Below are 57,115 nucleotides of genomic sequence, written 5' to 3'. Positions count from 1 at the left end.
GACGGGACCCCTCGGAGAGTCCCTGGACACCGGGTCCCTGGGCGCGAAAGCCCCCGCTCCGGTGCCGTGCGGCGCCGGGCCGGCGTCCTCGAAGAGGTCGATGTCCGCCTCCAGGAAGTCCAGCCACTGCCCCATGAGGGGGAACCACGCCTTGTAGACCGACTCCTTGGCACTGAAGAGCAGCCGGTCCCAGTGCACGGACGGGTCCCGCTCCGCCAGCCGGCGCAGGCGGTCGTTCTCGGTGGGCAGCGCCACCGAGACGATGACGTCCTCGGGGAGTTCCTGGTGCGGTTCGGCGTCGATACCGAGGGAGGCCAGGTCACCGGCGTGGGCGAGGGACGCGGCGCAGTAGCCCTCGCAGTGCGTCATGCTGCCGATCAGCCCCGCGGGCCAGATCGGCGCTCCGCTGTCCCCGCGCGGAATGGCGCGCGGGGCCACCCCGAGCTTCTCCATGGCCTGCCGGGCACAGCCGCGTACGGCGGCGAACTCACTACGCCGTTTGTGTACGAACGTGACCGCGAGCGCCTCTTCCTCGGGATACAGCCGCGTGCCCCCGGCCGCGTCGTCACCGAGCGCCTCCACGCTCACGACCGAGTCCGGGAGCAGCTCCTCGATCACCGGTTCCGACCTCCATCGGCAGTATGCGGCGCAGTGTTCCCGGCGGCCCCGGGCGGGGGCGCCACTCACGGGGGTAGCCCACCGAGACCTCTTCGAAGCGGACGCCCTCGTGGTGGGTGGTCCGCGGGATGTGAAGATGACCGTAGACCATGACCTCGACGCGGAACCGGCGGTGCCAGTCGGCGGTCAGCCCGGTGCCGCACCACATCGCGAACTCGGGATAGCGCAGGACGTCGGTCGGGTGGCGGTCCAGCGGATAGTGGTTGACCAGCACCGTGGGCAGGTCGTCGGGCAGCTCGGTGAGCCTGCGCTCCGTCTCGGCGACCCGGGCCCGGCACCAGGCCTCGCGGCTCTGATAGGGGTCGGGGTGCAGGGTGTACTCGTCGGTGCAGATCACCCCGGTCTTCTCCGCGTACGCCATGCCCTCGTCCTTGGTCGCGCAGCCCGGCGGCAGGAACGAGTAGTCGTAGAGCAGGAAGAGCGGTGCGACGACGACCGGGCCGCCCGCCCCGTCCCAGACCGGGTAGGGGTCCTCGGGGGTCGTGACGCCCAGCTCCCGGCAGAGGGCCACGAGGTGCTCGTAGCGCTCCACACCGCGCAGCGTCACGGTGTCCTTCGGATGGGTCCACAGCTCGTGGTTGCCCGGCACCCAGACGACCTTGCGGAAGCGTCCGGCGAGTGTTTCGAGGGCCCAGCGGATGTCGGCCACGGTTTCCGAGACGTCACCGGCCACCAGGAGCCAGTCGTCGTCCGTCGAGGGGCGCATCTCCTCGACCAGGGCGCGGTTCTCCGGATACCCGATGTGCAGGTCGCTGATGGCCAGCAGGTTTCCGTGTCCGCCGGCCGTCGACCGCACCCTCGCCACCTCCGAGAAAAGGACTGGAAACACAAGAGCACATTCACCCTCGCGGGACAAGAACGGACCGCGCGCGGCGGGGTCCCGTCGCGGCCCGGGGAGCTCGGTGCCGCGTCCCGGGAATTCCGTAACAGGCCCGTAGCACCACTGCGGTCCCGCTCCCCTTATGATCGCCCCAACACGGCCGCCATGAACCTACCTTGGCGTACGGCGGCTCGGTGTTCCTCCCTCCCCCCTGGCCGGGCACGGCCCGCTCCGCCGTGCCCGGGAACCGTGAAAGGCGGCCTGCATGGTCTCTCGCGTACGCGTCTGGCTCAACCGCACGTACGCGGAGAACGTGTTCTTCATGGACCAGCTGCGAAGTAATCCGCAGCGCCGCGCGGTCGAGATCCATGCCACGCACGGTGATCCCGACTCCCCCGTGCTGGCGGCCGCCGACACCGCCGCCATGGAGCCGGAGGGTCTCTCCCCCGCCGCCTATGTCGAGTACGCGCTCGACCAGTGCGCGCGGCACTCCATCGACGTGTTCGTGCCGGTCCTGCACCAGCCGGCGATCGTGGCGCACCGCGCGGAGTTCGCCGCGCTCGGTACGGCTCTGCTGGCGCCGACCGTCGAGGCCGTGGCCGTCTTCCAGGACAAGGCCACGGCGTACCGGGCGGTGGAGGCCGTGGGCGTGCCGGTGCCTCCGTGGTGGCGGGTGCGTACCCCGGAGGAGCTGGTCGCGGCGGTCGAGGCGCTGGAGGCCGACGGCCACCGTGCCTGCTTCAAGCCCGCGGCGGGCGCCGGCGGGGTGGGCTTCCGCGTCCTGACACGGACCCCCTTCACGATGATGCATCTCAACGGGTTCCCGAGCCCGTACGTACCGCTCGACCTGGTGGTGGAGGCGATGCGGCAGGCCGAGGAGCCCGTCGACTGGCTGGTCATGCCGCGCCTGGCGGAGCCGGAGGTGTCCGTGGACTGCCTGACCGGTCCGGACGGCCGGGTCCGCATGGCGGTGGGGCGCACCAAGAACGGGCGACGCCGGGGTTTCACGCTCCACCCTTCGTGGATCGAGCCCGCGCGGCTGCTCGCGGAGGCGTTCGGGCTGCACTATCTGACGAACATCCAGTTCCGTATGTTCGGCGACGAGCCGGTTCTGATGGACGTCAACACGCGTCCGGCGGGCGGTCTGCACCAGCTCGCCCAGTGCGGTGTCAACGCCCCTTGGGCAGCTGTGCAGTTGGCACTCGGTGAGGAGACGGGCGAACTGATGCCGTCGGCGCTCGCACCGGACTACACCGTGGTGGCGGGGCCGCGTCCGGTGCGCCCGGTGTCGGTGCCGCAGCAGCGCACCGACTCCCACACTGCCGCCCCTGCCCCCGCCCCCACGCTGCCGGCCGTCCCGGCGCTTAAGCGGCGGAGGTCGCCACGGCACCGGTCACGGCGTCCGCCGCCGCGTCCACGTCCGCGGGTGCGAGCAGCGCCGCCGTCGCTCCCGCCTGACCGACGCCGCGCCCGTCGTCCCGGGCCGCCCCACCGACTTCACCCTCTCCTCCACCGTCTCCCCCTCCTCTGCCTTCTCCGCCTTCTCCGCTCCCCCTCGCTCCCCTTGTCCCGCTTCTCCACTCCCCTTGTGTCCCCTGTCGGCCCACCGGTCCGGACCAGTTCTCGCACAGCGTCTTGACAGCGTGATTGGTCCATACCAACTTGGTTGCGCACCTCTCAGCACTCCCGAACACCCCCATTTCTTCAGGGAGATCGCGTGCGCATCACCGACCTCGGACGTTCCAGACGTCGCTTCTTCGCTCTGCTCGGCACCGCCGCCCTGGCCCTGGCCGGGGCGGTCGCCCTCCCCACCACGGCCCAGGCGGCCAACATCCTCTCCAATCCCGGCCTCGAGTCGGGCAGTCTCTCCCCCTGGTCCTGTACGGGGAACCTCGGCTCGGTCGTCTCCAGCCCCGTGCACGGGGGCTCCAAGGCCCTCGCGGGCGCGGTGAGTTCGAGTGACAACGCTCAGTGCAGCCAGACCGTCTCGGTGCAGCCGAACACCACGTACAGCCTCTCGGGCTGGGTGCGCGGCAACTATGTGTACCTCGGCGTGGACGGCAGTGCCTCGACCTGGACCACCTCCCCGTCGGCGTACAGCCAGCTCTCCGTGTCCTTCACCACCGGCGCCTCGCAGACCAGCGCCAAGATCTATGTCCACGGCTGGTACGCGCAGGGCACCTACTACGCCGACGACATCAGCCTCGACGGTCCGGGCGGCGGAGGCGGCTCCGACACCCAGGCGCCGACCACGCCGACGAACCTGACCTCCACCGGCAAGACCTCATCGAGCGTGTCGCTGTCGTGGGGCGCCTCGAGCGACAACGTCGGCGTCAGCGCGTACGACGTCTACAGCGGCTCGAACCAGGTGCTCACCGTCTCCGGCACCAGCGCCACGGTCAGCGGGCTGTCGCCGAGCACGGCGTACACCTTCACGGTCAAGGCCCGGGACGCGGCCGGGAACACCTCCGCGGCCTCGAACTCCGTGAGCGTGACGACGAGCGCGGGCGGTGGCGGCCCCACCGGCTTCAAGCAGGCGGCGCCCTACCTCTACCTCGGCTGGGGCGACCCGCCGAGCGCGACCTCGGTGATGAGCTCGACCGGGGTCAAGTGGTTCACGATGGCGTTCATGCTCGACTCGGGCGGCTGCAACCCCGCCTGGGACAGCAGCCGGCCGCTGACCGGCGGCACCGACCAGAGCGTCATCAACCAGATCCGCTCCGCGGGCGGTGACGTCGTCCCGTCGTTCGGCGGCTGGCAGGGCAGCAAACTCGGCGCCAACTGCTCCTCCGCCGGTGCGCTGGCGGGCGCGCTGCAGAAGGTGATCGACGCCTACGGCCTCAAGGCGATCGACATGGACATCGAGAACACCGACGAGTTCGAGAACGAGGCCGTCCAGGCGAAGATCCTGACCGCGCTGAAGACCGTGAAGGCCAACAACCCCGGCCTGCGCACGATCGTCACCTTCGGCACCTCGACGACCGGTCCGACGTACTACGGCAACCGGCTCATCGAGCAGGCGCAGTCGCTCAACGCGGGCATCGACGTCTTCACCATCATGCCGTTCGACTTCGGCGGCGGCTCCGACATGTACAACAACACCGTCAACGCCACCGAGGGGCTGAAGGCCAAGCTGAAGTCGACCTTCGGCTGGGACGACGCCACCGCCTACTCCCACATCGGCATCTCCGGCATGAACGGCCTGTCCGACCAGCAGGAGAACACGACGCCGGCCATCTGGACCTCGATCCGTGACTGGGCCAACACCCACCACATCGCCCGGCTCGCCTACTGGGCGGTCAACCGTGACCGGCCCTGCCCGGGGGGCGGCGTGGTGAGCAACTGCTCGGGCATCAGCCAGAACACCTGGCAGTTCACCTCCATCACCGCCGGGTTCACCGGCTGACACCTCCTCCGTGGGGGTACCCGGCCGTCACCCGGCCGGGTACCCCCACCCACGCGCTTACGTGAGGTACGCCAGACCGGGGTGGACCGAGGTGTATCCGTCGACCAGTCGCCGGGCCACGTTCACCGAGTCCACCAGCGGGTGGAGGGCGAAGGCCTTGACGGCGGTCGCGCGCGAGCCGGACTCGGCCGCGGACAGCACCTCGCGCTCCACCGCCTTGACCGAGCACACCAGTCCGGTGGCGTGGTCCGGCAGGGGGGCGACGGAGACGGGGTGCGCGCCGTTGGCGTCGACGAGGCAGGGCACCTCGACGACCGCGTCCGCGTCCAGCGCCGCGAGGGTGCCGCCGTTGCGGACATTGAGGATCAGGGTGGTGCGCTCGTCGCGGGCGATGGCCCGCATCAGCGCGAGCGCCACCTTCTCGTAGCCGCCGGAGAGATCGTCGGCGGCGCGCTCGCCCGCGCCGGCCGCGTCCCGGTTCTCGGCCATGTAGGTGGCCTCACGCTCGGCCCGGGTGCGGTCCCAGGCGGTGAGCGCGGCGGTGTCCGGGCGCTTCATCTCGTCGTAGAACCGCCCCTGCTGGTCGCGCAGGAACGCGCCGCGCGTCTTCTCCGCGCGCTGGTAGGCGCTGACGGCTTCCCGGTTGAAGTAGTAGTAGTGCAGGTACTCGTTCGGGACGGCGCCCAGGGAGCGCAGCCAGTCGGCACCGAAGAGTTTGCCCTCCTCGAAGGAGCCGAGCAGTTCTGGGTCGGCGAGCAGCCGCGGCAGTTCGTCCCGGCCCTCGACGCGCAGCCCCCGTACCCAGCCGAGGTGGTTGAGCCCCACGTAGTCGATGAAGGCCTCGCGGGGGTTCGCGCCCAGGACGGTGGCGATCCGGCGGCCGAGGCCGACGGGCGAGTCGCAGATGCCGATCACGCGGTCGCCGAGGTGGCGGGACATGGCCTCGGTGACCAGACCGGCCGGGTTGGTGAAGTTGATGACCCAGGCGTCGGGGGCGAGCCGGGCCACCCGCCGGGCGATGTCGACGGCTACCGGCACCGTGCGCAGGCCGTACGCGATGCCGCCGGCGCCGACCGTCTCCTGGCCGAGGACCCCCTCGTCGAGGGCGATCCGCTCGTCCGCCGCCCGGCCCTCCAGGCCGCCGACCCGGATCGCCGAGAAGACGAAGTCGGCGCCGCGCAGGGCGTCGTCGAGGTCGGTGGTGAAGGACACCTCGGGGGCGTCGGCGTCCCCCGCGGCCTGCTCGTTCAGCACCCGGGCGACGGCCGTCAGCCGTTCCGCGTCCACGTCGTGCAGTACGACGCGGGTGACGCGGCCCTCGGCGCGGTCCCCGAGGAGTGCCCCGTACACGAGCGGCACCCGGAATCCGCCGCCACCCAGAATCGTCAGCCTCACGCCGTCTCCGCCTTTCCTGTCACGACCACGTGCACGCCCGCTTCTTCCGGCGAGGACCGTGTCCCCGGGTCCGGCGGACCGTTCGTCACCACCATGTCCGGCTCCCCGGGCCCGCGGACCCGCGCCATGCCCGTACCCGGGAACTTCGCGCGGTCGGCGGCAGGACGACCCTGGCACCGGTCCGGATCATGGCGCGCTCGACCGGTACCTCGAACACGGTGGTGTCCATGGCCTGTCCGCCCGCGCGTATCCCGCCGGTGCCGAGGAAGAGCCGGTCGACGTGCGAACGATACTCGTCGTGTTCACGCACTTCGACGTTCAACCATGCCCGACTCCTGCCGAATTGTCGCGATCCGCGCATGATCCTGACCGCCGCATGCGGCACACCCCGGTCGTCACGAGCACGCGCACGTCATGGACGACAGCGACGGCAGGCTCGGCGACCACGGGGCGGCCATCGACTCCACCCCGGGGCTTCAGGGCGGTTTCATCCGGGGGTCCCGGGACCACGGCAGTCTTCGACGCGTGAACGACGGAGGACCTGCCGGCACGGCCCCGCGCCGGCGGGCCGGGGGCTCGACACCGCACACCCCGGCCTCGGCGCGGCCGCCCGCGGGCCCGACGCCTCGCCCCGCCGGCTCGTCCGAGCCCGCACCCGGCGCCGGCCGTGGACGCCACGCCCGCTCCGGCCTCACTCCCAGCCCACCTTCTTCCCGATGGAGCAGACGTGTGCACTTCGCCTGACGCGACACCGCCCGAGCAGGCAGAAGCCGGCAGACGAGGCTTCCTGCGGGCCACGGCTCTGCTCGGCGCCGCGACCGCGGTGGCCACCCTGCCGGCGGCCGCCGCCCGCGCCACGACCGCCTCGGCGGGGGCGGGCCGTCGGCCCGACCCGGACAGCCGGCGCTTCACCCTCGCCGTCATGCCCGACACCCAGTACCTGTTCGACGGGCCGAGCATCAACCCCGCGCCGATCGAGGCCTCGTTGCGGTACCTGCTGGAGCACGGGAAGGACGAGAACATCGTCTTCCTCACGCACCTGGGCGACCTCACCGAGCACGGCGCGCAGGCCGAGTTCGACGCGGCGGGCAAGGCGTTCGAGCTGCTCGACCGGCACGGTGTGGGCTACAGCGTGCTCGCGGGCAACCACGACGTCGGGTCCTCCACCGACGACCAGCGCGGCTCCACCCCGTACCTCACGGCCTTCGGACCACGGCGTTTTCGCGGGAGCCGGACGTTCGGCGGCTCGTCCCCGGACGGCTACAACACCTTCCACGTCTTCGAGGCGGGGGGCCGCGAGTGGCTCGTCCTCGCCCTGGACTGGCGGTTGTCGGCGCGGGGGTACGCGTGGGCGAAGGACGTCATCGCCCGGCACCCGAGAACCCCCGTCATCCTCACCACCCACGAACTCGTCGTCGAGGACGACACCCTCTCGTCCTACGGCCAACAGCTCTGGGACGAACTGGTCCACGACCAGGACCAGATCTTCCTGACCCTCAACGGGCACTACTGGCCCGCCGCCCGCGCCACCCGCACGAACGCGGCCGGCCACGAGGTGCACCTGCATCTGACCAACTATCAGAACCGTTACTACGGCGGGGCGGCGATGATCCGCCTCTACCGCTTCGACCTCGACCGGAACACCATCGACGTCGAGACGATCTCGCCGTGGATCCTGGGCCGGGCCGCCGAGGGGCTCAACGAGCTGGAGCGGCAGGAGATCGAACTCAGCGGCGACGCCGACCGGTTCTCGGTCGCCGTCGACTTCGAACAGCGTTTCGCGGGCTTCGCACCGGTGCCGGCGCGCCCGTCCCGGCCCGCCGCGCGGATGCTCGTCCGGGGCACTGTCGCGTACTGGCGCTTCGACGGACGCACGGACGGCGCGGCGGTCGAGGGCACCGTCCGTGACCTCTCCGGGCACGGCAACGACCTGTCCGTGGTCCCGGTCGGCGGCGGCGCGCTCACCTGGTCGTCGGCGCACCACCCCGACCAGCCGGGACACGGCAGCCTCGCCTTCCAGGGCGGCAAGCCACCGCTGGCCGGCGCCTATCTGCGTACGGTCGACGGAGCTCCCCTCAACTCCGCCGCCCTCGATCGCGGTTACACCATCGAGGCCTTCTACCGGCTCCCCGCCGACTGGGACGCCTCCCACCACGCGTGGGCCGCGCTGGTCAGCCGCACCGGAACGGGCGGCGACGCGGGCAGGACCGCCGACGACCCCGACGAGCCGCTCGCCACGCTCTCCCTGTCCGACGGGCCGGGTCCGCAGTGGGCGGCGCGGCCGCTCGACCAGCAGGGCATCGTCACCAACTGGGGCGACGAGACGGCACGCGAGCGGTGGTGGCACGTCGCCGTCGTCAACGACGGCCGGCACACCACGATGTACGTCCAGGGCTGCCCGGTGGCGCGCAACCCGCACACCTCCGCCGTCGGACTCACCTCGCTCGGGCTGCCCTGGCTGCTCGGGGGCTACGAGTACGCCGGGAAGATCGACCAGATCCTGCACGGCCTGCTCGGCGACGTACGCATCGTCGAACGCGCCCTTCCTGTCACGTCGTTCATGAACCACTGACCGAAGGAGCCACCCGACCATGACCGAACAGCGCCTGCCCGCCTGGGCCGACCCGTCCGTCTCCCCCGCCCGCCTCGACCCGCAGGGTGTCTCCAGACGCCAACTCCTGAGACGGGCAGGCCTGTTCGGGGCCGCCTTGGCGGCGGGACCGCTGGCCGCCCCGGCCGTCGCCCGGGGCCGTGGGCTCGGCGGCGACGACCCGCGCCTCGCCTACCTCGTCGGCGACCACCACGTCCACTCCGTGTACAGCCACGACGCGAAGTACACGTTCTCCCAGCTCGCCCGGGCGGGCGCCCGGTACGGCCTGGACTGGATGGTCTTCAACGAGCACTCCAACTTCGGCCACGCCGCCTTCGGCGCGCAGTCGCAGCACCAGGAGATCCTCCGGGCGCGCGCCGACAACCCGCGCCAGCTGATCTTCCAGGGCCTGGAGTGGTACATCCCGGCCGCCGAGCACGCCACCGTCTTCGCGGCGCCGGGGCCGCACGAGACGGACCTGCTCACCCGCTTCGAACTCGCCTACGACGGCAAGCTGCTGGGCTACACCGAAGGCGCCGCCTCCCATCCGGACACGGCGCGCAACGAGGCACACGCGGTCGAGGCCATCCGGTGGCTCGCCGAGCAGCGCCGCACCGGATACGTCGACGACGTACTCGTCCTGGCCAACCACCCGCTGCGCCTGGGCATCGACTCCCCGCACGAGATGCGCGGCTGGCGGGACGCGGCACCCGAGGTCATGATCGGCATGGAGGGCGCGCCGGGCGCCCAGGGCGGCGGCATCCCGGGCTGGGTCGGCTCGGGGCAGCAGCGCGGCGAGTACACCAACAAGCCGTCCGGGAGCTCCTGGCCGGGCTACGCCGAGGACGCCTACGTCCTGTACGGCGGTTTCGACTGGATGACCGCGACCGTGGGCGGCATGTGGGACGCGATGCTCGCCGAGGGCAGGCTCTTCACGATCACCACCAACTCCGACGTGCACCGCGTCGTCTTCGACACCTGGAAGAACGGCGACTGGGCACCCGGACGGAACTTCGACAACACCGGACGCCTCCCGGACCCCGTCGACACCGATACCCCGCAGCCGGGCGGCGACTTCTGGCCCGGCCAGTTCAGCCGCACCCACGTGGGCGTGACCCGCTACGACCACCGCGCCGTGATGGCCGGACTGCGCGCGGGCCGGGTCTGGCTCGACCACGGCCATCTGCTGGACGGCCTCGACGTCCGGCTGAAGCGGGACCGCGATCACGGACACGGCGTGACGACGGGCGGCCGGCTGCGCGCCCACGCGGGCGAGAAGCTCACCCTGACGGTCACCGTGACCACCGCCTCGCGCCCCAACCCTCACGACATCCTGCCGAAGTTGGCCCACGTCGACGTCATCCGCGGCGCGGTGCGCGGCCCGGCGGCCGACCGCGACGACTGGCGGGCGCCGGACACCAGAGTGGTACGGACGCTGGACGTGGACGGCCGTAAGGGGACCTACACCCTGCGGGTTCCGCTGGTCGCCGGTGACGAGTCCTGCTACGTCCGGCTGCGCGGCAGCGACGGCAACCGCCACGGCGCGGGCTACCTCGGCGCCTCGGTCGACCCGCACGGCCCGGTACCGCACGTGCCCGGCGACGGTGACCCCTGGGTCGACACCTGGTTCTACACGAACCCCGTCTTCGTCGATGTGGTGGGCGGCCGCTGAGGCCCCGCGTCCGCCACGTGATCCGGACGACAGGCCCCAGGAGTTCCGTGGCCACGCTCATGGTGGGCGACGACCAGTGGGGGCGGCGGGGGTGAGCCGCCGGGGGTGGGCAGGCGCGGACGGGGGCAACCAATACGTGCGCCCGTCATTGTTGCCGACCCGCCCGCGCGGCATGCTGTGCGGAGTACGGACGATCCGCCCCCGCCCGGGGCCCGGCCCAGGGAGCCCGCCATCACAGGCCGCAGCGTGCCATCGAGGATGCGGGTCCCCGTGTGACCGGCGATCCGCTCCCGCCCGCCGGTCCAGGCCGAGCGGACCACCCCGCTCGCTCCCCGGCGACGGTTCGCGGAACCCGGACCGGGCGCACGAGCCCGCTCTCGGCGCCCGAACGGCTGCTCGCCGTGCTCGCCGCCTTCGACCACGAGCACCCGGCGCTGTGCCTCACGGACATCAGCCGGCGGGCCGGGCTCACCCTCACCACCGCGCACCGGCTGGTGGGCGCGCTCAGTGCGTGGGGCGCGCTGGAACGGGACGAGGACGGCGCCTACCACGTGGGGCTGCGCCTGTGGGAGACCGCGGCGCTGGCTCCCCGCGGCCTCGCGCTGCGGCAGGCCGCGCTGCCGTACCTGGAGGACCTGTACGAGGCCACGCACGAGAACGTGCAGATGGCGGTCCGCGACGGCCCTGAGGTCGTGTACATCGAGTGGCTCTCCGGACGCTCCGCGGTGGGCGTCCGCATCCAGGTCGGCGCCCGCTGGCCGCTGCACGCGACGGGCGTCGGCCTCGCGCTGCTCGCCCACGGCGATCCGGGGTTCCAGGAGGCCTACTGCCGCGGGCCGTTGACCGCGTTCACCTCGCACACGATCACCGACGGGGCACGGTTGCGCCGTGAGCTCGCCGAGGTGCGCCGTACCGGCGTGGCGGTGAGCAGCCGTCAGGTCACCGACGACGCCGTGTCCGTCGCCGCTCCGGTGCGCCGGACGGGCGGGGCGGTGGTCGCGGCGGTGTCGGTCGTGGTGCCCTGGCACGACCGACAGGTACCGGCACTGGTCCCGGCGGTCCGGCTGGCGGCGCGCGGGATCTCGCGGGCACTGGGATGGCAGCCCCGGCCGGAGCCGCCGGCCCGCACGGGGACGAGGGCGGCCGTGCCGACGCGGGCCGAGCCGGGCTCGTAGGACGGCCGTACGGGCCTGCCCCGAGCCCGGACTCGAGGGGGGCGGGCGCCGGATCCCCCCGCACCCGTGAGGACTCCGCCGTACGCGGCCGCGACGCGGGGGCGCTCGCCGGAGGGACCAGGATGGATGGAGTCCTCGGCCGTCGGGCTCGGCGACGTGGTGGCCGTGACCAACCCGGGCGAACGGACCGTCGATCCGTCCAACGGCCTCGACGACCTCGACGGCCGGAAACCGTCCCGGTCGGACCCGAAGGCGGGGAGCTCCCTTTGAATGATGTCCCGTAATCCCCCCTTCATGGCGTGAACTCCCTTGTGGCACAAGGAGTTTCTCGGTTTTACCTCTTGACGGTGCGAGTGGCGGGGAGCACATTGGCCGACGCACTCTGAGAGCGCTCTCAGAGTGCGTCGGCAGCACCCGCGCACCCCCACCCCGTACCTGAGAGGCACCCATGCGTGAACCCTCCGGCACCCTCGTAAGACGCGGCCCCCTGCGGCGCAGCCTGGTGGCCGTCCTCGGCACCCTGAGCCTGGTGGCGGCCGCCGCCGCGGCCGCCACCCTCCCCGCGAACGCGTCCGCGCCCACTCCCCCCTCCGGCTGGTCCCAGGTCTTCGTCGACGACTTCAACGGAGCGGCCGGAACCGGCGTCAACACCTCCAACTGGCAGTACGACACCGGGACCAGCTATCCCGGCGGCGCCGCCAACTGGGGCACCGGCGAGGTCGAGACGATGACCTCCAGCACCAACAACGTCGCCCTGGACGGCAACGGCAACCTGCTGATCACCCCGCGCCGCGACGCCGCGGGCAACTGGACCTCGGGCCGCATCGAGACCACCCGCACCGACTTCCAGCCGCCGGCCGGCGGCAAACTGCGCGTCGAGTCGCGGCTCCAGATGCCGAACGTGACCGGCGCCGCCGCCAAGGGTTACTGGCCCGCCTTCTGGGCGCTGGGCGCGCCCTATCGCGGCAACTACCAGAACTGGCCGAGCGTCGGCGAGCTGGACATCATGGAGAACGTCCAGGGCCTCAACACCGAGTGGGCCACGATGCACTGCGGCACCAATCCGGGCGGCCCGTGCAACGAGACGAGCGGCATCGGCGGCAACACCCCCTGCGCGGGCACCACCTGCCAGGCCGGCTTCCACACGTACGCGATGGAGTGGGACAGGTCGACGAGCCCCGAGGAGATCCGCTTCTACCTCGACGGTGTCAACTTCCACACCGTGAAGGCGAACCAGGTGGACGCGGCGACCTGGGCGAACGCCACCAACCACGGCTACTTCGTCATCCTGAACGTGGCGATGGGCGGCGGCTTCCCGGGCGCGTTCGGCGGCGGTCCCGACGGCGGCACGGTGCCGGGTCACCCGCTGGTGGTGGACTACGTCCAGGTGCTGCAGGCCGGTGGGAGCGGTACCACGCCGCCCCCGACCGGCAACCGCGACGCCTACAGCGCCATCCAGGCCGAGTCGTACGACAGCCAGTCCGGCACCATCGCCGAGGCCACCACGGACACCGGCGGCGGCCAGGACATCGGCTCGGTGGCGAACGGTGACTGGGCGCTCTACAAGGGTGTCAACTTCGGCTCCTCGGCGGCCAGGCAGTTCTACGCCCGGGTCGCGAGCGGTGCGGCGGGCGGCGTCAGCGGCCTGGTCGAGGTGCGCCTCGACAGCCGTACGAGCACGCCCGTCGGAAGCTTCGCGGTGGGCGGCACCGGTGGCTGGCAGAGCTGGCGGACGGTCCCGGCCAACATCACCGGCGTCACCGGCACCCACGACGTCTACCTGACCTTCACCAGCGGCCAGCCCGCCGACTTCGTGAACGTCAACTGGTTCGACTTCGGCCACTGACGGCGCGGGCCAGCCGCGTACGGTGAACTGACGCCGAGGAGGCGGGCCGCACGGCCCGCCCCCTCGGTCGGCTCAGCTCAGCTCCGCCCGGAACACCACCGGGGTCGTCCCCGTGTGCTGGTGGAAGAACTTCGAGAAGTTCGCGGAGTCCGGGAAGCCCACGGCGACGCCGATGCGGCCGATGGGCATCCCGGTGTGCGCCAGCAGACGCTTGGCCTCCAGGATCACCCGCTTGTCGATGAAGCCCTTCGGGGTCTGCCCGGTGGCGGCGCGCACCGCGCGCACCAGGGTGCGGCGGGAGTAGCCGAGGGCGTCGGCGTACGCGCTGACGCTGTGGTTGGTGGCGAAGCCCTTCTCGACCGCGTCCCGGAAGCGGGTGAAGGTGGTGTCGGTGCGTTCGCGGTCGGCCTCTGCGGAGCTGGCCGCGAGGTGGGAGAGGCGGAGCAGGAACGCGGTGAGGGAGTGCCGCAGCACCGCGGTGTGCAGGCTGAGCGGCAGCGTGGTCGTGTCGACGTACTCGCGCTCCAGCTGGGCCAGCGCGTGTTCCAGGGCGGCGAGCCGCTCGGGGTCGGGACGCAGCATGGGGGGCAGGTCGTAGCGGTAGAGGCCGGTCGCCTCGACGGTCGCCCTCGGCAGGAAGCCGGGCTGCATGGTCAGGACGGTGCCGCGGTAGCGGTCGGTGCGGGAGAAGCGGTGCACCTGGCCGGGGCGGATCCACAGGATGTCGCCCGCGGCGACCTCGTACTCGGCGAAGTCGATCATGTGCCGGACCGGGCCCTCGTGGAACAGCATCACGACGTGGAAGTCGATGCGGTGCACGCGCTCCAGGGGCGCGTCCACGTGCCAGGTGTGGCCCGTCCCCATCGCGCCGATCTGCATGCCGACGCCGGAGAGGCTCAGGTCGGTGGGGAAGGGGAAGGTCCTGATCCCGTCCTGGGCCTCCTCGCCCCCGGCACCGCCTTGGGTGGTTCTGTCTGCCATGTCCTTCTCGCGTCGTCTCGGTGCGGCACTGCGTGTCCCACTTTCACCGAAGGCTGACACAGGGGCACCTTTCCCGGCAAAAGTCAGACTTTTAAGTTTGAACGCGTCCGAGCAGTTAAGACGCTTCCCACGAGGACTTCTTGAAGATGAGCGCGCAGCAGAGCACCCAGACACCGGACCGTTCCCCCGGCGGTCTCGAGTGGAACGAACTCGACCGGCGTGCCGTCGACACCGCTCGTCTCCTGGCGGCGGACGCCGTGCAGCAGGTCGGCAACGGCCACCCCGGCACCGCGATGAGCCTGGCCCCGGCCGCGTACACGATCTTTCAGAAGGTGATGAGGCACGACCCCGCCGACCCTGAGTGGACCGGCCGCGACCGCTTCGTCCTCTCCCCGGGCCACACCTCGCTGACCCTTTACACCCAGCTCTTCCTCTCCGGTTACGAACTGGAACTGGACGACCTCAAGGCGTTCAGGACCCACGGCTCGAAGACGCCGGGCCACCCGGAGTACGGGCACACCGCGGGCGTCGAGACGACAACCGGTCCGCTCGGCCAGGGTGTCGCCAACGCCGTGGGCATGGCGATGGCCGCCCGCTACGAGCGCGGTCTGTTCGACCCCGAGACCCCTCAGGGCGAGTCCCCCTTCGACCACACCATCTGGGCGATCGTCTCGGACGGCGACCTGGAGGAGGGCATCTCCGCCGAGGCCTCCTCGCTCGCGGGCCACCAGAAGCTCGGCAACCTCGTCTTCCTCTACGACGACAACCACATCTCCATCGAGGGCGACACCGCGACGGCCTTCTCCGAGGACGTCCTGGGCCGCTACGAGGCGTACGGCTGGCACGTGCAGCGGATCGAGCCCACCGCGGACGGCGACATCGACGTCCACGCGCTCCACACGGCGCTGCGGACGGCACGGGCCGAGACCGGGCGTCCCTCGATCATCGCGATGCGCACGATCATCGCGTGGCCGGCCCCGAACGCGCGGAACACCGAGGCCTCCCACGGCTCCGCGCTCGGCGCCGACGAGATCGCCGCCACCAAGCGGATGCTGGGCTTCGACCCCGAGCGGTCCTTCCAGGTCGACGCCGACGTACTGGCGCACGCGCGGGCCGCCCTCGACCGGGGTGCCGAGGCGCACGCCGTCTGGGACAAGCGGATCGCGGAGTGGCGCACCGCGCAGCCCGAGCGCGCGAAGCTCTTCGACCGCGTGGTCGCCGGCCAGCTGCCCGAGGGCTGGGAGGCCGCGCTGCCGGTGTTCGAGCCCGGTACCTCCGTCGCGACCCGTGCCGCGTCCGGCAAGGTCCTGCAGGCGCTCGGTGGTGTGCTCCCCGAGCTGTGGGGCGGCTCGGCCGACCTGGCGGGCTCGAACAACACCACCATCGACAAGACCTCCTCCTTCCTGCCGGTGGGCAATCCGCTGCCGGAGGCCGACCCGTACGGCCGTACCGTCCACTTCGGTATCCGTGAGCACTCGATGGCCGCGGAGATGAACGGCATCGCGCTGCACGGCAACACCCGCATCTACGGCGGCACCTTCCTGGTCTTCTCCGACTACATGCGCAACGCCGTCCGGCTGTCCGCGCTGATGCAGCTGCCCGTCACCTACGTATGGACCCATGACTCGATCGGGCTCGGCGAGGACGGCCCCACCCACCAGCCGGTCGAGCACCTCGCCTCGCTGCGCGCGATCCCGGGTCTGAACATCGTGCGCCCGGCCGACGCCAACGAGACGACGGTCGCCTGGGCCGAGATCCTCCGCCGGCACGCCACGAACCCGGCCCCGCACGGTCTGGCGCTCACCCGTCAGGGCGTGCCCACCTACGAGGTCAACGCCGAGGCCGCGAAGGGCGGTTACGTGCTGCGTGAGGCGTCCGCCGGCACGCCGGACGTGGTTCTCGTCGCCACCGGTTCCGAGGTGCACCTCGCGGTGGAGGCGCGCGAGCTGCTGGAGGCCGAGGGGGTCGGCACCCGGGTCGTGTCGATGCCGTCCGTCGAGTGGTTCGAGGAGCAGTCGGCCGAGTACCGGCAGAGCGTGCTTCCGCCGTCCGTGAAGGCCCGCGTGGCGGTCGAGGCGGGCATCGGCCTGACCTGGTACCGCTACGTCGGTGACCACGGACGCATTGTCTCGCTGGAGCACTTCGGTGCCTCCGCCGACGCCAAGACCCTGTTCGCCGAGTTCGGCTTCACCGCCGAGAACATCGCCGCCGCCGCGCGGGAATCCCTCGCCGCCGCCCGCGGTTGATCCGATCGCACCAAGGAAGATGATCACTGTGACCGAAGCAGCCGCGACCGCGGTAAACCTGAAGCGCCTCTCCGACGAAGGCGTCTCCATCTGGCTGGACGACCTCTCCCGCAAGCGCATCGCGTCCGGCAATCTCGCCGAACTCGTCGCGACCAAGCACGTGGTGGGCGTCACCACCAACCCCTCCATCTTCCAGGCCGCCATCGGCTCGGGCGAGGGCTACGAGGAGCAGCTGGCCGAGCTCGCCGTGCGCGGTGTGACGGTCGACGAGGCCGTCCGGATGATGACCACGGCGGACGTCCGCGCCGCCGCCGACATCCTGCGCCCGGTCTACGACGCGACCGGCGGCCGGGACGGCCGGGTCTCGATCGAGGTCGACCCGCGCCTGGCCCACCACACCGCCGCGACCGTCGCCGAGGCCAAGCAGCTGGCCTGGCTGGTGGACCGCCCGAACGTGATGATCAAGATCCCGGCGACCGAGGCGGGTCTCCCGGCGATCACCGAGGTCGTCGGCCTCGGTATCAGCGTCAACGTCACGCTGATCTTCTCGCTGGAGCGCTACCGCCAGGTCATGGACGCCTACCTGGCCGGGCTGGAGAAGGCCCAGGCCTCCGGCGTCGACCTCGCCACCGTCCACTCCGTCGCCTCCTTCTTCGTCTCCCGTGTCGACAGCGAGATCGACAAGCGGCTGGCGAAGGTCGGCACGGACGAGGCGCTGGCCCTCAAGGGCAGGGCGGCGCTGGCCAACGCGCGTCTCGCGTACGAGGCCTACGAGGACGTCTTCGGCGCGTCCCGCTGGACCGCCCTGGCCACGGCGGGCGCCAACAAGCAGCGCCCCCTGTGGGCCTCGACCGGCGTCAAGGACCCGGCGTACAAGGACACGCTGTACGTCGACGAGCTGGTCGCGCCGGGCACGGTCAACACCATGCCGGAGGCGACGCTCGACGCCACCGCCGACCACGGTGACATCCACGGCGACGCGGTGAGCGGTGGCTACGCCCAGGCGCGCGCCGACCTCGCGGCCGTCGAGCGGCTCGGGATCTCCTACGACGAGGTCGTCAAGCAGCTGGAGGACGAGGGCGTCGCCAAGTTCGAGGCCGCGTGGGGCGATCTGCTCGACGCGGTGAAGGTCTCGCTGAGCGGCAAGGGAGTCGAGGGGGAATGACCAACAGTGAAGCGCTTCCCGACGGTGACCCGCAGGATGCGGCCGCCACGCCGGAGGGATCCGGTGACCAGGCCGTGGAACCGCGCGCTGTGAAGCCCGCGTCCGCCGCGCCGAGTGCCTCCTCGGAGGCCGACCCGGACTGGGACAACCCGCTGCGCGACCCGCGCGACCGCCGTCTGCCGCGTATCGCGGGCCCCTCCGGTCTCGTCATCTTCGGTGTCACCGGTGACCTCTCCCGCAAGAAGCTGATGCCGGCCGTGTACGACCTCGCCAACCGGGGTCTGCTGCCGCCGGGTTTCTCGCTCCTCGGGTTCGCCCGGCGCGAGTGGGAGGACCAGGACTTCGCCCAGGTGGTGCACGACTCGGTGCGTGAGCACGCGCGGACGGAGTTCCGTGAGGAGGTCTGGCAGCAGCTCGCCGAGGGCATGCGGTTCATCCCGGGCGACTTCGACGACGACAGCGCGTTCAAGCAGCTGCGCGAGGCCGTGCAGGAGCTGGACGCCTCCCGGGGCACGAGCGGCAACTACGCCTTCTATCTCTCGGTCCCGCCGAAGTTCTTCCCCAAGGTCGTCCAGCAGCTGAAGAAGCACGGGCTGGCGGACGCGCCGGAGGGTTCCTGGCGACGCGCGATCATCGAAAAGCCGTTCGGGCACGACCTGGCCAGCGCGCGGGAGCTGAACGCGATCGTGCACGAGGTGTTCGACCCGGAGCAGGTGTTCCGCATCGACCACTACCTCGGTAAGGAGACCGTCCAGAACATTCTGGCGCTCCGCTTCGCCAATCAGATGTACGAGCCGATCTGGAACCGGTCGTACGTCGACCACGTACAGATCACCATGGCCGAGGACATCGGTATCGGCGGCCGGGCGGGCTACTACGACGGCATCGGCTCGGCCCGTGACGTCATCCAGAACCATCTGCTCCAGCTGATGGCGCTGACCGCGATGGAGGAGCCCCTCGCCTTCGACGTCGAGTCGCTGCTGACGGAGAAGCTGAAGGTCCTCAAGTCGGTCAGGCTCCCGGAGAACCTGGGCGAGCACACCGTGCGCGGGCAGTACGCGGCGGCCTGGCAGGGCGGCGAGCGGGTACGCGGCTATCTGCAGGAGGACGGCATCGACCCGGGGTCGACGACCGACACCTACGCGGCCGTCAAGGTGGAGATCGACAACCGCCGTTGGGCGGGTGTCCCGTTCTACCTGAGGACCGGTAAGCGTCTGGGCCGGCGGGTGACCGAGATCGCGGTGGTCTTCCAGCGCGCGCCCCACTCCCCCTTCGACTCGACGGCCACCGAGGAGCTGGGCCAGAACGCGATCGTCATCCGCGTCCAGCCCGACGAGGGCATGACGGTCCGCTTCGGTTCGAAGGTGCCGGGTACCTCCATGGAGATCCGGGACGTCTCGATGGACTTCGCCTACGGCGAGTCGTTCACCGAGTCCAGCCCGGAGGCGTACGAACGGCTGATCCTGGATGTCCTGCTCGGCGACGCCAATCTCTTCCCCCGTCACCAGGAGGTGGAAGAGTCCTGGAAGATCCTCGACCCCATCGAGGAGCACTGGGAGACGCACGGCAAGCCCGCGCAGTACCCCTCGGGCAGCTGGGGTCCGAAGGAAGCCGACGAGATGCTCGCACGAGACGGACGGAGCTGGCGCAGGCCATGAAGATCGACCTGACCGACACCACGGCAAGCAAGATCAACAAGGCGCTCGTGCGGGGGCGCCGGGCCATCGGCACCCCCGCCGTGGGCATGGTCCTGACGATGGTCATCGTCACGGACGAGGAGAACGCCTACGACTCGATCAAGGCCGCCGAGGAGGCCTCGCGCGAACACCCCTCGCGCACCCTGGTCGTCATCAAGCGGCACGCCCGCACCCCGCGCGACCGCACCAACTCGCACCTCGACGCCGAGATCCGGGTGGGCGCCGACGCCGGCACGGGTGAGACGGTCGTACTGCGGACCTACGGCGAGGTGTCCGACCACGCCGACTCCGTGGTGCTGCCGCTGCTGCTGCCCGACGCGCCCGTCGTCGTCTGGTGGCCGGTGAACGCGCCCAGCGTGCCCGCCAAGGACCCGCTGGGCGCCCTCGCCCAGCGCCGCATCACCGACATGTACGCCGTCGAGGCCCCGCTCGCGGCCCTGGACGCCCGGGTCTCCTCCTACGCGCCGGGCGACACCGACCTGGCCTGGACGCGGCTGACCCCGTGGCGTTCGATGCTGGCCGCCGCCCTCGACCAGGCCCGGACGAAGGTGACCTCGGCCGCCGTCGAGAGCGAGGCCGACAACCCGAGCGCCGAGCTGCTCGCCCGCTGGCTGGGCGCCCGGCTCGACGTCCCGGTCGAGCGGGTCGTCACCGGCGGTCCGGTGGTCACCGCCGTACGGCTCGGCACGGCGGCCGGCGAGATCGTCATCGACCGCCCCGAGGGCCCGCTGGCCACGCTGACCCTGCCCGGACAGCCCCCGCGCACCCTCGCCCTGAAGGTGCGCAGCACTTCCGAACTCATCGCCGAGGAACTGCGCCGCCTCGACGCGGACGAGATGTACGCCATCGCCCTGCGGGGCGAGGGCACCAAGGAGACCTCCCGTCATGCCTGACACCCCCAAGCTCACGCGGCGTCCTGAGTGGGTGGCCCTGGAGGACCACCGCGCGGACGGCATGCTCCACACGCGACTGCGTGACCTGTTCGCCACCGACCCCGCGCGCGCCGAGCGCTACGTCGTCCAGGTCGGCGATCTTCGGATCGACTACTCCAAGCACCTGATCACCGACGAGACCCTCGCCCTGCTCCAGGAACTCGCCGTGGCGACGGATGTGTTCGGGCTGCGGGACGCGATGTTCCGTGGTGAGAAGATCAATGTGACCGAGGGGCGTGCGGTTCTGCACACGGCGTTGCGTGCGCCGCGGGACGCGGTGGTCGAGGTGGACGGGGAGAACGTCGTGCCGGCGGTGCACGCGGTCCTCGACCGGATGGCGGGTTTCGCCGAGCGGGTGCGTTCGGGTGAGTGGACCGGTCATACCGGCAGGCGGATCAAGAACGTCGTGAACATCGGGATCGGTGGCTCCGACCTCGGCCCCGCGATGGCCCATGACGCGCTGCGTTCCTTCACCGACCGCGGTCTGACGGTGCGGTTCGTGTCGAACGTGGACGGCGCCGACCTCCACGAGGCCGTCCGTGACCTCGACCCGGCCGAGACACTGTTCATCATCGCGTCGAAGACGTTCACCACGATCGAGACGATCACCAACGCGACCTCGGCGCGGTCCTGGCTGCTGTCCGGGCTGAAAGCCGGTCCGGAGGCGGTGGCCCGGCATTTCGTGGCACTGTCGACCAACGCCGGGAAGGTCGCCGACTTCGGTATCGACACGGACAACATGTTCGAGTTCTGGGACTGGGTCGGCGGACGCTACTCCTACGACTCGGCGATCGGCCTGTCGCTGATGATCGCGATCGGCCCGGACCGGTTCCGGGAGATGCTGGCGGGTTTCCACCTCGTCGACGAGCACTTCCGCACCGCGCCCCCCGAGTCCAACGCACCGTTGCTGCTGGGCCTGCTGGGCATCTGGTACGGCAACTTCCACGACGCGCAGTCCCACGCCGTGCTGCCCTACTCGCACTACCTCAGCCGCTTCACCGCCTACCTCCAGCAGCTCGACATGGAGTCCAACGGCAAGTCCGTCGACCGGCAGGGCGAGCCGGTGGACTGGCAGACCGGACCGGTGGTGTGGGGCACCCCCGGCACCAACGGACAGCACGCCTACTACCAGCTCATCCACCAGGGCACCAAGCTGATCCCGGCCGACTTCATCGGCTTCGCCAACCCCGTCGCTGAACTGGAGACGGGCCTGGCCGCCCAGCACGACCTGCTGATGGCGAACTTCTTCGCCCAGACCCAGGCGCTGGCGTTCGGCAAGACACCCGACGAGGTCCGCGCCGAGGGCGTGCCCGAGGACCTGGTCGCCCACAAGACGTTCCAGGGCAACCACCCCACCACCACCATCCTCGCCCGCGAACTGACCCCCTCCGTCCTGGGCCAGCTCATCGCCCTCTACGAACACAAGGTCTTCGTCCAGGGCGCCGTCTGGAACATCGACTCCTTCGACCAATGGGGCGTCGAACTCGGCAAGGTCCTCGCCAAACGCATCGAACCCGCCCTCACCGACGCCACCGACGTACCCGGCCTCGACCCCTCCACCGCCGCCCTCGTGGCCGCGTACCGCTCTCTCCGGAAGAAGTGAACGACATGACCGCGATGCAACTGGGGCTCATCGGCCTCGGCAAGATGGGCGGGAACATGCGCGAGCGGATCCGCCGCGCAGGACACACCGTCATCGGCTACGACCGCAACCCGGAACTCGCCGACGTCCACAGCCTCGAAGAACTCGTGGGCGCGCTCGAAGCCCCGCGCGTGGTGTGGGTGATGGTGCCGGCCGGCGCCGCGACCCAGTCCACCGTCGACCAGCTCGGCGACCTGCTGGAGCCCGGCGACACCGTCGTCGACGGCGGCAACTCCCGCTGGACGGACGACGAGAAGCACGCCGAGGAACTGGCCGCCAAGGGCATCGGCTTCGTCGACGCCGGCGTCTCCGGCGGCGTCTGGGGCCTGCAGAACGGCTACGCGCTGATGGTCGGCGGCGACGCCGAGAACGTCGCCAAGGTCCAGCCCGTCTTCGACGCGCTCAAGCCCGAGGGCGACTCCGGCTTCGTCCACGCCGGCAAGGTCGGCGCCGGCCACTTCTCCAAGATGGTCCACAACGGCATCGAGTACGCCATGATGCAGGCCTACGCCGAGGGCTGGGAACTCCTGGAGAAGGTCCACTCCGTCACCGACGTACGCGAGGTCTTCCGCTCCTGGCAGGAAGGCACGGTCATCCGTTCCTGGCTGCTCGACCTCGCCGTCAACGCCCTGGACGACGACGAACACCTCGACAAGCTGCGCGGCTACGCCGACGACTCCGGCGAGGGCCGCTGGACCGTCGAGGCGGCCATCGACAACGCGGTACCGCTGCCCGCGATCACCGCGTCACTGTTCGCCCGCTTCGCCTCACGCCAGGACGACTCACCGCAGATGAAGATGATCGCGGCACTGCGCAACCAGTTCGGCGGCCACGCCGTCGAGTCCGCGGAATAGGCCGGGCCATGGGCGACCTCATACTGGTCCGCCACGGCGAGACCGAGTGGACCCTGACGGGCCGGCACACCAGCTGGACCGATCTGCCGCTCACCCAGCACGGCGAGGAACAGGCCAAGTCCCTCGCGCCGTTCTTCGCCGGGCAGTCCTTCGCGCAGGTGCTCACCAGCCCCCTCGACCGGGCGGTACGGACCGCGGAACTCGCGGGCCTGACCGGACCGGTGACCGACCCCGATCTGCACGAGTGGGACTACGGGAGCTACGAGGGGATCACCACGCGTGCGATCCACCGCACCCGGCCCGACTGGGTCCTGTGGGAGGACGGGGTGCCGCCCGGCCCCGACGGCCACCCCGGCGAGTCGCCGCAGGAGGTGGGGGAACGCGCGGACCGGGTCCTGTCCCGCGTGGACGCGGCCCTGCGCGACCACCCCGGCGACGTGGTCCTGGTGGCCCACGCGCACTTCCTGCGGGTGCTGACGGCCCGTCGGCTGGGGCTCCCGGCGGACGCCGGACGGCTGTTCCAGCTCTCGACGGGAACCGTCAGCCGGCTGTCCACCGAACACGGGCATCCGGTGATCGCCGAGTGGAACGCCACCGGAACTTCCACGCCGGTCCGCTAGTTTCTACGATGCTGTAGAAACCGAGGAGGTTTCCGGTCCGCCCGCGGGCGGACCGGACCTCTCCCAACGTATGGAGTTCTCATGGCCCTGTGGGACCGCATCAAGGAGTCCGCGTCGACGATGCAGACCCAGCTCGTGGCGAAGAAGAACGATCTCAAGAGCGGTGCCTTCCGCGACGCGAGCATGGCGATGTGCGCGCTCGTCGCCGCGGCGGACGGGTCGGTCGATCCGTCCGAGCGGCAGCGCGTCGCCCAGCTCATCGCCACGAACGAGGTGTTGCAGAACTTCGACGCCGACGACCTGCGCCGTCGCTTCGACGACAACCTGAACAAGCTGACCGCCGACTTCGCCTTCGGCAAGGTCAGCGTCCTCCAGGAGATCGCCAAGGCCAAGAAGAAGCCCGCCGAGGCACGGGCCGTCATCCAGATCGGCATCGTGATCGGCGGCGCCGACGGCGACTTCGACAAGACCGAGCAGGCCGTGGTGCGGGAGGCGTGCTTCGCGCTCGACCTGCCGCCGCACGAGTTCGACCTGTAGTTCCGCGCCGGCCCCCGGCCGCGTCGCCCGCTGTGGGCCGGGGCCGGTCGTTCGGGTCAGGTGGCGCCGGCGCGCTCCGCGTCCCGCCGCACGATCCGGACGACACGCCTCAGGGGCGCGTGAAGTGGCTCAGGCGCCGCGTGACGACCGCTTGCGCCACTTCACGAACTCCTTCTCCGGATCGCCGGTGCAGGACCACGGAGAGCGGCTGGCGCGCGGCCCGACCATCCGGAAGATCGGACCGGCCAGGTCCGTGAGTCCGGCGTAACAGGCGGCGTGCGCGAGGTAGTTGAAGTGCCGCACCTCCTCGGGTGCGGGCGGCCCCTCGGAGCGGGCGGTGAGCCAGCGCTGCCAGCTGCGCCGTACGTCGCTGACGGCTTCGTCGTGGTTCCAGTGCCGGTCGAACCCGGCGGGCGTGTCCCGCCGGCCGTTCGCCTCCTCCAGGACGGCGCGGTACTCCTCCACCCGCGCGACCTGCAGCAGGACCGGCAGCGCGGAGCCCGGCGGGGCGACGGCCGCCGCGTCCCGCGCGAAGTCGTACATGAGGTCGTGCGACCCGTGCCAGCGCGCCGAGTAGTAGTGCAGCACCTGGAGGTGCCCCTCCACGCTGTACGGATCGCGGGCGTGCAACTCGTCCCACCAGCGCCCGAGTTCCTGACGGCGCACCCCGGCGGGATAGAGCCGGGCCACGGAGATGAGACAGATCCAGGGTGTGGGGTCGTCCGGGTAGGCCTCGGCGCCCTGGAGGCAGGCCATCACGGCCTGGTCGACGCGACGCCGTTCGACCGGGGCACCCCCGCCCGCCGCGCCGGCCAGGTGGAAGGCCCTGGCGACCTCGGTCGCGGCCCGCAGCACCAGGGCGTCGCCGCCGCGGGGTTCGGCGGCCAGCCAGGACTCGACCGAGGAGTTGTCCACGCAGGCGGTCGCCAGCAGCCGCATCCGGTGGCCGCGCACGGGCCACGCGGGGCCGGTGACCCTCAGCAGGTCGCGCAGGCTCTGCCAGCGGCCGACGGCGATGTCCTGGCGTGCGGTGCTGAGGAGTGCGTCCCCGCCGTCGGGGTCGAAATCGGGGGTGAAGCGGTCTCTCGCCATGCGGACTCTCTCAGAAGTCGGTGGGGAGACCTTCGTGGAGAAAGGACCGCTCGACCGCCGTCACCACCGTGTCGGACGAACCGAGGACTCCGGATGGGAGAGTCCTCTGCCCCTGTCGTCGTTCATGGATGCGCTGCTTCGGTTGCACGACGGCCACTGTTGTCGGCCGACGGTAGCTCCGCAGGAGGTGTTCCGCAGGTGGTGTGATGATAGCGGTGGTCTTTGGTGTTTCAATGTCAACTCGTCGGTAATATCCGCCGGGTAAGGCGTGGAGGGGCGGTGACCTGCCGCGTAGGCCACGACAGCACCCCCGGGCCACGCGCCGTGTGCCTCCCGGAGAGGCCCACCCGGAGCGTTCCGCGCACTGTAGCCGCGGTGGACGACGACGCGGCGGCAGGCCGTGACGCGGCATGATCCTCCGCTTGCCGTCCAGGACCCCGACAGCCCCTCGACACCGGGGACTTGGGCGTTCCCCGGTGAACGTCACGCCGGGATACGGTTGACAGCCGACGTCGGACGGCAAGAACATCGGGCCGGGGCCGAGCGCACGACACGGCGGAACACCGGCCGGAACAACGCGCGACGCGACGGCGCGGGCCGCACGCAGCCGCTCCGCGCACCCCGGCCGGATTCAGGGGCGGCCGGGATGCGCGGAGCTCCCGCCGGCCCTCTTCACACGAACGGCCCGGGGAGGCCTGCCTGCGCGGGTCCCGGACGGCGGCCGGCGTCAGCGTGCGCGCGGGGCGCCGTACGCGCGCTCCACGTGCAGCCGCAGCACGAGCCGCCGGTCGCGGACCATGGCGGCCCGGTAGTCGTCCCAGTCGGGGTGCTCGCCCATCAGATCCCGGTAGAGCCGGACGAGCTCCTCGACGGTCTCGTCGTGCGGGTCCGCGGCCACGGGCGTCAGCTCGGCGGTGCCCTCGGCGACCGTGTACGCCCAGCGGTCGTCGCTGGTCACGTGGTACGAGGCCCGCGGATCCCGGCGCAGGTTCCGCGTCTTGGCCCGGTCGTCCGTGAGGGACACCCGGATGACGTCCTCATCGGGACTGTAGGCATGGACCACGTTCGACAGCTGGGGGCGGCCGTCCCTCTTGAGGGTGGCGAGCACCCCGCCCTTGTACTCGGAGAGCAGCTTGAGCAGTGCGTCCTGCGTCGCGTCCTGGGTCATACAGGGATCAACCCTCCGGGTCGGATCGTCATTCCCGGACCGGCACGCACCCGCGCGGTAGACACTGTCTACGTCCAGCTGGTAGACCGTGTCCATGGATGAACGGGAGACAGGCCTGAAGGCCCGGCTGGTCGATGTCGGCGTCGAGCTGGTGGCCGAGGAGGGGGCACAGGCGTTGACCCTGCGGGAGATCGCCCGCCGGGCGGGGGTCTCGCACGGGGCGCCGCGCCGCTACTTCCCGACCCATCTGGACCTGCTGTCGGCCATCGCACGGCGGGGCTTCGCCGACCTCGGAGCCCGGGTGACCGAGGCGGTCGGCGACGGCGCGGCGAGCCCCCGCGCACAGCTCACGGCCCTCGGGCGGGTCTACCTGGACTTCGCGCTGTCCCGACGCGGCATGTACGAGCTGATGTTCCGTCACGACCTGCTGGCGAGCGACCGGCTGGGGCTCCGGGAGACGAGCCTGCCGCTGTTCGGGGTGCTGGTCGACCTTGTGGGCCGGGTGAGACCCGCGACCGAGGCACGGGTCACCGCGGGGGCCCTGTGGGCGAACCTGCACGGCATCGCCCAGCTGTGGAGCTGGGGCAGTCTCCAACTCGGCACTGGAGCGACCGACTTCACACCCCTGCTGCGGGCCGCGCTGGACGCGCATCTCGGACCGGAGGAGGCATGAAGCGGCCAGGCGCGACGGCCCGCCACCGCCTCACGCTCACGAGCAGCGTCGTCGGAGCCGTGATCGTCGCCCTGGACGGCACCGTGCTGACGGTGGCTCAGCCCACCCTGCGACGGGATCTCGGCGCCTCTCTTGTGCAGGTCCAGTGGACTAGTACCGGCTATCTCATCGCGGTGGCCTGCCTGTTGGTGTTCGCGGGGCGGCTCGGGGACCGCTTCGGTCACCGGCGGGTCTTCGCCGTGGGCTCCTTGGGCTTCGGCGTGACGTCGGCGGGGATCGGCCTCGCGCCCGGCATCGGATGGGTGATCGGGCTGCGGGTCGCCCAGGGGGTCTTCGGCGCGCTGCTGCAGCCCGCCACGCTCGGAATGCTGCGTGCCGTCTACCCGCCCGACCGGATCGGCCGGCCCATCGCACTGCGGACCAGTGCCATCGGTCTCGCGGCCGCCGCCGGTCCGGTCCTCGGCGGGGCGCTGGTCGGCCAGTTCGGCTGGCGGGCCGTCTTCTTCCTCAACGTCGTGCCCGCGCTGGCCCTGGGCGGGTCGGCGCTCGCCGTCCGGGAACCGGCACGCTCCCCCGGGCCGACGGTCCGGCTCGACCTGCCCGGGGCCTGCCTGCTCGCGGTGGCCCTGGCCTGTCTGGTCCGCACACTGGTCGGGGTCCCGGGGACCGGCTGGACCGCCGAGAGCACAGCGGGGCTGGTGGTGGCCGTGGTCGTGGCGGCCGTGTTCGTCCGCCACGAACGCCGTACCGCGAACCCGCTGCTGCCGCCCGCGGTACTGGGTTCCACGACCGTCGGCGCGGCGCTGGGCATCCTGGTGGTGGCCTCCGCGGCGATGTTCGGCACGCTGTTCGCGGGCAGTTGCTTCCTCCAGGAGGTACTGGGTCTCGACCCGTTGCAGACCGGCCTGCGGGCCCTGCCCGCGGCCGTCATGATGGTGCTGGGCGCGCCCGCGTCGGCCGTCCTCATGCGCCGGTTCGGGGCACGCCGGACGGCTCTGGCCGCGCTGTGCGTCCTCGCGGCGGGGGTCCTGCTGCTGTCGCGGCTCGACCGGGAGTCCACGGCGGTGCCCATCAGCGCCGGATTCCTCCTGCTGGGAGCCGGCTTCGCGGGGGTGATGGTCACCGCGACGACGGTCGTCGTGCGGCACGTCCGCGCGGAGTCGGCGGGGGTGGCGGGCGCTCTCCAACAGACGGCCATGAACGTCGGGCCCACGCTGGGAGTTGCCGCCGCGACCGTGCTGATGCCCCTCGCGGGTGGTGTCCGGACGGGTCCCGCTCTGACGGTTCTCGCGGCCGTGGCCGTGGCCGGGCTGCCGCTCGGGCTGCGGCTGCCGGGACGCGACGGGGCGCCGACCCCCCGGCCGGACTGCCCCGAGGCGAACGCGGGAACTCCGTACGGGACGATGAACACGAGGCAGTCCACGAGCCGCAGTGCGGAGGAGAACGATGGGACACCTGCGACAAGAGGTCGAGCCGCATGAGGTCGGTCTCGATCCCAAGGCGCTGGCCCGGCTGGACCAGTACTTCGCCCACCTGGTCGACGACCACAGGCTGCCCGGTTGTCTGGTGGCCGTGTCCCGGCACGGCACGGTCGCGCACCTCGCGGCACACGGATGGCGCGACCGCGCGGCCGGGCTTCCGGTCGAGACCGACACGCTGTGGCGGATCTACTCGATGACGAAGCCGGTCACCTCGGTGGCCGCGCTGATGCTCCTGGAAGAGGGACGCTTCCACCTGGACGATCCCGTCGCCCGTTTCCTGCCGGCCTTCGCCGAACCCCGGGTGTACGTCGACGGGTCGGGGGCCGGCACGCGGACCCGTCCGGCCGATCAACCCCTCACGATCCGGCACCTGTTGACCCACACCTCCGGCCTGACGTTCGGTTTCTATCACTCCCACCCGGTCGACGCGCTCTACCGCGACGCCGGTCTGGAGTCCTCGGTGGCGCCGGGCGCGGATCTGGCCGGAACCTGCGAGGTGTACGCCGGTCTGCCGCTCCAGTTCGAGCCGGGCACCGAGTGGAACTACTCGGTCTCCACCAACGTCCTGGGCCGCCTTGTCGAGGTGGTGTCCGGCCAGGACCTCGACGTCTTCCTCGCCGAGCGGATCTTCCGCCCGCTCGGGATGACGGACGCCGGATTCTGTGTCACCGACGAGCAGTCCGAGCGGCTCGCCGAGCTCTACGGGGAGGACTCCGAGGGGCGGGTCACCCCGATCGCCGGGCTGCCGCTGCACGGCCGTCCGCGCTTCCTGTCCGGGAGCGGCGGCATGGTGGCCACCGCCCACGACTACCACCGCTTCATGGAGATGCTCCGCCGCCGCGGCGAACTCGACGGCGTCCGGCTGCTGAAGCCGGAGACGGTGGACACGATGGCGTCCAACCACCTTCCGGGAGGCGTCGACCGCCGCACCTTCGGCAGCCCGCTGCACCGCGAGCCCGGCAACGCGGGCCTCGGCTTCGGCCTCGGCGTCTCCGTCGTGGTGGACCCGGAGATCACCCGCTCCCCCTCCAGCGAGGGCGCGTTCGGCTGGAGCGGGGTGGCCGGTACGACCTTCTGGGTCGACCCGCACCGGGACATGACCGTGCAGTTCTTCACCCAGGTACGCCCGGCGGGGTCCCACGCGCACTTCCCCGAGCTGAAGCGGCTCGTGCACGAGGCCGTGCAGGACTGACCCGGCTCACCCGGTCCGCGGACGCGACGCTCAGGGGCTGATGAGCGGGGACAGCCGGCGTGCCGCGGACGGGCCGATCGGGCGGCCGGGCACTCCGAGCGCGGTCCGCGGCCGTACCCCGACCTCGACGGCCGCGACTTCCTCGGGGGTGGAGAGCAGGAACAGGTGGCCGACCCGGTGCGGGCCGATGTCCTGGCCGGGTTCCTCCCCGGAACGGGCGAGCGCCTCCGGACTGCGGGCGCCCACCCGGATGTCGAGCTCGTCGGAGAACTGCGCCCGGACGCGGCCCGCGCGCTGGAGCCGGAGGCCGGTTCGTCACGCTCGGCCAGGACGATCCCGTACGCCCGCGCGGGCCAGGTGGCAGGCGATGCTCGTGCCGGTCACGCCACCGCCGATGACCACGACCTGAGCGGTACCCTTCACCGCCGTGCCCGCCGGGCACGGGCCGCGTCGATCACGGCCCAGGCTGCCGCGGCGTCCTGGATGCCGAGCCCGACACTGTTGTAGAGGACGATGTCGTCCGGGCCGGTGCGGGCGCTACGGACGCCGGTCAGGACGCCGCCGAGCGGGATCAGGTCGTCCGGCGCGAGGATTCCCCTGGCCAGCGCCTCGACCACCGGTCCGGCGTGCTCCGCCGCCGTCACCGGATCATCGACGACCACCGCCGCGGCCCGCCGGACCACCTCGGCGTCGACCTCGCTGCGGGTGGGCTCGAAGGACCCCACGCTGACGACCGTGCACCCCGGCTCCAGCCACTCGCCCCGTACGACGGGCGTGCTGCTGAGCGTGCAGGCCGCGACCATCGACGCCCCGGCGACCGCCTCCTGCGCGGTGCCGGCCGCCTCGACGGCGACGCCGAGTTCGGCGGCGAGCCGCTGGGCCGCGTCCGCCCGTCGGCCGGGATGCCGGCTCCACACCCGTACGGACCGCAGTTCCCGTACCCGGGCGACGGCCCGCGCGTGGGCGAGCGCCTGGGTGCCGGAGCCCAGCAGGCCGAGCTCCGCGCTGTCCGCGGTGGCGAGCGCGTCGAGGGCGACGGCGCTGGCGGCGGCGGTGCGCAGGGTGGTGACCGCCGTGCCGTCCATGACCGCCGCGAGCCGGCCGGTCACCGGATCGAGCGCGTTGATCACGGCGTGGACGGTGGGCAGCCCGGCCGCCGCGTTGCCCGGGTTGACGCTGCCGAACTTGGCGACGGCCCCGGTGTCCGCGGACAGCCGCGCCAGGTAGGCGAAGACGACGCTGTCGTCGAAGCGGCTGGGGTGCATGATCTTGCCGGGGAGCTCGGCGGTGCCGTCACCGAGCGCGGTGAACGCCGCGCGCTGCGAGGCGATCGCCGTGTCGGTGTCCAGCAGCTCCACGACCTGCTCACGGGACAGATACAGCGGTCCGGCGTCGTCTTCTGTCATTCCTCAGTGATAGCCGCCTTCGCCGTTCCGCAAAAGATCGTCTTCGCCCAGTCGCCGCCGTCCAGGTGAGGCAGGAAGTGATCGAGGCGCTCCCGCTTGGTGAGCAGGTAGCCGAGGTTCTCCTCGCACGGCGGTATCAGCAGCGGAACCTGCTCGGCCACCTTGATGCCGTTGCGCTGCAGCGACTCACGCTTGCGCGGGTTGTTCGAGAGCAGACGCACCGACCGTACGCCGAGGTCGTGCAGGATGTCCGCGGCCACCCGGTAGTCGCGGGCGTCGACCGGCAGGCCGAGGGCGACGTTCGCCTCCACGGTGTCGAGGCCCTCCGACTGGAGCTTCATCGCCTGCAGCTTGGCGAGCAGGCCGATGCCGCGGCCCTCGTGGCCGCGGAGGTAGACGAGGATGCCGCGTCCCTCCGCGACGATGGCGCGCAGCGCCGCGGCGAGCTGGTCGCCGCACTCGCAGTGCGTGGAGCCGAAGGCGTCCCCGGTGAGGCACTCCGAATGGAGCCGGGTGAGGACGCCCTCCTTCGTCGCGTCCACTCCACCGCCGGCGAGATCACCGACTTCCCCGTGGACCAGGGCCACTTGCTCCTCTCCACGGTCGTGGTCCAGGTAGCCGACCGCCTGGAAAAAGCCGTACACCGTGGGCAGAGGGGCAATCACGACTCGTTCGACACCAGAGCGGCGCGCGGTCCCGGCAAGTACTGCGAAGTTATCTGTCATGATCTGGTTCCTAAGCAGAGTCGAAAGAAGAGTCGAAAGGCCGTGAAACATGAGTGGTTCGGGAACGCGCTCGACGGTATCCGGCCTGTTGCCGGCGGACACCACGGAGGATGTGCGCGAGCGGGGGGCCGGTGTCGCCCGTGAGGTCGCGGTACTTCCCGTGGGGAGCTTCGAACAGCACGGGGCGTTCCTTCCGTTGGCGACGGACACGCTGGTCGCCTGTGCCATCGCCCATGAGATCGCCGCCGCCCATCCGGTCCATCTCCTTCCTCCGTTGACGATCTCCTGCTCGCACGAGCACGCCGCGTGGCCCGGGACCGTCAGTATTTCCGCCGTCACGCTCTACGCGGTGGTGCGGGACATAGCCGAATCGCTCCGCCGCTCGGGTGTGGACACCCTGGTACTCGTCAACGGACACGGCGGGAATTACGTGCTGGGCAATGCCGTCCAGGAATCCGCGGGCAGCGGTACGCGTATGGCGCTTTTCCCGGCCGCCGAGGACTGGGAGGCCGCGCTCGAACGGGCCGGTGTGGAGACCTCGTTGCTCACCGATATGCACGCGGGAGAAATCGAGACCTCCATTCTTCTGCACACGCACCCGGAATTGATCCGGCCCGGTTACGAGACCTCCGACTTCGTCGCGGACGACCGGCGTCATCTGCTCACCCTCGGTATGTCCGGCTATACCGAGTCCGGCGTCATCGGCCGCCCTTCGAGGGCCTCCGCCGAGAAGGGCGAGGAGCTCCTGGCGGGGCTGACCGAGGCCTTCGGGGCGTACTTCTCGCTGCTGACGGAGAAGACACCGCCCTCGGCGGGGACGGGTCCCTCGGCGGTCGCTGAATCCCGGCATTGATCCTGCCCTCCTGTGTTCTCCTCCCGCGGGCGTCGCAGCGCCGCGGACCAGCGGACGAACAGGACCACGACACCGGGCAGGGCGGCGGCGAAGCTGAGCACCCCGTAGATCACGGCGACGCTCAGGCCCATGCCGGCGCCCAGTCCGGCGGCGCCGAATGCCCACGCCATGACGCCTTCCCTGGGACCCCAGCCGCCGACGTTGAGCGGCAGGCCCATGGCGAGCAGGGCGAGCAGGGCCAGCGGCAGCAACTCGGCCACGGACGCGGTGGATCCGGCGACCCGGGCGGCGATCAGGAACATGGCCAAGTGTCCGGCCAGCACCACGACCGACGAGATGAGCACACCCGGCCAGTTGCCGCGGGCCAGCAGCGCGCCGCGCGCCTCGGTGAGCGCGGCGCGGACGGCGCCGTACCGGCGGGAAGGGGCGGTCGGCCTGGCCCTGCGGACCACGACCACCGCCACCACCGAGCACACCGAGACGATCGCCAGGACGAGAGCCAGTCGACGGGCGTCCGTGAGGACCGGTGACGGCTGGGTGAGCAGGACCGCGGCCCCTACGGCGACCAGCACCGCCTGTCCGGCGGTCCGTTCGAGGACCACCGCGCGCACACCGCGCCCGATGTCCCCCGTGCTCTGACCGTGCCGTACGGCGCGGTGCACGTCGCCGAGGACACCACCGGGCAGCGCCGCGTTCAGGAACAGCGCGCGGTAGTAGTCGGCGACGGCGCCGGCCAGCGGCAGCCGGATCCGCAGCTCCCGGGCCACCAGGCACCAGCGCCAGGCACTGAACACCGTGGTGAGCAGGCCCAGGCCGACCCCGGCCAGCAGGGTCGTGGCGTCGATCCGCCGCAGCCCGTCCAGGAAGACGCCGGTGCCGAGCCGCCAGAGCAGTACGCCGAGGATGGCGGTGCCGGCGACGGTGCCGAAGTGGGTGCGCAGGCGGCGGGAGTCGAGCAGCGCGCGCAGGGCGCCCGCCGGGCGCCGGCCGTCGGTCGCCGGAGCCGGGTCGCCCTGCTCGGGCGCGCGGTCGGCACCGAGGCCGGCCGCTGCCTGGTCGCCTGCCGCGCCCGCCGGGGACGGCAGCGCGGTGGCGTGGTCGGCGGGCGGACGCGGGGTGGCGTCGGCGGTTCGCGGGCGCGCGATCGTTTCGGCGGCGAGCGGGTGCGCCGGGGCGTCGACGGCGCGTAGCGGCGCGGTGTCCGCCGTGGGGGTCGGGACGGCGACGGCGGTGGAGACCGCCCCGCCCGCCTCGGCCTCGGTGCGTATCGTGTCCGTCGTCCCCTGGGCCCCGGGCGTATCCGTGCCGGGGCGCCGCTGGGCCGGGGCGGCTTCGCCCCGGATGCGCAGGGCGATGCGCCTGCCGAGGGCGGGCACCGGGCCGGCGTCCACGCCGACCGCTTCCACGCCCGCGCTCACTTCGCACCGCCCGTCGACCGCGGCAGCGCCAGGACGTCGCTGTGGTGCACGACCACACTCAACTCGCCCGCCGCGCAGGCCTCCAGACGGGACCGCAGGTACGATTCCGCACGCTCCGCCAGGTCGGGCCGCTGCTCGACGGCCGCACCGACCCAGCCGCGCAGCCATTCCTCGGTGAGCGCGGCCTCGTCGGGCCCGAGCCGCCAGGGACTCGGGTGCACCCGGACGGTCGCGCCGTGCCGGTCGAAGGCCTCGCAGGCCGCCGTGATCGCGTCCGGGCCGAGCAGGTCCCCGCGCCGCTGGTGGGCGTTGAACGCCTCGGCGAACTCCGCGTCCAGCGGGTCGCCGGGCACGAACTCGACGCGTCCCGCGACGGAGAGTGTCAGCAGGGCCGGGACCCCGGCGTCCGCGCAGGCCCCCGCGAGGCGGTCGATCTCCTCGCGGGTGAGCACGTCCAGCAGGGCGGACGCCGTCACCAGCGAGGCTCCGGTCAGGGCGTCGGCGGTCAGCCGGCTGATGTCGCCGCGCTGGGTGGTGACCGTGACCCGGCTGCCGTCGGCGGCCGCGCTGGGCGAGCCCACCGTCGCGAAGTGCAGCAGATACGGGTCCCGGTCGTGCAGGACCCAGTGCTGGGCGCCGTCGAGACGCGGGGCGAGCCAGCGGCCCATGGAGCCGGTGCCGCAGCCGAGGTCGTGAATCACCAGGTCGCCGCCGCGCCGGGGCAGGTTGGCCAGCCGGATGCGCAGCGGGTCGAGCAGGTCGGCCGCCCGTGCGGCGGCGTCGGCGCCCTCCCGCAACTGGAGCCACTGAGGGGCGTAACGGGGCATGTCGTCGTCGGGCGTGTCCGCGCGCCGCCCCGGAGCGTCCGAACCGCTCGTGGTGGGGCCGGCCCCGGGAACGACCCGCTTTTCGTCCTGGCCCGCCACGCCGGTCCCGGCCCGCTGCACACCGTCCCCCGCCGCGCCGGTGCCGGACGGTGTCACATCCTGGCCCGCCGTGCCGGTCCCGGCCGCACGCGGCGCCCCCTGCCCGGGAGCGTCCGACCCGGTCGCCGTCATACTCATGCCGCCCTCCGGGGTTCCTGCGGAAGCCGTGCCAGTACGCCCGCCAGGCTGCGGGCCGTGGCGGCCCAGCCGTCCAGCGCGGCGCGCCGGCCGCGGGCGGCCGCCTTCAGCCGGCGGCGCACATCGGCCTCGCCGAACCAGCCGCGCAGTTCCACGGCCAGGGCGGCCGGGTTCTCCGGGGGGACGAGGATGCCGGGCACCCCGCCGTCGGGCGCGCGCCCGACCGCTTCGGGCAGGCCGCCGACATCCGTCGCCAGCACGGGAATGCCCCGGGCGAGCGCCTCGGTGACGGCCATGCCGTACGTCTCGGCGTACGAGGTGAGGACCATGAGGTCGGCCGCGGCGTAGCTGGCGTCGAGTTCCGCTCCCGCCTGCGGTCCGGCGAGGTGCAGCCGGTCGCCGAGGCCGTACTTCTCGATCAGGCCGCGCAGTTGGGCGACGTACGCCGGGTCCTGGGTGAGTCCGCCGACGCAGACGCAGCTCCAGGGCAGGTCGGTGACGGTGGCGAGGGCCTCGATCAGCCGGTGCTGGCCCTTGCGCGGGGTGACCGCCGCGACGCACAGCAGCCGCGAGACGCCGTCGGTGCCGGAGGCGAGCGGCGCGATGTCGGCGCCGGGGGCGGCGACATGCACGCGGTCGGGGGCGAGTCCGTGGTGGGCGACGAGCCGGCGGACCGCCCAGTCGCTGGTGGCGACGACGGCGGACACGGCCCGCAGGGTCGTGCGTTCCCGCGCGTCCAGGTCCGCGGCCACGGCCGGTGCGAGGCCGGTCTCGTCGCCGAGCGGCAGGTGCACCAGGACGACGAGGCGCAGCCGTTCGGCCTCGGGGACGATGATCTCGGGGACGCCGCACGCGACGATGCCGTCGAGGAGGACGATCGTGTCGTCCGCCAGTTCGGCCAGGGTGCGGGCGAGTTCCGTACGGGCCGCGGTCGCGGGCCGCGGCCAGTCTCCCGGGACGGCGTGCCGGTGGACCTGCCAGCCGAAGCCGGGAAGGTCCAGGCACAGCCGCCGGTCGTAGGCGTTGCCGCCGCTGGGCGCGGACGCGTCGTCGACGCCGCCCGGCATCACGAAGTGCACAGAGCGCAGGGACATGGGGATGATCGCCGCATTCTTGAGAGCGGTGTGCTGGACGGGCACGTAGTTCAGGGCCGACTGGTCGCTGTCCGCGGCCGGCCGGCCGATGGTCGTGTCGGTCACAGGACACGCTCGTAACTCGCCCACGCGATGTGTGATTCGTGCAGGGTGACCGTGATGCCGGAGAGGCCGTGGGCGCCTTCGCCCAGCGCCCCGGCGTGCACACGCTCGGCGAGGCGGTCGGCGACGACCTTGGCCAGGAACTCCGTCGAGGTGTTCGTGTTCTTGAAGTCCGGCTCGTTGTCGAGGTTGCGGTAGTTCAACGCGCTGACGACGGCGCCGAGTTCCTGGGTGGCCAGACCGATGTCGACGACGATGTTGTCCTCGTCGAGTTCGGCGCGGCGAAACGTGGCGTCCACCAGGAACGTCGCTCCGTGCAGGCGCTGCGCGGGGCCGAAGACCTCGCCACGGAAGCTGTGGGCGATCATCAGGTGATCGCGGACGGTGATGCTGAACAACGGACGACCCTCCAGGTGCGGCACGTCTGATCCCCTGCCGGGACCATGCCGTGTAGTACGGCTGCCCCGTTCTCCTTGTTCAGTCGCCTGTTCCCCTTTCTTCGCAGTCTTCGGAGGTCAGACCGGTCGCCCGATGCTCAAACTCCGTCGTAGACGACGCGATGACACAACCCGGGTATCGATCCGGAGGCGAGTTTCGCCATCACACCGGGCAGTTCCGCGAAGTCGCACTCCCCGGTGACGAGAGCGTCGAAGGCGGGCTCGGCGAGCAGTTCGAGGGCGAGCGCGAGGCGGTCGGCGTACGTCCGGCCGGGCCGGGCCGCCGGTGAAACGGAACCCACCTGGCTGCTGCGTACGACCAGGCGCCGCGAGTGGAAGGCCTCCCCCAGCGGCAAGCTGACCCGCCGGTCGCCGTACCAGCTCATCTCGAGGACGGTCCCCTCGCGGGCGAGGAGTTCCAGCGCCCGGCCGAGTCCGGCCTCGGTGGCGCTGGCGTGCACGACGAGGTCGCACTCACCGGCGGCTTCCGCGGGCAGTGCGAAGTCGACGCCCAGGGACCGGGCGATGCCGGCGCGCGCGGGATCGGCGTCGACGAGCTGCACCCGTACGCCCGGGAAGCGGGCCAGGAGGGCGGCGACGGAGCAGCCGACCATGCCGCCGCCGACCACCGCGATCCGGTCGCCGACCAGCGGAGCGGCGTCCCACAGGGCGTTCACCGCGGTCTCCACCGTCCCGGCGAGGACGGCACGGGCCGCGGGCACTGCGTCCGGTACGACCGTCACGGCGCTTGCCGGGACGACGTAGCGGGTCTGGTGCGGATACAGGCAGAACACGGTCCTGCCCAGCAGGCCCGCCGGGCCTTCCTCCACTTGGCCGACACTCAGATAGCCGTATTTCACCGGTGCGGGGAAATCCCCGTCCTGGAACGGTGCACGCATCGAAGCATGCTGACTTTTCGGCACACCGCCACGGAACACGAGGGACTCGGTGCCCCGGCTGACTCCGGAGTAGAGCGTGCGCACCAGCACCTCACCCTCCGCGGGGGCCGACAGGGCCACCTCGCGTATCTCGCCGTGGCCGGGAGAGTCCAGCCAGAAGGCGCGAGCTGTGAGTTCCATGAGCGTCCCCCTGAACGATTGAGCAGATCTTCACGTACGGAGCGGTGACAAGCCGCGCACAGTACGCGGCGTTGATCGACTCTGTCATATGGCCGGAGGATGTGCGGTGGCCCTGAACAACACGTACGACGCTAGGCTCCTGGCCCAGGAGACCACGGTGGGAGCGGGTGTGCAGCTCCTGGTGCTGGCTCTGCTGGGGACGGCGATCGGGATGGGGCCCGCGGGCTGGCTGACCGGCCTGGCCTTCGCGATCGCCACCTGGGCGGTGCTGACCCGAGCCCTGCGCCGCGCACGGCCCCGCTCCTTCGGACCGGCCAATCGAGTGACTCTCGGCCGCGCGATCCTGGTCGGCGGCGTCACCGCGCTGGTCGCGGACTCCTTCCAGAGCTCGCCGCCGGTCTCCCTGCTCGTCGGCCTCACGGCGGTCGCCCTGATCCTCGACGGGGTCGACGGCAAGGTCGCCCGTCGCACCGGCACCTCGACCGCCCTCGGCGCCCGTTTCGACATGGAGGTCGACGCCTTCCTGATCCTCGTGCTCAGCGTGTACGTCTCGATGTCGCTCGGACCCTGGGTGCTGCTGATCGGCACCATGAGGTACGTGTTCGTGGCGGCTGCCCGGGTCCTTCCCTGGCTGAACGCGGCGCTGCCGCACAGCATGGCCCGCAAGACCGTGGCGGCCCTTCAGGGGATCGTGCTGCTCGTCGCCGGCGCCGGGATCCTGCCCCGGGAGGCGGACACGGGCGCCGTACTGCTGGCGCTCGTGCTGCTGGTCTGGTCGTTCGGCCGCGACATCGTGTGGCTGTGCCGCCACCGCCACCACCACGGGCAGGAGCAGCCGCGGAGTGTCCGCGAGCTCGCCGAGGTGGGCTGACGCGGAAGGACCGGGACGGCCGAGGGGCCGTCCCCGCGCAACCGGTACGGCGGTGAGCCGTCGTACCTGACCCGGCGCGAGGCGGACGATCAGGCCCGCGCGGGCGAACGCACCGGAGGCCGGCCCCCACTTGTGGGCCCGTGGCCGCGAACCGGCCGCATCCGGACCCGCCCTCTCCCCGTACGGACGCGCGCTCACCGTGCGGGACACCGCCGGACGCGATCCGCCCGGCGCCTCGCACCGTGCCGGGTCTGTCACGGAGCGCAGTACAACCGCGAGGCCCTGGACGTACACTTCAAGGGCAAGTCCCTCGCCGACGTCCTGTCCACGACCTTCGGGGTATGCCCGGACTCTTCGCACGGACTCTTCACGGAGCGCGCGATCGTCCTCCGACACCTCAGGACGCCCCATCACGTCGGACCGGGGTACGGGAAAACCGGTCGGCCCGCCACGACGCTCCCTGTCCTCGACGAGCCGGCCATGGTCTGCACCACGACGACGTACGCCACCCAGCCGCAGTCCCGCGCCGGGCAGTTCCTCCGACCGCTTCCGGACAGGAGTTGAGGGCCATGGAGACGGACTCCCAGGCGTGGGACCAGGAGCCGCCCCGGCCCGTCGCGCACACGGAGGAGGACGACGACGCCCCCGGGCCCCGGCTCTCCTCCACCGGTGCCTCGGTCGATCAGGTACGTGACTACCTCAAGCAGATCGCCCGGGTCCCCCTGCTCGGCGCCGCGCAGGAAGTGGATCTGGCGAAGCGGATCGAGGCGGGCCTGTTCGCCGAACGCAGGCTCCTGGAGGAGCCTGGTATCGACCCGGAGTTCCGGTGGGAGCTGGAGATCCTGGCCGCGGACGGACACCGGGCGAAGTCCCATCTCGTCGAGGCGAACCTGCGCCTCGTCGTCTCCATCGCCAAGCGTTACAGCAGGCGCGGGATGCTGTTCCTCGACCTGGTGCAGGAGGGCAACACAGGTCTCATCCGCGCGGTGGAGAAGTTCGACTACGCCAGAGGGTTCAAGTTCTCGACCTATGCGACCTGGTGGATCCGGCAGGCGATCTCACGGGCTCTGGCGGACCAGAGCCGGACCATCCGCATTCCCGTCCACATGGTGGAGGTCATCAACAGAATGGCCAAGGTCCGCCGGGAGATCATCCAGGACACGGGAGCCGATCCGACCCAGGAGGAACTGGCGAGGAGGCTGGACGTACCGGTGGAGAAGATCACCGAGATCGAGAACTACACCAAGGAGCCGGTCTCCCTCCACACCCCCCTCGGTGAGGAGGGCGGCACCGAACTGGGTGACGTGCTGGAGGACAGCGAGACCATCTCCCCGGCGGACATGGTCACCTTCCTCCTCCTCAAGGACGCCATCCAGGCCGTCCTCGCGAACATGACCGCGCGCGAGGCCGGGATCATCACGCTGCGTTACGGCCTCATGGACGGGCAGGCCCGGACGCTGGAGGAGATAGGGCAGGTGTACGGGGTGACACGCGAGCGCATCCGCCAGATCGAGTCCAAGACGATGTCCAAACTGCGCCACCCCTCACGCTCCGAGGCTCTCCGGGACTACCTCGACGTCAGCTGACCCCCGCACAGACCTCTTGGCCGACCCGGTCGTTCGCCGGCTTCCGCACCCCGGCCACGGGGTGCGGGGTGCGGGTGCGGGGTGTGCACGATCCGCGCGATGGCCGGGAACTTCACGACGCCACCCGGTCGGCCACCTCCTCGGCGTCCGGGTGGGCGAGGCCCAGGTGGTCGCGAAGGGTGGCGCCCTCGTACTCCGTACGGAAGACGCCGCGCTCCTGGAGCAGCGGGACCACGCTGTCGGCGAAGGTGTCGAGGCCGCCGGGGGTGATGTGCGGGACGAGGATGAAGCCGTCGGAGGCGTCGGCCTGGACGAAGTCGTTGATCGTCTCGGCGACGGTGGCCGGGGAGCCCACGAACGCCTGCCGGTTGCCGGTCTCGATGACCAGGTCCCGGATCGACCACTTGTTGGCGGCGGCCCGCTCCCTCCACTCCCGGGCGGTGGCCAGCGGGTCCCGGTACATCCGGACCTGGGCGCGGCCACGGGCGACGGTGTGCTCGCCGAGGTCGGGGTCGATGTCGGGGAGCGGTCCGTCCGGGTCGTACGCGGACAGGTCACGGTTCCAGACGAACTCCAGGTGTTTGATCGCCGTCGCGCCGCTGACCTGCCGGCGGCGCACCTCGCGGGAGAGTTCCTCCGCCTCGGCGTCCGTGTCCCCGAGAACGAAGGTCGCGGCGGGCAGGATCAGCAACTGGTCGCGCGTACGGCCGTAGCGGGCCAGCCGGCGCTTGACGTCCGTGTAGAAGGCCTGGCCCTCCTTGAGGGTGGCGTACCGGCTGAAGATCGCGTCGGCGTCCGCGGCGGCGAACTCGCGGCCCTCCTCGGAGTCCCCGGCCTGGAAGACGACAGGGCGGCCCTGTGGGCTGCGCGGGACGTTGAACTGCCCCTGGATGTCGAAGTGCCGGCCCTGGTGCACGAAGGCTCCGGCCCTGGCGTCGCGCAGGAAGGTTCCGGTCTCCTGGTCGGCGACGATCTCGTCTCCGTGCCAGGAGTCGAAGAGTTCGTTCGCGGTGGTCAGGAACTCCTTGGCCCGGGAGTAGCGCTCCTCCTGCGGGAGGAACCCGCCGCGGCGGAAGTTCTCGCCGGTGAAGGCGTCCCAGGAGGTGACGACGTTCCAGGCGGCGCGTCCGCCGGAGAGGTGGTCGAGGCTGGCGAACTGGCGGGCGACCTCGTAGGGCTCGTTGAAGGTGGAGTTGATGGTGCCCGTCAGACCCAGGTGTTCGGTGACGGCGGCGAGTGCGGTCAGGACCGTGAAGGTGTCGGGGCGCCCGACGACGTCCAAGTCGTAGATCTGTCCGCCCTGTTCACGCAGGCGCAGGCCTTCGGCGAGGAAGAGGAAGTCGAACTTGGCGCGCTCGGCGGTCCGCGCGAAGTGGGCGAACGAGCTGAACTCGATGTGGCTGCCGGCCGCCGGGTCGCTCCAGACGGTGGTGTTGTTGACGCCGGGGAAGTGCGCCGCGAGATGGATCTGCTTGAGGGGCTTGTCCTGTGACGTGCTCATGAGTGGGTCCCTCCGGCTCAGGCGGTGGCGGCGTAGCGGTTGGCGGGGCGGGAGAGGCCGAGCAGCCCGCGCAGGGTGTCGGCCTCGTACGACCGCCGGAAGGCGCCGCGGCGCTGGAGTTCCGGGACCAGGCCCCTGGTGATCGCCGGCAGGTCGTGGCCGGCGACGGCCGGGCGCAGCCGGAAGCCGGACAGCCCGGCCGAGTGCAACTCCTGTAGCAGGTCGGCGAGTTGTGCGGGGGTGCCGGTGAAGATCCGGGCGTCACTGGTGTACGGGTGCCCGGCGAGGGTGTCGAGGCGTTCACGGCGGGCCACCGCGGCGGCGGGATCGTCGTCCAGGAACACCACCAGGTCGCCGAAGAGATGCAGGGGTTCGCCGGAACGCCCGGCCGCGTCCTGTTCGGCACGGACCGCGGCGACGATCGTGCGCGCCTGTCCGGTGTCGTGAGGAGTGACGTATCCGATGTCGGCGGAGCGGCCGAGCAGACGGAAGGGCGCGCCGGTCACCGACTCGTGGGCGAGGGCGCTGACCAGGGGCTGGCCCTGCGGCGGGCGGGGGGTGATCGAGGGCCCCTTGACGCTGAAGTGCCGGCCCTCGAAGTCGACGTAGTGCAGCTTGTCGCGGTCGACGAAGCGGCCGGTGGCGACGTCCCGGATCTCCGCGTCGTCCTCCCAGCTGTCCCAGAGCCTGCGCACCGCTTCGACGTGGTCGGCGGCCTCGTCGAAGAGGTCGACGACCACCTCCCGCAGGGCGGGGCTGTCCAGGTCCTCGAGGCGGAACGGGGGCAACTCACGGCGGCCGAAGTGCGCGGCCTCGTTCTGACGCGGCGACACCTGCACCCGTACGCCCGCGCGGCCGGTGCTCACATAGTCGAGGGTGGCGATCGCCTTGGAGATATGGAACGGCTCCGTGTGGGTGGTCACCACGGTCGGAACCAGTCCTATGTGGCTGGTGAGGGGGGCGACGCGGGCGGCGATCAGGACGGCGTCCAGCCGTCCGCGTACCTGGTCCGTGCGGCCGTCGGGACCGGTGACCTGCGAGGACTGGAGGCCGAGCGCGTCCTCGATGGTCACGAGGTCGAGCAGGCCGCGCTCGGCCTCGGTGATCAGATCCGTCCAGTACGCGGCGGTGAGCAGATCACGGGGGCGGGACACCGGCTCGCGCCAGGCGGCCGGATGCCAGCCGGCGCCGTCGAGCGCGACGGCGAGGTGCAGGGCGTCGGAAGAAGAGGGAGAAGAGGGGGCTGAAGCGGAGGTGCCGGGCAGCGGGGAGGGGGATGACGAGGACACGAAAGGGGTGCCTTCCTGATCGACCGTACGAGGGCTCCTGCCCTCCGTGCGGAGGGCGGCGGCAGCGGGGTGACAGGTCAGGGACGACAGAGCGCGCCGGCCACGCGCTGGAGATCGATGTGCGGCCGGGAGTACAGATGGACACGGCGGCGTGGGGTGAGCACCATGACGCGGGGTGCGGACAGGACCGGCACGTCCGTCACCTCCGCCCTTCCGTCGCGGCGGGCCCGGGGGCGCGCCGGCTTCGTGGTGTCCTCTCAACCACAACGGACCGCCGGCGCCGTCTGTTCCGGCTCGGCGCCCGGAGTTCGGACCAGGAGGAAGTCCGTGCGGCGGCGCGGGGTGAAGCCGATCGACTCGTAGAGCCGGATCGCGCCGGTGTTCGTGGCGGCGGCGTGGAGGAACGGGGTGTCCCCGCGCTTCCTGATGCCGGCCGCGACCGCTCGGACCAGCCGGGTGGCCAGGCCCTTGCCCCGGTGGTCGGGGGCGGTGCAGACCGCGCTGATCTCCGTCCAGCCGGGCGGGCGCAGGCGTTCCCCGGCCATGGCGATCAGGCGGCCGCGGTGGCGGATACCGAGGTAGGTGCCGAGCGCGATGGTGCGCGGGAGGAAGGGGCCGGGTTCGGTCAGGGCGATCAGGTCCAGGATCTCCGGCACGTCGTCGGGCCCGAGGCGCACCGCGTCGGGTGCGGGTTCGGCGCGCAGCCCTGTGTCGACCAGTTGCACCCCTTGGCCGCTGCGGACGGTCCGCCAGCCGTCGGGGGCGGACCCGGCGCCCGTCACGGGGGTGACGGTTCCCGGGCCGACGAGCGTCGCCAGGTCCGTCCAGGCGCGCGGGTCGGCGGGGTCGGCGAGGGCGGTGAACGGGGAGACGTCGACGGGGTAGCGGGCTGCGCGTCCGAGGCGCTCGGCGAAGGGGGCGTGCGGGCCGGTCAGCGCGGCCCACGCGGCGTTGTCGAGGAGGTGCGGTGCGACCGGGCCCCGGGACGGGGCCGGCCGGGCGGGGGATGCCATGAGGGTGTCGTATCTCCGTGGCGGTGCGGGGAACGGCGGGTCAGGAGTTGTCGAGCGGCAGCCCCGGCGGGTTGACCCGGGAGGTGTCGACGGCCTCGTTGGAGAGGTTCCACGCGGCGAGCCACTTGGCGTACTGACCGTTCTTGATCAGGTGGTTGATGGCGTCGGCGACCGGCGCGGCCAGCCCGCTGTCCTTCTTCGCGGTGGCGGCGATCAGACCCTGGAGCGTCGCGCCCGCCCCGGAGAACGTGCCCGCGTTGCGCGTCGGTTCGGGAGACTTCGCCGTCTGGGTGATGTGGTACGCGATACCGGGGTTGGGCCCGAAGGAAGCGTCGATCTTCCCGCTGGACAGCGCGAGGGCCGTGGCGTTGTTGTCCTGGTAGTACTTGACGTTGAGCTTCTCGCCCTCCTTCGCCAGCTTCGCCTTCCACTCCAGCAGGATCTTCTCCTGGTTGGTCCCGGCGCTCACCGCGACGGTCCGGCCGGCCAGGTTCCGGTAGTCGCCGCCGAAGTTCCAGCTGCTCTTCTTGCGCACCTCGAAGGCGAGGTTGTCCTGCCGGTAGGAGGCGAACTCGTACTTCTTCTTGCGTTCCTCGGTGTCGGTGACGTTCGAGAAGGCGATGTCGACCCTGCCGCTGTCGATGCCGACGAAAAGGTTCTCCCAGGTCGAGTTCTTGACCTCCGGCTTCAGGCCGAGGACCGCGGCGACCAGCCGGCCGAGGTCGGGTTCGGCGCCGGTGAGGGTCTTCTGGTCCTGCCCCACGTACGCCAGCGGCGGGAACCCGGCGGGCAGCGCGCCCACTCCGATGACCAGCTTGCCGCTCCTGGCCACCGACTTGGGCAGTTCGGCGCTGATGGACTTGACCTCGGGCACCTTGAGATCGGCCTGCTGTGCGGCGCCGTTGGACAGCGCGCCCAGGGTGACGGTGCCGGGGGCCGCGTCGCCGGTCGTGGTGGCGGCGTCGCTCTCGCCCCCGCACGCGGCGAGCCCGGTGGCGAGGGTGGCGACCGCGGTGGACACGGCCAGGCCACGGAGGAGTCCGGTGCGGAGGGTGCGACTACGGGGAGTGGTACGGGCATCGGTACGGGTGCGCATGGTCGTCCTTGTCAGGTGTGCGGTGAGGGCGTCGTGCGGATGGGCGGGTGAGCGGGTGAGCGGTGTCCGGGGGCGGGATCAGAGCACCTTGCTCAGGAAGTCCCTGGTCCGCTCGTGTGCCGGGTGGTCCAGCACCTGGGCGGGCGGCCCCTGTTCGACGATCCGGCCGGCGTCCATGAAGACCACCCGGTCGGCGACCTCGCGGGCGAAGCCGATCTCGTGGGTGACGATGAGGAGGGTGGTGCCGCTGGTGGCCAGGTCCTTGATGACGGCGAGGACCTCACCGACCAGTTCGGGGTCGAGGGCGGAGGTGGGTTCGTCGAAGAGGATGACTCCGGGCCGCAGCGCGAGAGCGCGGGCGATGGCCACTCTCTGCTGCTGGCCGCCCGACAGCTGCCGGGGAAAGGCGGCGGTTCTGTCGGCGAGCCCGACCCGGCCCAGCAGGGTGCGCGCCAGTTCCCGCGCTTCGGGCTTGCTCAGCCGCCCGGTGGCGACGGGCGCGGCCGCCACGTTGTCGAGCACCGTCAGGTGCGGGAACAGGTTGAAGTTCTGGAAGACGAAGCCGATCCGGCTGCGCTGGGCGAGGATGGCCCGCTCGCTCAGTTCCTTGAGCCGCCCGCCGTGCCGTCGTACGCCGATCGGCTCGCCGTTCAGGCTGACATGGCCGATCTCGGGCTTCTCCAGGTGGTTGATCACCCTGAGGAGCGTGGACTTGCCGGAGCCGGACGGTCCGAGGACGACGGTGACCTCACCGGGCCGGACGGTCAACTCCACGCCGTCCAGGACACGTTGAGTCCCGTACCACTTGTGCACGTCATGGACCTCGACCGCCGCGGGCCGGACGTCGGGCTGCTCCGTCACCTCGGCGGTCACAGGGCCGCCTCCTTCCGGGCACGGTCCCGCAGGTCGCGCAGACCGGTGCGGAGTCTCTGCAGCGGGGTGGGCGGCAGGGTGCGCAGCGCGCCCCGCGAGTAGTACCGCTCGACGTAGAACTGGACGACCGACACGACGCTCGTGAGGATCAGGTACCAGACGGTGGCGACCAGCAGCAGCGGCACGATGTCGCCGGGGTAGGTGCTGCCCATGCTCTGCACCGAGCCGAACAGGTCGAGCAGGGAGACGTAGAAGACCAGCGAGGTGCCCTTGATCAGGCCGATCAACTGGTTGACGTAGTTGGGGGTGATGGAGCGCAGGGCCTGCGGGAACACGATCCTCGTGAACTGGTAGCCCTTCGGCAGACCCAGCGCGGAGGCCGCCTCGTGCTGGCCCTGGTCGACGGAGAGGATGCCGCCGCGTACCACTTCGGCCGCGTACGCCGCTTCGTTGAGGCTCAGTCCGACGACCGCGACGACCATGTCCGTGGCGAGCCGGGACTCGTCGAACGTGAGGAAGGCGGGGCCGAACGGCACGCCGAGGCTCAGCGTCCGGTAGAGCGCGGAGAAGTTGTAGAGGAAGAGCAGGACGACGATCAGCGGCACCGACCGGAACAACCAGATGTAGACCCAGCTCACGGCACGCAGCACCGGACTCCGGGAGAGCCGTGCGAGCGCGAGCAGGATGCCGCCCAGCAGTCCCGACACGGCGCTGTAGAGGGTCACTTCGAGGGTGATGAGCAGGCCGTCGAGGATCGTGGGACGCAGGAACCAGTACTGGAACCTGTCCCACTGGAAGAACGGGTTGGTGGCCAGGCCGTGGACGACCTGGGCGACCAGGACCAGCACGACCGCCGAGACGATCCAGCGGCCCGGCCGGCGCAGCGGCAGCACCCGCTGCGCGGCGTACGGCCTCGGTTCGGCCACGGGAGCGGGAGGTGGTTCCGCCGTGCCCAACGGCACGGCGGAGCCGAGGGATTCACTCATGGAGGGCTCCAGGCGGCTCGGACTCCCCCGGCACGGCCCGTACGACGAGACGACGGGCACGCGCAGGGGGGAACGAACCCGATGCGGGGACGAGAAGGGGGGCCACCGGAAGCCCGCCGGTTCGGCGGCGGCACACGGTGGTTCGGAGATCACCGACCCCGAGATCGGACACCGAGGATCAAGGACCGGGGGTACAGGGACCGGGAATTCGGCGACCGGGGTTCAGCAACCGGCGGTCAGCGAGGGGGGTACGTCAGCCCTGACAGAGACAGCGGGCGCCGGGAGAGGGACAACACCGTGCCGTACGGGCGCTGCCGCCGTCGGCGAGGTGCCGCGCGGGGCGACGGTTCATGAGCACGCGGTCGCGGCCGTGGGACCGCGAGGCGGTCTTCCCCTGGGCTGCGTACATCGCGGTCACCGTCACCGTTCCGGCCCGTGGGCCCTCGTGCCGACCGGAGTTGTTCCGGTCCGATGCGGCGTAAGTTAGGCACGGCCCCGAACGGATGTCAACGCTCGGCAGCCCGGATGACCACGTGGTGAGACCGCGCGGGCGCCTTCTTGACGAGCCCACGGAGCGGACCGAGACTGACGGGGACGGTCACGATTGTCAGCGCCCTTCGCACGGTTCCTTCCGTGCGGAGCGGTTGATCGGCCCCGGCCCGCTGACAGGCAACCCTTCCACCGCGACGGGGTGCCCCGGGTGACGACCGGGTCCCGCCGGAGCGGCGGGGCAAGCGTGGTCTCGCCTCTCGCGAGCCCCGGACACGGGAGCGACGGGAATGACCGGAAAGGGCACGAACGGTCTGACCAGGCGCCTGCACATCGATCTGCTGCGGGTCTCCAGCGCCTACTAGTCCACGGTCCGGACGGTACGTCAGCGCAGTCACTCCGTTCCGCCGCTGCCGCCCTCCGGGTGGCGGGGCTTCGCCGTCCCCTGGAGAGTCATGCCCGAGACAGTCTCGCTCAGTCCGACCGCCGCCACCTCCCACCACTGCGCCTCGGCCTCGCCTGCCGCGGGAGCGCTTGTCGCCGCGGCCCCTCGGGGTGCGGCCCCCTCGCGTGGACACCGCATCCGCAGTCGCATCGGTGTCGGTCCGGCAGGCGGCTTCTATCCCGCGCCGCACCGGTATCAGCTGTACCTCTCCGAGGGCTGTCCGCGCTCGCTGCGCATCTCGATCACCCTCGGCCTGCTGGGGCTGCGCGACTCGGTCACCAGCACGCTCCTGACGGGGCCCTCCGGGACGCCGGACGCCTGCGCCGCGCTGCGGGCCGCGTACGAGGCCACCTGGCACCACTACGACGGTCCGCTCACCGCGCCGGCGCTGTGCGACCGCTGGAGCGGACGCGTCGTCAGCAATCACACCCCCGACATCCTGCGCGACCTCGGCGAACTCCCAGGCTGCCGCGACGGCAACGGACTCCCGCGGCTGCACCCGCCGTTCCTCGCCGCGGACATCGACACCTTCCGCGTCTTCCTGGACCGGAACCTCACTCCGGCCGCCGGGTCGACGGCGCGGTCCGCCGCGCTCGACTCGCTCGATCGCCAACTCGCGTCGAACCAGCATGCGTTGGGCGACGAGTTGACGGCCGCCGACGTCGACCTGTGGGTGGCCCTCACCAGCCTCGGCACGGAGGACGTCCTCTCCCCGTACGGCCGTCTGCGGGACTACGTCCGCCGGCTAGGCGCCCGTCCGGCCTTCCACGAAGCCGTGCGCCGGGTCTGACGGGCCGTCGGGACGTCTCCCCGGACGACCGGGCCGCGCCCACGGCAAGGCCGCGGCGGACAGCCCCCGGCCACTCGGGGGTTGTCCGCCGTTTCGTCCTCGGCCCGCCGGCCAGGACGCGGCCGCGGGAACCGTGTGACATCGGCCGCCGTGTCCGACGGACCATGGAGCAGGGTCACCACCTGCCGCCGCGCCGACGGCGGGCGGTGATCCGTCGGCTCAGCCCTTGACGCGGGTGAAGACGAGTGTGCCGACGACGGTGGTCAGGCCGCGGAGCATGCCCAGCTGGTTCCAGCCCATGTCGAACTGGTCGCGGTCCACGGTGAACTCCGCGGCGAGGGTGACGTCTTCGGCGCTCGCCGCGGTGACCCGGGCGACGAGGGGCTGCGGCCGGGTGATGCCGCGCACGGTCAGCTGCCCGGTGACCTCGACGGTGTCGTTCTGGGCGACGACCGCGTTGTCCACCGCGAAGGTGATCGTGGGGTGCCGCTCCACGTCGAAGAGGTCGGCCGAGCGGAGGTGCTTGTCACGCTTGCCGTTCTTGGTGTCGAGAGACGCCACGTCCAGGGTGACGGTGCCGCGGGCGGTCCCGTCGGCCTGCACCTCGCCCTCCCCGGTGACAGCGGCGAAGTCGCCCTTCACCGTGACCAGACCCCACATCGTCTTGTGCCGGATGACGACGCTGGTGCGGGCGGGGTCGAGCTGCCACAGGCCGGTTTCGACGGCGACGGTCATGAGAGTTCTCCAGACGCTTAACGGTTACAGGTGAGGCACGGGCCGTGGGACAACCAGCAGTCATCCAAATTTGGACGATCACAGGCTAGCCCGTTCTTCAAATTTGGACAACCGGTAGACTGTGACACCATGGCCGACTTTCTCGCCCCCGCTGACCTGCCCGAACACGAGTCGGGCAGCGAAGACGGCCTGCTGCCGACCGAGCTGCGGTCCTGGATGCGGCTGCTGGCGGCGGCCGGGGCGATCGAGCAGCAGTTGCGCGCTCGCGTCAAGGACGCCCTCGGTGTCTCGCACGACGAGTTCCTGGTGCTGTGCCTGCTGGCCGACCAGCCCGGATCCAGCCTCCGCATGACACAGATCGCCGAGCTGCTGGGCCGCCCCAAGACACGGCTGACCTATCAGGTGGCCTGTCTGCAGCACGCGGGACTGATCACGCGGCGCTCGGCGTGCGGGGACAAGAGGGGTATCGAGGTGGCGCTCACGGAGAAGGCGCGCACACTGCTGCGCGAGTCCTCGCGCCCGCTGGCCGACGCCGTCTCACAGGCCATCGCCCGAACGGCCTGCGCGCAGCGGTACGAGCAGCTGCACGACTTGTTGCCGCCCGCCGAGGCCCCCGGCCACGGGTCGTGAGGCGGGGCGGCCGGGGAAGACCGTGAGCGGGACGGCCCCGAAGGCCGGCTGAGGAACCGCCCCGCGACGACCTCGCGGGTCAGAAGCCGGGGAAGACGCGTCGCAGATCGTCCAGTGTGAGGGCGTCTCCCTTCAGGTTCACCCCGGCCGGGGTGTGGGCGGGGGCGTGGCGGCCGGTGACGAGCCGCAGCCACCACTCGGCCGGGGCGCTCAGCACGGCGTCGGGCTCGGCGGGCTCGTCGACGAGCGCGACCGAGTCACCCAGGTCGAGCCCGAACGCACGCACCGGAGACACCGTCCGTACCGCGATACGGGCGTGGCGACCGCCCAGGGCGTCGGCCTTGCCGAGGAACCCTATGAGCAGACCGGCCTGGGCCAGGAGCGGCTCGGTCGCCACCGGCAGCAACGCCGCCGTCGGGTCGAAGGCCACCTCGACGTCCCAGGTGTGGTGGGCGAACTCGCTGAGCCGAAGGCCCGCCAGCGTCGCGACGTCCACGGGTGCCGGCAGGAAGCCGAGCTCCACGCGGAGTTCCTCCCGGACCCGGGTGTCCAGCGCCTCGTAACCGCGCACGAGTCGCTCGTTGGCGTCCACGAAGCCCTCGGCGCGCTCGGCCGGGGACATCGCGTCCCAGCGGGCCCACACCGACTTGTTGAAGTCGCCGTCGCGCGGTCCGGTGCCGTTCAGCGCGCCCTCCAGCGAGGCGCGGCCGATCTCCGCGCCGCTGCCCAGGTGGCTGAGGACCTGGGAGACGTCCCACTCCGACGCGCCCGAGCGCCGGGTGAGGTCGGCGGTGGCGAGCCCGTGCACCACGGAGGTCAGGTAGTCGTGTCCGCCGCGCAGCGCGGCGATGGTCTGGTCGGCACGGTCGCTCATGTCTCGGCTCCGGGGAAGGGTGGGATGGTGCGGGAACCGTACCCAGGACGGTCGCCGTCGAAGACGGTGGGGGTAACGGCGTCGTCGATCCCTCCCGTGGGGCTCGTCCCCGCGCCGGCCGGCCGAGCGGCCGCACGCTCACGTGACCGGCGACCACGGCCGGGGTACGCGCCCTCCCCTCACAGCTTCCGCGCGCCCCCGTCCCGCACCCGGCGAGTCGCTGAACACGGGGCCGCCGCACCCCGCATCCTGGCCCGACGGGCGCCTCCCACCCGGCCCCGTCCCTCCCGCGCCGCCCCGACCTACGGAGGACCATGGCCGCCGACAGCGCGTCCGCTCCCGACCACGCCCCTGTCCCGGCCCGTGCCACCGCACTCCTGCGGCGCCCCAGGCTGTGGCTGCTGCCGACCGTGCTGAGCGGGCTGCTCGCGCTGCTGCTGGCCCTCCTCTACATGGGCGGCATCGTCGATCCGGACGGGGCCCTGCGCGACCTGCCCATCGGCATCGTCGACACCGACCAGGGCGGACCACTGCCCGGGCAGACGACGAACCTGGGGGCCCAGCTCACCCGCGCGGTCGCCGCCGACACCTCCGGCAAGGCCGACTGGCAACGGCTCACCCGCGCCCAGCTCCAGGACAGGCTCACCTCCGGCAAGATCTTCGGCGCCCTCGTCGTCCCCGCCGACTTCACGGCCTCCGTCTCCGCGCTGACCACCTCGAACGCGACGGCCCGGCCGACGCTGACGGTGCTCACCAACCCGGGTCTGGGCAGCCTCGGCTCCTCACTGGCCGGCCGGATCGCCCAGCAGACCGCCCGACAGGCCTCGCTGACCATCGGCAAGCAGCTCACGGCCTCCCCCGCCGCCGCGGGGGCCGACTCCACGGCCCGTCTGCTGCTGGCCGACCCGGTGACGGTCACCACCCAGGTCGGCCACCCCATCGGTGAGCGCAGCGGCCTGGGCCTGACCGCCTTCTACTACACGCTGCTGCTGGTCCTGGCCGGGTTCCTGGGGGCGAACGTCATCAACAACGGCGTGGACACCGCGCTCGGTTACGCCGACAACGAGATCGGTCCCTGGCACACCCGCCGCCCCACCGTGCCCGTCAGCCGTACCCAGACGCTGCTGCTGAAGATGGGCATGACCGCCGGTATCTCCGTCCTGACCACCACGCTGGTGATGGTCGCCACCCTCGCGATCCTCGGCATGGACGCCTCCCACCTGCCGCTGCTGTGGATCTACTCCTACTGCGCGAGCGTCGCGGTCGGCCTGGGCGTCCAGGCCATCAACGCGGCCTTCGGCGGGATCGGCCAGCTCGTGTCCATGTTCGTGTTCATCGTGCTCGGACTGCCCTCCTCCGGATCGACCGTCCCCCTGGAGGCCGTCCCGGGCTTCTACCGCTTCCTGAGCGTCTTCGAACCGATGCGCCAGCTCGGCGGCGGCGTCCGCGCCATCCTCTTCTTCGACGCGCGCGCCGACGCCGGTCTCGCCCGCGCCTGGCTGATGATCGCGATCGGCACGGCCGTCGCCCTGCTCTTCGGGCTGGCGATGACCCGCTACTACGACCGCAGGGGCCTGCACCGTCTGACCCCGCAGCCGGCCTGAGCGGGCTCGGGGAAGACCAGGATCAGGGCCGGCCAGGGCCACGAGCGCCGCGTACATGTGCGCCCGTCGCCGAGGGGCGGCGGCCCCCAGGTGACGGCGCCGGGGCCGGGACGACCGGACCCGGCGCCCCGCCCTTGTTACCGGTGGCCGCCGGCCGGGTCCCCCGTGCCCGCCACTCGGCCGGGTACGGGGGCGAGCAGGAGGTTGGGGTCGGTGGCCGTCGTGTACGCGGCGCTCAGGACGTAGAGGGTGCCGCGGCGCAGCGCGACCGAGGTCGGGTTCTGCAGTCCGTCCGCGGCGGTGAGGACGGTCGAGGAGGTGCCGTCGGGCCGGATGCGTACGACCGTGCCGGGGCCGTCGAGCGCCGCCAGGATCTCGTCGCCGCGGCCGGTGAAGGCGAAGTCGTCGATACCGGTCAGACCCGTCGCCGTGGTGCGGACCGGTCCGGGCCGGCCCCCGGGCCCGAACGGGATGCGCAGGACGGTGCCGCGGTCGAGGTTGGTCGCCCACAGCGCACCGCGGTGGATCTTCAGGCCGTTGACCCCGAGGAAGCCGGTCGCGGCGAGTTCGGGCGCGGCGGACCAGGTGGTGGGGTCACCGCCCGCGGTGGGCACGGTGAGAATCTCTCCCCGTACGGAGTCGGCGATGTAGAGCCGGTGGTGGTGCTCGTCCAGTGCCAGTCCGTTGGGCAGGCCGTCCGCGGGGAGCGCCGTGACGCGGTGCGGGGTGCCGCCCGGACGCAGCCGCCACACGCCGGTCAGATCCGGGGTGCCGCTCGCGTAGAGGAAGTACAGCGTGCCGTCGTGGGCCCGGACGATGCCCGTGGTCAGGGCGAAGCCGAGGGCCGGGGTGTGGACGCCGCCGTCGGCCGGTGCCGGCAGGGTGGCCAGGACGCGGGTCCTGCCGGTCGGGCCGACGGCGGCCACCTGACGGGCGGCCGCGAAGGTGACGTCGGCCGTGCCGTCGGGCTCCAGCGCGATGTTCTCCGGCATCTGCCCCCGTGCCAGGTCGAAGTGCGCGGCGATACGGGGTGCCGCGACCGGCGCCGTCCCGGCCGGCCCCGTCGCGGCCGCGGCCGAGATCTGGGTGAGGGCCGTGACCGCGGTCGTCGCGGCGAGGGTGACGGCACTGGCCAGTACGGCGAGTTTGTTTCTCATGTCCTTCTGATTCCTTCACAACGGATTTCGGGCGCACGGCATCGCGTGCGCGCTACGGGTGGACAAATGGAAGGTGGATGTGTCCGGACTGCCGGGCGCCGGGAACTGCGGACGTCCGGTTTTCCGGAAGGGAGGGACGGCGCGATCTACGCCTGGGCGTGCCCCGGGGACCGGACCGGGCGCGTGCCCTGCCGGTCGGCCCCGGCGCTGTGCACGAGGAGCGTCATGGCGGCCCGTGACGGCGAGTCCGCCTCGGTGGTCGCGACGACGACGGTCAGTCCGTCCTCGGCGTGCAGCGTCTGCTGGACGACGTCCATGGCGCCCACCAGCGGATGCCGCATCCCGTATCCGACGGCCGCACCGGACTTGACCCGGTGGTCCGCCCACATCGAGGCGAACTCCGGGCTGCCGAGCGTCAGTTCACCGACGAGGGAGGCGAGCGCCGGGTCGTCGGGAAACCGCCCGGACGTCAGCCGCAGGGCGCCCACCACGGCTCTGGCCTTGGCCGGCCAGTCCACGTAGAGATCACGGGTGTGGGCGTCCAGGAACACCAGGCGCGCCATGTTCGGCCGCTCCCCCGGCCGGTCCGGTCCCGCCGGATCGAGGTGACCGGCGTACAGCGCGTGACCGGCGCGGTTCCAGGCCAGGACGTCGCTGCGCCGCCCCAGTACCACCACGGGTACGTCGTCCAACGCGGCCGTCAGCTGCGCGAGCGCCGGTGACAGCCGTTCCGGCACGGGCCGGCGTGTGCGGGTCCGGCGCCGCGCGCCCGCGGCCAGTTCGAGCAGGTGCCGGCGTTCGGCCTCGCCCAGCCGCAGCGCCTGGGCGATCGCCTCCAGGACCTCCGGGGAGGCGTTGGACTGTCCCTGCTCCAGCCGCGCGTAGTACGACTGGCTGACCCCCGCCAGCCGGGCCAGTTCCTCGCGCCGCAGCCCGGGTACACGGCGTTGGTCGCCGTACGTCACCAGGTCGACGTCCTCGGGCCGCACCTGGGAGCGGCGGGCCTGCAGGAACTCACCGAGCTGTCGTTTTCCGTCCATGCCCCGAGTATTGGACTCCCGGCACCGGTGGACCACACCCTGTCCGGGATACCCGGGCGGGCCGCGGCGGGGGCCCCGAGGCGTGTCCGCCGCGTCGGCGTCGGCGTGCGGTCGTCGCGTCCCGGTGTCTGCGCGAGCACCGTGCGCGTGCCCGGGATGGCAGCATGACCCGCGTCGCCGCGTTCTCCCTGCCCGCTCCCTGGAGGTCCGTCCGATGACCGAGCTTCCGCTCGCCGGCATCACCGTCGTCAGTGTCGAGCAGGCGGTGGCGGCGCCCTTCGCGACCCGTCAACTGGCCGACCTCGGCGCTCGGGTGATCAAGGTGGAACGCCCGGGAGAGGGCGACTTCGCCCGCCGTTACGACACCACCGTGCACGGTGAGTCCAGTTACTTCGTCTGGCTCAACCGTTCCAAGGAGTCACTGACCCTGGATCTGAAGTCGGCCCGGGGACGCGACGTCCTGGAGCAACTGCTCGCCGGAGCGGACGTGTTCGTACAGAACCTCGCGCCCGGAGCGGCCGCCCGGCTCGGCCTCGACGCCGCGTCGCTGCGGGAGCGGCATCCGTCGTTGATCCCGTGCACCATCACCGGTTACGGCTCCGCGGGGCCATGGGCGGACCGCAAGGCGTACGACCTGCTCGTGCAGTGCCAGACGGGCCTGGTCTCCCTGACGGGGAACGAACACGGCGCCGCCCGCGCCGGGGTGTCGGTCGCCGACATCGCCGCGGGCATGTACGCCTACTCGGGCGTCCTCACGGCCCTGTTCACCCGCGCCACCCGGGGCGTCGCCCGCGCGGTGGAGGTCTCCCTCTTCGAGGCGCTGGCCGAGTGGATGAGCCAGCCCGCGCTCTACACGGCCCACGGCGGCACCCAGCCGCCACGCATCGGCACCCGGCACGCCACCATCGCCCCCTACGGCGCGTTCGGGGCGGCCGACGGCAAGGACGTGCTCCTCTCCATCCAGAACGAGCGTGAGTGGGCCGCGCTGTGCGAGCGGTTCCTGGAACGCCCGGACCTCGTCGACGACCCGCGTTTCGCCACCGGTCCGGACCGGGTGGCCCACCGCGACGCGATCGACGCGATCGTGGCCGAGCGGTTCCGCGCGCTGGACAGCCGGGAGGTGAGCGAGCTGCTGGACGCGGCGGGCATCGCCAACGCAGGCGTCAACACCGTCGAGGAGTTCCTCGCCCACCCGGTTCTCCGGGAACGCGGCCGCTGGCGGGACGTACAGGTGCCCGGAGCCGTGGTGCCCGCGCTCCTGCCGCCCGTGGACCTCGACGGCGTCGATCCCCGTATGGACGCCGTGCCCGCCCTCGGCGAGCACACCGAAAGGATCCTTGCCGCGCTGGGGCGCAGCGCGGCCGACATCGCCGCCCTGCGGGCCGACGGCGTCGTCTGAACGGCGGGACACCGGGGGACGTCCGCCCGGCCGACAGTTCCGTCGCCGCGGGCGTCCCGTCGTCGTGGTCAGCCGACGCCCGCCGCGTCCAGCAGCAGTGTCACGGTCGTCGTGGCCAGGCCGTCGTCCAGGGTCTCGATACGGGACCCGGCGCGGGCGCTCGCGCCGTCGAAGACCAGCATCAACTGCCGGGCGAGGAACGCCGCATCACGCGCGCCCCCCAGCTCGGCCTCGGCGCGGAACATCTCCTGGAGGCGGCTCTTGGCGGTTCCGGCGACCACGCTCGCCGGGTGCTCGGGGTCCTTGAGCTCGACCAGCGCGGCCAGGAAGGGGCAGCCGCGGTACTCGGGACGCGTGGACAGGTACTCCATCCGCTCGAAGACGCGCAGGATCCGCTCCCGGGGCGTCCCGTCGGCCGCCGAGGCGGGCGAGAGCTGCTCCTCGTGGAGGGGGATCCGGCGTTCGAGACTCGCCGCCAGGACCTCGTCCTTGCCGGCGAAGAGCTGGTACATCGACCGCTTCGAGACACCGGCCGTCCTGCAGAGCGCCTCGATGCCCACGGAGACGCCCTCGCTGTAGAAGAGGTCGGCCGCGGCGTCCAGCAGCCGGTCCCTCGTGGACGCCTTGTCTGTAGTGGCCATACGGGAAGGTTACCGCGCGGGAACACAGCGGGGAAACCGATCGGTCTACCGCGGGT

Annotated in this window: 48 protein-coding genes, 5 pseudogenes and 1 riboswitch (1 of these 54 cut by a window edge); of the genes and pseudogenes, 26 read left to right on the top strand and 27 right to left on the bottom strand. The window is 71.8% G+C overall.

Annotated features, from left to right (window positions below; all coding sequences use genetic code 11):
• Both HEP85_RS32545 and HEP85_RS32540 read right to left on the bottom strand, forming a co-directional pair.
• Positions 1–618, bottom strand: the 5' portion of a protein-coding gene (locus HEP85_RS32545) for a 4'-phosphopantetheinyl transferase (protein WP_168531060.1). It extends 165 nt beyond the left edge of the window; 618 of the gene's 783 nt are visible here — the first part of the coding sequence; its start codon is at positions 616–618; its stop codon lies off the left edge, out of view.
• Positions 566–1,474, bottom strand: a complete 909-nt coding sequence (locus tag HEP85_RS32540) for a metallophosphoesterase (protein ID WP_168531059.1) — start codon at positions 1,472–1,474, stop codon at positions 566–568. The genes HEP85_RS32545 and HEP85_RS32540 overlap by 53 nt, the downstream gene beginning before the upstream one ends.
• A gap of 289 nt (positions 1,475–1,763) precedes the next feature.
• Here HEP85_RS32540 and HEP85_RS32535 point away from each other — a divergent pair.
• Both HEP85_RS32535 and HEP85_RS32530 read left to right on the top strand, forming a co-directional pair.
• Positions 1,764–2,810 (top strand): annotated as a pseudogene (locus HEP85_RS32535) (ATP-grasp domain-containing protein); the annotation flags it as partial.
• Positions 2,811–3,215: 405 nt separating this feature from the next.
• The gene (locus HEP85_RS32530) at positions 3,216–4,904 is read left to right on the top strand and encodes a carbohydrate binding domain-containing protein (protein ID WP_168531058.1); all 1,689 of its coding nucleotides are present in this window, start codon (positions 3,216–3,218) and stop codon (positions 4,902–4,904) included.
• A 57-nt stretch (positions 4,905–4,961) separates the two neighbouring features.
• On the opposite strand, the gene HEP85_RS32525 is transcribed toward HEP85_RS32530, so the two are convergent.
• Complete coding sequence (locus HEP85_RS32525) at positions 4,962–6,299, bottom strand: 6-phospho-beta-glucosidase (RefSeq protein WP_168531057.1); 1,338 nt, start codon at positions 6,297–6,299, stop codon at positions 4,962–4,964.
• Positions 6,296–6,588, bottom strand: a pseudogene (locus HEP85_RS32520) (ArsR family transcriptional regulator); the annotation flags it as partial. The gene HEP85_RS32525 and the pseudogene HEP85_RS32520, both read right to left, overlap by 4 nt.
• Positions 6,589–7,026: 438 nt before the next feature.
• On the opposite strand from HEP85_RS32520, the gene HEP85_RS32515 reads away from it, so the two are divergent.
• From HEP85_RS32515 to HEP85_RS32495, 5 genes are all read left to right on the top strand, one after another.
• Positions 7,027–8,871 carry a LamG-like jellyroll fold domain-containing protein gene (locus HEP85_RS32515; RefSeq protein ID WP_168531056.1) on the top strand — a complete coding sequence of 615 codons (1,845 nt, stop codon included), beginning with the start codon at positions 7,027–7,029 and terminating at the stop codon, positions 8,869–8,871.
• Between the two features lie 19 nt (positions 8,872–8,890).
• Positions 8,891–10,561: a PHP domain-containing protein gene (locus HEP85_RS32510; protein WP_168531055.1), complete on the top strand. Its 1,671-nt coding sequence runs from the start codon at positions 8,891–8,893 to the stop codon at positions 10,559–10,561.
• Positions 10,562–10,953: 392 nt separating this feature from the next.
• Positions 10,954–11,736, top strand: coding sequence for an IclR family transcriptional regulator (locus HEP85_RS32505; protein WP_329295167.1), 783 nt, complete (start codon positions 10,954–10,956; stop codon positions 11,734–11,736).
• Between the two features lie 126 nt (positions 11,737–11,862).
• Complete coding sequence (locus HEP85_RS32500) at positions 11,863–12,006, top strand: hypothetical protein (RefSeq protein ID WP_356014900.1); 144 nt, start codon at positions 11,863–11,865, stop codon at positions 12,004–12,006.
• A 178-nt stretch (positions 12,007–12,184) separates the two neighbouring features.
• Complete coding sequence (locus HEP85_RS32495; protein ID WP_356014898.1) at positions 12,185–13,582, top strand: glycoside hydrolase family 16 protein; 1,398 nt, start codon at positions 12,185–12,187, stop codon at positions 13,580–13,582.
• Positions 13,583–13,654: 72 nt separating this feature from the next.
• Here the strand turns inward: HEP85_RS32495 and HEP85_RS32490 are convergent, their stop codons facing one another.
• Entirely contained in the window at positions 13,655–14,563 is a 909-nt protein-coding gene (locus HEP85_RS32490) for an AraC family transcriptional regulator (protein ID WP_168531053.1), read from the bottom strand.
• A gap of 146 nt (positions 14,564–14,709) precedes the next feature.
• On the opposite strand from HEP85_RS32490, the gene tkt reads away from it, so the two are divergent.
• The 8 genes from tkt to HEP85_RS32450 all read left to right on the top strand — a co-directional run bounded on the left by tkt (position 14,710) and on the right by HEP85_RS32450 (position 24,256).
• Positions 14,710–16,809: a transketolase gene (gene tkt, locus HEP85_RS32485; RefSeq protein ID WP_168531052.1), complete on the top strand. Its 2,100-nt coding sequence runs from the start codon at positions 14,710–14,712 to the stop codon at positions 16,807–16,809.
• Positions 16,810–16,828: 19 nt separating this feature from the next.
• A complete protein-coding gene (gene tal, locus HEP85_RS32480) occupies positions 16,829–17,974 on the top strand; it encodes a transaldolase (RefSeq protein ID WP_168531051.1) in 1,146 nt (381 codons plus the stop codon).
• Complete coding sequence (zwf, locus tag HEP85_RS32475) at positions 17,971–19,632, top strand: glucose-6-phosphate dehydrogenase (protein WP_168531050.1); 1,662 nt, start codon at positions 17,971–17,973, stop codon at positions 19,630–19,632. Before tal ends, zwf begins: the two co-directional genes overlap by 4 nt.
• Positions 19,629–20,564, top strand: coding sequence for a glucose-6-phosphate dehydrogenase assembly protein OpcA (gene opcA / locus HEP85_RS32470; RefSeq protein WP_168531049.1), 936 nt, complete (start codon positions 19,629–19,631; stop codon positions 20,562–20,564). Before zwf ends, opcA begins: the two co-directional genes overlap by 4 nt.
• Positions 20,557–22,206, top strand: a complete 1,650-nt coding sequence (gene pgi / locus HEP85_RS32465) for a glucose-6-phosphate isomerase (RefSeq protein WP_168531048.1) — start codon at positions 20,557–20,559, stop codon at positions 22,204–22,206. Before opcA ends, pgi begins: the two co-directional genes overlap by 8 nt.
• Before the next feature lie 14 nt (positions 22,207–22,220).
• Positions 22,221–23,099, top strand: coding sequence for a phosphogluconate dehydrogenase (NAD(+)-dependent, decarboxylating) (gene gnd / locus HEP85_RS32460; protein WP_329295165.1), 879 nt, complete (start codon positions 22,221–22,223; stop codon positions 23,097–23,099).
• An 8-nt stretch (positions 23,100–23,107) separates the two neighbouring features.
• Positions 23,108–23,719 (top strand): histidine phosphatase family protein, encoded by a 612-nt coding sequence (locus HEP85_RS32455; RefSeq protein WP_168531047.1) that lies wholly within the window; start codon positions 23,108–23,110, stop codon positions 23,717–23,719.
• An 81-nt stretch (positions 23,720–23,800) separates the two neighbouring features.
• The gene (locus tag HEP85_RS32450; protein ID WP_168531046.1) at positions 23,801–24,256 is read left to right on the top strand and encodes a tellurite resistance TerB family protein; all 456 of its coding nucleotides are present in this window, start codon (positions 23,801–23,803) and stop codon (positions 24,254–24,256) included.
• Between the two features lie 129 nt (positions 24,257–24,385).
• Here HEP85_RS32450 and HEP85_RS32445 read toward each other — a convergent pair whose 3' ends face one another.
• Entirely contained in the window at positions 24,386–25,348 is a 963-nt protein-coding gene (locus HEP85_RS32445) for a hypothetical protein (protein ID WP_168531045.1), read from the bottom strand.
• 727 nt (positions 25,349–26,075) lie between these two features.
• A complete protein-coding gene (locus HEP85_RS32440; RefSeq protein WP_168531044.1) occupies positions 26,076–26,516 on the bottom strand; it encodes a PPOX class F420-dependent oxidoreductase in 441 nt (146 codons plus the stop codon).
• Between the two features lie 94 nt (positions 26,517–26,610).
• On the opposite strand from HEP85_RS32440, the gene HEP85_RS32435 reads away from it, so the two are divergent.
• The 3 genes from HEP85_RS32435 to HEP85_RS32425 are packed head-to-tail and all read left to right on the top strand — an operon-like array spanning position 26,611 to position 29,862.
• Positions 26,611–27,189, top strand: a complete 579-nt coding sequence (locus HEP85_RS32435) for a TetR/AcrR family transcriptional regulator (protein ID WP_168531043.1) — start codon at positions 26,611–26,613, stop codon at positions 27,187–27,189.
• Positions 27,186–28,670 (top strand): MFS transporter, encoded by a 1,485-nt coding sequence (locus tag HEP85_RS32430; protein ID WP_168531042.1) that lies wholly within the window; start codon positions 27,186–27,188, stop codon positions 28,668–28,670. Before HEP85_RS32435 ends, HEP85_RS32430 begins: the two co-directional genes overlap by 4 nt.
• Positions 28,636–29,862: a serine hydrolase gene (locus HEP85_RS32425; RefSeq protein ID WP_168531041.1), complete on the top strand. Its 1,227-nt coding sequence runs from the start codon at positions 28,636–28,638 to the stop codon at positions 29,860–29,862. The genes HEP85_RS32430 and HEP85_RS32425 overlap by 35 nt, the downstream gene beginning before the upstream one ends.
• A gap of 36 nt (positions 29,863–29,898) precedes the next feature.
• Here HEP85_RS32425 and HEP85_RS32420 read toward each other — a convergent pair.
• The 3 genes and pseudogenes from HEP85_RS32420 to ribA form a co-directional block, all read right to left on the bottom strand.
• A pseudogene (locus tag HEP85_RS32420) lies at positions 29,899–30,285 on the bottom strand (FAD-dependent oxidoreductase); the annotation flags it as partial.
• The gene (locus HEP85_RS32415; protein WP_168531040.1) at positions 30,282–31,268 is read right to left on the bottom strand and encodes an ornithine cyclodeaminase family protein; all 987 of its coding nucleotides are present in this window, start codon (positions 31,266–31,268) and stop codon (positions 30,282–30,284) included. The gene HEP85_RS32415 and the pseudogene HEP85_RS32420, both read right to left, overlap by 4 nt.
• The gene (gene ribA / locus HEP85_RS32410; RefSeq protein WP_168531039.1) at positions 31,265–31,993 is read right to left on the bottom strand and encodes a GTP cyclohydrolase II; all 729 of its coding nucleotides are present in this window, start codon (positions 31,991–31,993) and stop codon (positions 31,265–31,267) included. The genes HEP85_RS32415 and ribA overlap by 4 nt, the downstream gene beginning before the upstream one ends.
• Positions 31,994–32,042: 49 nt before the next feature.
• On the opposite strand from ribA, the gene HEP85_RS32405 reads away from it, so the two are divergent.
• Positions 32,043–32,846 carry a creatininase family protein gene (locus HEP85_RS32405; protein WP_168531038.1) on the top strand — a complete coding sequence of 268 codons (804 nt, stop codon included), beginning with the start codon at positions 32,043–32,045 and terminating at the stop codon, positions 32,844–32,846.
• Positions 32,847–32,983: 137 nt separating this feature from the next.
• On the opposite strand, the pseudogene HEP85_RS32400 reads toward HEP85_RS32405, so the two are convergent.
• From HEP85_RS32400 to HEP85_RS32380, 5 genes and pseudogenes are all read right to left on the bottom strand, one after another.
• Positions 32,984–34,222, bottom strand: a pseudogene (locus HEP85_RS32400) (lysylphosphatidylglycerol synthase domain-containing protein); the annotation flags it as partial.
• Positions 34,223–34,260: 38 nt separating this feature from the next.
• Complete coding sequence (locus HEP85_RS32395; protein WP_329295163.1) at positions 34,261–35,322, bottom strand: class I SAM-dependent methyltransferase; 1,062 nt, start codon at positions 35,320–35,322, stop codon at positions 34,261–34,263.
• Between the two features lie 2 nt (positions 35,323–35,324).
• Positions 35,325–36,527 carry a glycosyltransferase family 4 protein gene (locus HEP85_RS32390; RefSeq protein WP_329291672.1) on the bottom strand — a complete coding sequence of 401 codons (1,203 nt, stop codon included), beginning with the start codon at positions 36,525–36,527 and terminating at the stop codon, positions 35,325–35,327.
• The gene (locus tag HEP85_RS32385; protein ID WP_168531037.1) at positions 36,524–36,922 is read right to left on the bottom strand and encodes a 6-carboxytetrahydropterin synthase; all 399 of its coding nucleotides are present in this window, start codon (positions 36,920–36,922) and stop codon (positions 36,524–36,526) included. The genes HEP85_RS32390 and HEP85_RS32385 overlap by 4 nt, the downstream gene beginning before the upstream one ends.
• 137 nt (positions 36,923–37,059) lie before the next feature.
• Positions 37,060–38,040, bottom strand: a complete 981-nt coding sequence (locus HEP85_RS32380; RefSeq protein ID WP_168531036.1) for a zinc-binding alcohol dehydrogenase — start codon at positions 38,038–38,040, stop codon at positions 37,060–37,062.
• Between the two features lie 106 nt (positions 38,041–38,146).
• Here HEP85_RS32380 and HEP85_RS32375 point away from each other — a divergent pair, with 106 nt between their 5' ends.
• Both HEP85_RS32375 and HEP85_RS32370 read left to right on the top strand, forming a co-directional pair.
• Complete coding sequence (locus HEP85_RS32375; protein ID WP_168531035.1) at positions 38,147–38,911, top strand: CDP-alcohol phosphatidyltransferase family protein; 765 nt, start codon at positions 38,147–38,149, stop codon at positions 38,909–38,911.
• Positions 38,912–39,537: 626 nt separating this feature from the next.
• Positions 39,538–40,497, top strand: a pseudogene (locus HEP85_RS32370) (RNA polymerase sigma factor); the annotation flags it as partial.
• 112 nt (positions 40,498–40,609) lie between these two features.
• On the opposite strand, the gene HEP85_RS32365 reads toward HEP85_RS32370, so the two are convergent.
• From HEP85_RS32365 to HEP85_RS32335, 7 genes are all read right to left on the bottom strand, one after another.
• The gene (locus HEP85_RS32365) at positions 40,610–41,998 is read right to left on the bottom strand and encodes an NtaA/DmoA family FMN-dependent monooxygenase (RefSeq protein ID WP_168531033.1); all 1,389 of its coding nucleotides are present in this window, start codon (positions 41,996–41,998) and stop codon (positions 40,610–40,612) included.
• Positions 41,999–42,015: 17 nt separating this feature from the next.
• Positions 42,016–43,263 carry an LLM class flavin-dependent oxidoreductase gene (locus HEP85_RS32360; RefSeq protein WP_369658145.1) on the bottom strand — a complete coding sequence of 416 codons (1,248 nt, stop codon included), beginning with the start codon at positions 43,261–43,263 and terminating at the stop codon, positions 42,016–42,018.
• Positions 43,264–43,364: 101 nt separating this feature from the next.
• Positions 43,365–43,490 carry a putative leader peptide gene (locus HEP85_RS32355; RefSeq protein ID WP_282189867.1) on the bottom strand — a complete coding sequence of 42 codons (126 nt, stop codon included), beginning with the start codon at positions 43,488–43,490 and terminating at the stop codon, positions 43,365–43,367.
• Between the two features lie 54 nt (positions 43,491–43,544).
• Positions 43,545–44,300 (bottom strand): GNAT family N-acetyltransferase, encoded by a 756-nt coding sequence (locus tag HEP85_RS32350; RefSeq protein WP_369657932.1) that lies wholly within the window; start codon positions 44,298–44,300, stop codon positions 43,545–43,547.
• 40 nt (positions 44,301–44,340) lie between these two features.
• On the bottom strand, positions 44,341–45,396 hold the full coding sequence (locus tag HEP85_RS32345) for an ABC transporter substrate-binding protein (RefSeq protein ID WP_168531031.1): 1,056 nt from the start codon (positions 45,394–45,396) through the stop codon (positions 44,341–44,343).
• Between the two features lie 78 nt (positions 45,397–45,474).
• The gene (locus HEP85_RS32340; protein ID WP_248002152.1) at positions 45,475–46,269 is read right to left on the bottom strand and encodes an amino acid ABC transporter ATP-binding protein; all 795 of its coding nucleotides are present in this window, start codon (positions 46,267–46,269) and stop codon (positions 45,475–45,477) included.
• Positions 46,266–47,255 (bottom strand): amino acid ABC transporter permease, encoded by a 990-nt coding sequence (locus HEP85_RS32335; RefSeq protein ID WP_168531030.1) that lies wholly within the window; start codon positions 47,253–47,255, stop codon positions 46,266–46,268. The genes HEP85_RS32340 and HEP85_RS32335 overlap by 4 nt, the downstream gene beginning before the upstream one ends.
• A 596-nt stretch (positions 47,256–47,851) precedes the next feature.
• Positions 47,852–47,998, top strand: a riboswitch (SAM riboswitch).
• Between the two features lie 36 nt (positions 47,999–48,034).
• Here HEP85_RS32335 and HEP85_RS32330 point away from each other — a divergent pair.
• Positions 48,035–48,109, top strand: coding sequence for a putative leader peptide (locus HEP85_RS32330; RefSeq protein WP_356014130.1), 75 nt, complete (start codon positions 48,035–48,037; stop codon positions 48,107–48,109).
• A gap of 90 nt (positions 48,110–48,199) precedes the next feature.
• Positions 48,200–48,979 carry a glutathione S-transferase C-terminal domain-containing protein gene (locus tag HEP85_RS32325; RefSeq protein ID WP_168531029.1) on the top strand — a complete coding sequence of 260 codons (780 nt, stop codon included), beginning with the start codon at positions 48,200–48,202 and terminating at the stop codon, positions 48,977–48,979.
• Positions 48,980–49,198: 219 nt separating this feature from the next.
• Here the strand turns inward: HEP85_RS32325 and HEP85_RS32320 are convergent, their stop codons facing one another.
• On the bottom strand, positions 49,199–49,714 hold the full coding sequence (locus HEP85_RS32320; protein WP_168531028.1) for a YceI family protein: 516 nt from the start codon (positions 49,712–49,714) through the stop codon (positions 49,199–49,201).
• Positions 49,715–49,843: 129 nt separating this feature from the next.
• Here HEP85_RS32320 and HEP85_RS32315 point away from each other — a divergent pair, with 129 nt between their 5' ends.
• Positions 49,844–50,344, top strand: a complete 501-nt coding sequence (locus HEP85_RS32315) for a MarR family winged helix-turn-helix transcriptional regulator (protein WP_168531027.1) — start codon at positions 49,844–49,846, stop codon at positions 50,342–50,344.
• Between the two features lie 79 nt (positions 50,345–50,423).
• Here the strand turns inward: HEP85_RS32315 and HEP85_RS32310 are convergent, their stop codons facing one another.
• Positions 50,424–51,218 (bottom strand): maleylpyruvate isomerase N-terminal domain-containing protein, encoded by a 795-nt coding sequence (locus HEP85_RS32310; RefSeq protein ID WP_168531026.1) that lies wholly within the window; start codon positions 51,216–51,218, stop codon positions 50,424–50,426.
• A 314-nt stretch (positions 51,219–51,532) separates the two neighbouring features.
• On the opposite strand from HEP85_RS32310, the gene HEP85_RS32305 reads away from it, so the two are divergent.
• Complete coding sequence (locus HEP85_RS32305; RefSeq protein ID WP_168531025.1) at positions 51,533–52,822, top strand: YhgE/Pip domain-containing protein; 1,290 nt, start codon at positions 51,533–51,535, stop codon at positions 52,820–52,822.
• Positions 52,823–52,959: 137 nt separating this feature from the next.
• Here HEP85_RS32305 and HEP85_RS32300 read toward each other — a convergent pair whose 3' ends face one another.
• A complete protein-coding gene (locus HEP85_RS32300) occupies positions 52,960–53,979 on the bottom strand; it encodes an SMP-30/gluconolactonase/LRE family protein (protein WP_168531024.1) in 1,020 nt (339 codons plus the stop codon).
• Positions 53,980–54,125: 146 nt separating this feature from the next.
• Positions 54,126–55,019 carry a helix-turn-helix domain-containing protein gene (locus HEP85_RS32295; protein ID WP_168531023.1) on the bottom strand — a complete coding sequence of 298 codons (894 nt, stop codon included), beginning with the start codon at positions 55,017–55,019 and terminating at the stop codon, positions 54,126–54,128.
• A 214-nt stretch (positions 55,020–55,233) separates the two neighbouring features.
• On the opposite strand from HEP85_RS32295, the gene HEP85_RS32290 reads away from it, so the two are divergent.
• On the top strand, positions 55,234–56,418 hold the full coding sequence (locus HEP85_RS32290; protein ID WP_168531022.1) for a CaiB/BaiF CoA-transferase family protein: 1,185 nt from the start codon (positions 55,234–55,236) through the stop codon (positions 56,416–56,418).
• 68 nt (positions 56,419–56,486) lie between these two features.
• Here the strand turns inward: HEP85_RS32290 and HEP85_RS32285 are convergent, their stop codons facing one another.
• A complete protein-coding gene (locus HEP85_RS32285) occupies positions 56,487–57,059 on the bottom strand; it encodes a TetR/AcrR family transcriptional regulator (RefSeq protein ID WP_168531021.1) in 573 nt (190 codons plus the stop codon).
• Positions 57,060–57,115 lie beyond the last annotated feature (56 nt).

Source organism: Streptomyces sp. RPA4-2 (assembly GCF_012273515.2).
Classification (GTDB): domain Bacteria; phylum Actinomycetota; class Actinomycetes; order Streptomycetales; family Streptomycetaceae; genus Streptomyces; species Streptomyces kaempferi.
Note: the sequence above shows the minus strand (reverse complement) of the source record. Positions and strands in the feature narration are given on the sequence as shown.

Coding starts and splice junctions, on each gene's coding strand:
- HEP85_RS32510 (WP_168531055.1), top strand. CDS start 8,891: ATGACCGAACAGCGCCTGCCCGCCTGGGCCGACCCGTCCGTCTCCCCC.
- HEP85_RS32500 (WP_356014900.1), top strand. CDS start 11,863: ATGGAGTCCTCGGCCGTCGGGCTCGGCGACGTGGTGGCCGTGACCAAC.
- HEP85_RS32495 (WP_356014898.1), top strand. CDS start 12,185: ATGCGTGAACCCTCCGGCACCCTCGTAAGACGCGGCCCCCTGCGGCGC.
- HEP85_RS32490 (WP_168531053.1), bottom strand. CDS start 14,563: ATGGCAGACAGAACCACCCAAGGCGGTGCCGGGGGCGAGGAGGCCCAG.
- tkt (WP_168531052.1), top strand. CDS start 14,710: ATGAGCGCGCAGCAGAGCACCCAGACACCGGACCGTTCCCCCGGCGGT.
- tal (WP_168531051.1), top strand. CDS start 16,829: ATGATCACTGTGACCGAAGCAGCCGCGACCGCGGTAAACCTGAAGCGC.
- zwf (WP_168531050.1), top strand. CDS start 17,971: ATGACCAACAGTGAAGCGCTTCCCGACGGTGACCCGCAGGATGCGGCC.
- opcA (WP_168531049.1), top strand. CDS start 19,629: ATGAAGATCGACCTGACCGACACCACGGCAAGCAAGATCAACAAGGCG.
- pgi (WP_168531048.1), top strand. CDS start 20,557: ATGCCTGACACCCCCAAGCTCACGCGGCGTCCTGAGTGGGTGGCCCTG.
- gnd (WP_329295165.1), top strand. CDS start 22,221: ATGCAACTGGGGCTCATCGGCCTCGGCAAGATGGGCGGGAACATGCGC.
- HEP85_RS32455 (WP_168531047.1), top strand. CDS start 23,108: ATGGGCGACCTCATACTGGTCCGCCACGGCGAGACCGAGTGGACCCTG.
- HEP85_RS32450 (WP_168531046.1), top strand. CDS start 23,801: ATGGCCCTGTGGGACCGCATCAAGGAGTCCGCGTCGACGATGCAGACC.
- HEP85_RS32445 (WP_168531045.1), bottom strand. CDS start 25,348: ATGGCGAGAGACCGCTTCACCCCCGATTTCGACCCCGACGGCGGGGAC.
- HEP85_RS32440 (WP_168531044.1), bottom strand. CDS start 26,516: ATGACCCAGGACGCGACGCAGGACGCACTGCTCAAGCTGCTCTCCGAG.
- HEP85_RS32435 (WP_168531043.1), top strand. CDS start 26,611: ATGGATGAACGGGAGACAGGCCTGAAGGCCCGGCTGGTCGATGTCGGC.
- HEP85_RS32430 (WP_168531042.1), top strand. CDS start 27,186: ATGAAGCGGCCAGGCGCGACGGCCCGCCACCGCCTCACGCTCACGAGC.
- HEP85_RS32425 (WP_168531041.1), top strand. CDS start 28,636: ATGGGACACCTGCGACAAGAGGTCGAGCCGCATGAGGTCGGTCTCGAT.
- HEP85_RS32415 (WP_168531040.1), bottom strand. CDS start 31,268: ATGACAGAAGACGACGCCGGACCGCTGTATCTGTCCCGTGAGCAGGTC.
- ribA (WP_168531039.1), bottom strand. CDS start 31,993: ATGACAGATAACTTCGCAGTACTTGCCGGGACCGCGCGCCGCTCTGGT.
- HEP85_RS32405 (WP_168531038.1), top strand. CDS start 32,043: ATGAGTGGTTCGGGAACGCGCTCGACGGTATCCGGCCTGTTGCCGGCG.
- HEP85_RS32395 (WP_329295163.1), bottom strand. CDS start 35,322: ATGACGGCGACCGGGTCGGACGCTCCCGGGCAGGGGGCGCCGCGTGCG.
- HEP85_RS32380 (WP_168531036.1), bottom strand. CDS start 38,040: ATGGAACTCACAGCTCGCGCCTTCTGGCTGGACTCTCCCGGCCACGGC.
- HEP85_RS32365 (WP_168531033.1), bottom strand. CDS start 41,998: ATGAGCACGTCACAGGACAAGCCCCTCAAGCAGATCCATCTCGCGGCG.
- HEP85_RS32350 (WP_369657932.1), bottom strand. CDS start 44,300: ATGGCATCCCCCGCCCGGCCGGCCCCGTCCCGGGGCCCGGTCGCACCG.
- HEP85_RS32345 (WP_168531031.1), bottom strand. CDS start 45,396: ATGCGCACCCGTACCGATGCCCGTACCACTCCCCGTAGTCGCACCCTC.
- HEP85_RS32335 (WP_168531030.1), bottom strand. CDS start 47,255: ATGAGTGAATCCCTCGGCTCCGCCGTGCCGTTGGGCACGGCGGAACCA.
- HEP85_RS32325 (WP_168531029.1), top strand. CDS start 48,200: ATGCCCGAGACAGTCTCGCTCAGTCCGACCGCCGCCACCTCCCACCAC.
- HEP85_RS32320 (WP_168531028.1), bottom strand. CDS start 49,714: ATGACCGTCGCCGTCGAAACCGGCCTGTGGCAGCTCGACCCCGCCCGC.
- HEP85_RS32315 (WP_168531027.1), top strand. CDS start 49,844: ATGGCCGACTTTCTCGCCCCCGCTGACCTGCCCGAACACGAGTCGGGC.
- HEP85_RS32310 (WP_168531026.1), bottom strand. CDS start 51,218: ATGAGCGACCGTGCCGACCAGACCATCGCCGCGCTGCGCGGCGGACAC.
- HEP85_RS32305 (WP_168531025.1), top strand. CDS start 51,533: ATGGCCGCCGACAGCGCGTCCGCTCCCGACCACGCCCCTGTCCCGGCC.
- HEP85_RS32300 (WP_168531024.1), bottom strand. CDS start 53,979: ATGAGAAACAAACTCGCCGTACTGGCCAGTGCCGTCACCCTCGCCGCG.
- HEP85_RS32295 (WP_168531023.1), bottom strand. CDS start 55,019: ATGGACGGAAAACGACAGCTCGGTGAGTTCCTGCAGGCCCGCCGCTCC.
- HEP85_RS32290 (WP_168531022.1), top strand. CDS start 55,234: ATGACCGAGCTTCCGCTCGCCGGCATCACCGTCGTCAGTGTCGAGCAG.
- HEP85_RS32285 (WP_168531021.1), bottom strand. CDS start 57,059: ATGGCCACTACAGACAAGGCGTCCACGAGGGACCGGCTGCTGGACGCC.